Raw genomic sequence first — 57,671 nt, forward strand, 5'->3', positions numbered from 1 at the left:
ATCAAGTAGATATAGTAATAGAGCAAATAGTAATACATCAGATTATGGGTTCATTGATGGATATATCGAAAGTTTAACGAATTACGTATACAGGAAGGGCTGGAATCAAAAGAGTGTATTTGGAAAACTGCTAACTTTGATATTACTACCTTTTGCAATTTGTATCTCTGCTATTCAGGTTGCTTTCACAATTTTAAGATGGCTATTGATTGCTGCGGTAGTACTTGTAGTTCTATATGTGTTTTATATAGGAATTTTCAGTTAGTTTCACCATTTTTTAAGTATTATCACTACAATGGAAAAATGTACGGACAGTTCGATGTATAAAGATGGTCATTCAAGATTTAAAAATATACAATCATAGGGCTGAACTGTTAACATAAGTTTATTAAATAGGGGAGCTGATTTGTCATTTAAAGTTGTTCAGGTTTTTGGATAATTACTACTTTAATTGATATAAATCCAATCATAAAGGATCAACAAAAACTAATTTTATTTAATAAAGGGGTTGATAATGGAAAATGTAACTAACTTAGATAATGAAAAGTGGATGAAAGAGATCTGGGATTGGGCAGATGAAGCTCATATTGACGAAGAGATTATACCTAGGCAAGCAAAAAAATTGATTCAACTGAAAGAGTTAGATCTTAGTAACAATAGTGAAATAAAAAATATACCTGAGAGTATTGGTAATCTTGAAAATTTAAAAGTTTTTATTTTAAAAGGAAGCAAAGTAAAAAAATTGCCAGATAGTATTAGTAAATTATCTAGATTGATAGCTTTAGATATTGATGATAATTTCAGCTTAATAGAAATATCTGAAAGTATTGGAAGTCTCAAGAGTTTAGAAAGCTTGAGTTTAAGAAATGGGAATATTAAAAGATTGCCAGACAGTATTGGTCAGCTTTCGAGTTTGAAGACTCTGAATATTGAATGTAATTATATAATAGGAGGTGATATAAATATTATCCCTAAGAGTATTGGTCAACTTTCAAAACTAACGACATTAAATATTAAAAATAACCAAAATTTAACAAGTATTCCCTCTGATATTGGTTCTTTAAAAAAACTCAAAAGTCTTGATTTATCTGAGAATGAACTATTAATGTTACCAGAGAGTATAGGTGATTTATTAAACTTAGTAACTTTAAATATCGAATTGAATAAAATTACTAAACTTCCTGAGAGTATAGGACAGTTATCTAATTTAACAATCCTAAATATCAAAAATAATGAAATTAGTGCACTACCTGAAAGTGTTGGAAATCTAAACAAGGTTAAAACCTTCTATTTAGGCAATAATAAATTTGAAAACCTACCTGAGAGTCTTACAAATTTAATTGCACTAGAAGAATTTAGTTTAAAAGATAATCCTCTTAATAAGCTTTCAAGCACTCTTATCAAGTTTCTTCAAAGTCTAGATTATTACGTCTATGGTCTTGATGAATTAAATTCTTCAATTTCAAATGTATCTAATGAGAATGATACTTCAACATTTCTTCAGGTTAATGGTTATGGGGTAGAGACCTTTGCTGGTACTGTAGAGGCTGCGACCTATCAATACTTTGAAGATAATGATATTGATCTTGAAGGCTATAGCAATGATGTTCAGTGGGGTGATGGTGACTGCCAAGTTCCAGAGGAGCATAACTTTGGTGGGGGCGGATTATATGAAGTTGATAATCTATGGCATGTCAGCGGCGCTTATTTAACAGAAGATAATCAAATTGAGTTAATGAACAGTTCTGAAGACATACTTTGGAGCTCGAACTGTGATATTAAATCGCTTGAATCGCAGGGTATTAAATTGATTTGCGTTTCTAGTCAGGAGGATGTTTTTGATAGTTTAGATTTAAAAACAGTTGTCATGATTGGCAGATCGTTCCAACAAGGTTGTACTTTTGAGACTCAGCTTGAGGATATCGAGGATTTTGATCCAAATAACCTGACTATCTATTATCATGAAGATGAAAGCGGAAGTATTATAAAAAAAATTAAATACAATGATACTGAGCTTGAAAACGGCAATAGTAGTACTTCTGGCTCAGGATCTGAATATTCTTGGGAAGTCATTGGATAGTAGGGTATTTAATATTTTTTAGAACGAAGTCCTATCAAAATATTTATAGTGCGCTTAGTAAAATCCTAAATTTCGCTGAGCGCATTTTTAAATATCATGAATCTTTAGAAACATTATCTCTCACCAATAAAGTGTTTTTTAACATATTAAGCTCTCAAAATATCAAGCAACGATCAGTATTATTTTTAAGTATTAACCAAAAATTATTACTCATCAATTTAGGTTTTTACACTCTATAGTTTAAGTAATTATCAAATACTATAATCAGAAAATACAACATTAACAGGGTTTTACAATGACTGAAAATTTTGAAGCAATAGATGTAAATTCTTATTGGTTTGTTGGTGCTGCATATGATGGAGTAGACCAAACCTCTCGATTTGTTGAAACAGGTATCTGGGAGATTAATCCTGAGGCTAACCAGATTGATTCAGTAAATTTTATTAAGGCTGGCGATAGAATTGCTATCAAATCAACGTACACTAGAAAAAACGAACTACCCTTCGATAATCGAGGACACACGGTTTCTGTGATGTTAATTAAGGCTATCGGCACCGTTATAGAGAATGTAGGTAATGGTAACTCTTTAAAAGTAGATTGGGACAACAGCTTTACTCCTAAGGAATGGTATTTTTTCACTAGTCGAAATACAGTTTGGAGAGTCATTCCTGAGACTGCGTTAAGAGTTAATTTGATTGATTTTGCATTTGACGGTAAAGCTCAAGATATAAATATGTTCCGTAATAATCCTTATTGGCTTGAAAGATTTGGCGATTCACTTTCAGAGCATTCCGCTTTTGAGTGGACAACTTTCTATGAAGAAATGGCATCTAAGCTTCTTGCCTTTCGCTATCGCCGTGACGAGCTTGTCGCTGGTATTCATAAAATATCTGAAACAAGTGATGTCATGTCTATTCTTAATGACCAATACGAAGAGGGTGTCGAAGGAGGATTATTAAAAGATATATGTCCTTTTACAGTCATGGCTATTTTTAATCGTGGAATCACCGATGATAATCGTAAAATTATCGCTAAAGCATTGGCCGAACTACTTGATATAACAGAGCCTGTTCCTGAATCTTTTAATGGCATCCCTATAGTTAACAATCAAAGAACCTGGTTTTTTGGTTATCACTACAAGCGCCATGCAGATGATATAGATATTTTATGGGAAGTCTTTGCCCGTGCTATTGCATTTGCCGATTTAGAAGATGAAGGTGAGAGTGAAGAGGCTAAGTCTCAATTCGTTTCCTCCTATGACAGCGCTACTAACTGTTACGGCATAGGCTGGAATTTGACTATGGGTCTGTATTGGATTAGACCGTGGAGCTTCTTGACCCTTGATGGACAGTCTCAAGAATACATCAATAAAAAGCTTAATATAGAAATTAATAAAAACGGTCCAAAAGCACGTTGTGATGCTAATGATTATTTAGAGTTGTTAGAGAGTCTTGAAACCAGGTTTTTAGAAGAAACTTATCCAGTGCACTCCTTTCCTGAACTCTCGCTCGCAGCATACCAATATAAACCAAGTGACTTGAAAGATTTATCTAACAGAACTTGGAAAGAGATTGTTTTTTCACAACTGCAACAGCTTTGCCATGATAAGGATTCTTTTGAATTTACAGATAATGAGTTTTTGGAAAGATTTACTAGCGCTCTTGCAGAAAGATTCCCAAAGAGAAGCGATGTTAAAGGAACGGTTAAATTCTTACTAAGAGAGCTAGCGAGTGATGGAAAGTTAGAGCTGATTAGTAAAGGTAGGTATCGCTTGCTCAACGAAGATACGGTTAGTAATTTTGATACACAATTACCTTTTGAGATGGATGCTCAAGCGATGTTAGAAACTTATTCTATTGATGATATTATATCTGATGGGTGTTTTTTGCCTAAAGCTAAGATTGAGGTGATACTTAAACGTCTTCGAGCTAAGAAAAATCTAATACTACAAGGGCCTCCCGGTACTGGTAAAACTTGGTTGGCTAAAAGATTAGCCTTTGCTTTAATGGGTCAGCGTGGCGATAGCAAAATACGAGCCGTGCAGTTTCATCCTAATTTGTCTTATGAAGATTTTATTAGAGGTTGGCGTCCATCAGGTGAGGGCAAGCTGACATTGGTAGACGGTCCTTTTATGGAAATGATCAAAGCCGCTATTGATGATCCTGAATCAAAGTACGTTATCGTCATTGAAGAGATTAACCGAGGGAACCCTGCTCAAGTATTTGGTGAGATGCTGACGTTACTTGAAACTGATAAAAGAACGCCAGATGAGGCGTTAGAGCTATCTTATAGGAAGTTCGATGGTGAACGTGTTTATATTCCCAGTAATTTATATGTCATAGGCACAATGAATATAGCTGACCGCTCGCTGGCCTTGGTTGATCTTGCACTACGTCGTCGTTTTGCTTTTATTGATCTTGAGCCAACATTAGGTAAGCCATGGCATGATTGGGTTCAATCCAAAAATGGCATTGATTCAACAATTCTAAATGGAATTGACAGTCGCATTAGAGCTCTAAATGAGGAGATTTCTACAGATAGCAGTCTTGGTGCTCAGTTTCAAATAGGCCATAGCTATGTCACGCCAGCCGTTGGGATGACTATAACGAATGCTAAGGAATGGTTTAGTGAGGTGGTACAGACGGAGATTGGTCCTTTACTTGATGAGTACTGGTTCGATGATCTTGAGAAATCTCAAAAAGCACAGAAACGCCTGATTGAAGGTCTGTAAGTCTATGTCTATTGAAGTAGATCATCTGTCTGAATCTTATGATGAGATCAAGTTTGTAGGTGAAATACCGGTACGCAATCTTTGGCTGCTTATGCTCTATGCCTCGGATATGTATAGAGAGTTTGAAGCCGCTAAGATCTCAGTTGAAAATAACCCTGATGACATTCCAGATTTAATTGCAGAAATACTGTGTCGACGAGTTGAGCATCGTATTCAGCGAAACTTAAGTTACAGTTATCAGTCTCGTGATGCTGTGCTCAATCGTGTCCGGGGTAGAATAGACCTGCTTAGTACCGAGAGAAATAGATTGCTTGATCGTGGTAAAGTTGCTTGTCATTTTGATGAGTTAACCCTTGATACCTCGCGTAATAGATATGTCCGTGCTGCCTTAGAGAGTATTTCTAAGATTGTAAAAAATAAGGATTTAGCTCATAGGTGTCGATCACTAGATGTGCGCTTGAGGCGCATGGGTGTCAGTCAGACACGTCCAAGTCGCAGTCAAGTCTCAGTAGATCGTTTTGGAAGGCATGATTCCGAAGATCAACCTATGGTTACAGCCGCTCATCTAGCTTTTAATCTTGCGCTACCGACTGAGCTTGAAGGTAAAAAGCAATTAAACTCGCCAGAGAGAGATAACTTACCCTGGCTTCGTAAGCTTTTTGAAAAAGGGGTTGCTGGATTTTATGACACGGTCTTGCCAAAGCAAAATTATCGAATAAGCGCTGGCAAGACCCTAAAATGGCAAATAGAGGATAAGAGCTTAGGCATTGATAAGATACTTCCTAACATGAGAACAGATATCTTAATAGATGATGTGGAATTAGGACATCGCTTAGTCATTGATACTAAGTTCAATGCTGTCGTAATCAACGGTTGGTTTAGAGATGAAACCTTACGCAGTGGTTATCTATATCAGATGTACGCCTACTTAAGATCGCAAGAGGGTAGTGAGGATCCACTCAATGAAAATGCTTCAGGCCTACTACTTCATCCTTCCGTAGGTAAAAAAATTGATGAGTATATCGTTATACAAAATCATAGAATTCAGTTCGCTACTGTCGATCTAGCAGCGACTGCGATTGAGATTCGAGGGCAGCTATTGCAAGTTATCGGTGTTTAGCAAAATTAGATTATAATTTTGATCTCGCCATAGCTGAAAAATTTACAGTATTTTGAGTTGTTGCCTTTTGGATCAAGTAAATTTGAGGCTAGGTTGATTGAAGGTGAGTATAAATTGACGATAACTGATATGAAAATTTGCGGGTAAACATGAGTGAGTCAATGGAACTGTTAAGGTTGTTTGAATCAGATGGCCGAATGAATAAATTCCAAAATTTATTTAAACAGCTCATCCATGTTCTGTCAGAAGAAAATATTAAGTATGTGATTATTGGCACAGTGGCATACTCAGAGTATGGACCTCCTCGTGCGACCACCAACATTAATTTCATAGTTTCTGAAAGTGACTGCTATAAACTTGAAAGCGTCCTTAAAGAACATGAGATTAATTTTATATGGAATGCCTACCAACAGCTCATCATTGCTGTCAAAGACGATAATGATGAGACTAAAAAATATCCTCTTGCACTTTCATTCCAATGCGCCCCTAAAGGTCTTACATTTAGTCAGCCTATACCTAAAGAGATATTTTGTGTGGCTGATGCACCTGTTGCCGACCCTGAAGCATTAGTGGCTTTATGGTGTCTGGCAGTGAGTAATGGTTATTCTAAATCTTATTATGATGCCCAAATGATGATTAAGCTACAGCTAGCAGACGTTGATAGATGCGTTGCTGTGATTGAAAATCTTCATGAAAGCAATGCCAATAAAGTATTGCGTTCAATTCTCACAGGCAAAGCAATGTATGTCGATACAATAGATATGGATGAAACGCTTATTATACCGTCTGATCTAATCCAGACTCATGAAGACATTGAGTTGGCTAAAGCTCATCGTTATCAAGCGGCGCAAGAGCGTCGGCGTCAATTGTATGAGGGGATGCAACAGATAAAATAACGGGACGGTTTTCGTTTTTATTATACTGAGGTTATAAGCCGGCGAAATGAGCGAATAATAAAAGCGCTAGCTTGATGGTAGGCATATTAAGCAGACTGCTCTAAAGCATTCTCACAAGCCTGAGCTAAATAAAGATCAACCGTATCTTGTTTCAGTAGCCATTTCAGATAGCCCGCACCCTCAGAACTAGCGGCTAATTCTGCAATAGCCTCACCTTTATGCTTGCCAAAACTTAAGTGCGTCGGTATACGCGCCATTTCACTAAATTCATATAAGCTCTCCACATCATTTATCGTATGACCTTGGCTGTTGGCTAAATCAATCAAACTACCAAGCACCAGCTCAGTGAAGTAAATATCAGCAATAGCAGCATGAGCATCTCTTGCTTGAGCACGCGCTATATCTCTGTGAAAGTGATAGAGGAGGGATACTAGCTTATGGCTTTCAAGCGTCGGAAGCAGGAAGTTAGCCATCGCATTGGTACATATCAGATTAGGGGTATGGGTCACGCCAGCGTTTTTAAGAACTGCCATATCAAAATCAATATTGTGACCAATCAAGTACGCAACACTGCTAGGTAGTCTAAAATCTGTGTGAGGTAGCTCATCCGCCACATCCTCATCACAGATATGTGATATCGCCATAGAGCCCAAGCTGATCTCTTTTAGAGGGTTAAAGCGTTTCGCTCTTGGTGCTTGCAACACAGTCACCTCACCATTAATGATATCAACGATAGAGTAGGCGGCCTCAGTCATGTGCGGTTCAACAAGCCCTGTAGTTTCGGTGTCGAGTATGTATGTGGTCATAATTGGCCTTGATAGATATGAGGAGCTTAGCAGTCTGCTATAGGTGGTTCTATTATATCAGTCTATCAATTGATTAAAAGCTCTATACAAAATGAGGACACGCCCTAATCATAAATGACATTCTATATATGTCGTAAATATCTGCTTAAACACACTATACCCAACTATATCTTAGACTTTTAGTTTAATGCTTCTTTCGGGAAGTAAAGGGACAAATCCGCCATAATCCACATCTGTATGGATTGTCATTATAATTACTTCCAACAATAAAACCGCTCAGCGTTAGAAATTCTTGTAAAAAACCATAACAAAACTGCTTAGTCCTTAACTTGAAGGACTAAGCAGTTCGATAGTATTTGAACCTCTATCGACGCCTGATGATATCAATCAAGAGTTAATGTGGTTAAGCATTACTTTTCAAATACTCTAACATGGTGTTTGCATCTGATACTTCAAACGGGTCTGTTGGGCAGTTGTCGCCAAAATCAGGTTCCTTAAACACTTTTTCGATGGCTTTATTATCGACATACATCGAATAACGCCATGAGCGCATACCAAAGCCAAGATTACTCTTATCAACCAGCATGCCCATTTTACGAGTGAACTCACCATTGCCATCAGGAAGCAAGAAAACATTTTCACGGTTTTGCTTTAAACCCCATTGGTACATGACGAAGGCATCATTGACAGAAATGCAAACTATCTCATCTACGCCTAACGCCTTAAACTCATGGTAAAGCGCTTCATAACGAGGTAGATGGCTGGTCGAACAAGTTGGCGTAAAGGCACCTGGTAGTGAGAACACAACCACTTTTTTATTGGCAAATAACTCATCTGTATTTAGGTCATGCCATTTGAATGGATTGTCTCCTCCGATAGATTCATCACGGACACGAGTCTTGAAAGTCACATCAGGTACATGGGTAATCATTATTTACTCCGATTTAGATTATTGTCTTTTTGTTTTCGAAATGCTTCATTTATATACTAATAGTTATAGCAGGCCATAAGCAAATCTTTAAGCTTATATATACTATATAAGATATCAAAATATATGAGATTTTTTTAGACCTTACAAGCTAAGCTAGCTGCTTTGGCCTTCTCGTAAACTACGCTTCCTTCAAAGCCCAGTCCTGTGAACTTATCAAGATATCTTTGAGTACCTTCAAGTAAAGGCTCTTTTCAGTTAGTATCATTTAGAGGGATTGATATTAGTAGTAACTTGTTTCAATTACGACGACTTCATATAACAATCAGTATTTTCTGGGTGGACTATTCTAAAAAGAGAGTTGCAAGCCAAGGCCATTCACATTCACAGGTAATAGCATCGCAATACCCATTCCAAGAAAAGTCACGGTGAATTCGTGCATACTTTTTTAGTGAAATCTTGCAAAGCTTTGACCTAGAAAATATATTTATAGGTTGTCAGCTATACTGGTCTTCATAATAAATATATATGCGTACCATTATCACTGCCTCTCTAAATAATCGTCCTTTAGAAGAGAATGTTTTTAAAGCACAAGCTTGTCTGATTACCTTTCAAGGCAATCTCATTAATAACGTGCAACAAATAGCTGTATTTATTGGCTACCCAAAGATGCGACACAATAGCGGTGTCTGACACGCGATCATAATCTGTTAAACGAAATTATTGATCAGAAGACACAGGAGCAGGGTCGCTACGCAGAGCTTTCTGACTATAACCGAGAAGGGATAGCGGGTAGTCTATATAGTATTACTGAATGCTTTGCCTTGACCACTGATAACAGTTACTTAAGCAGTGAAGCACCAGAGAGCATCTCTCGAAAGATTGAGGTTAGTAGTGGCGACTCTCTCTTGGTTTGTACAGATGGTATTCACGATTTAGTGCCGAGTCACGAATGACAAACTGTCAGAGGATACGGATTTACAGAGTTGGTTAATCACTCTTAAAGCTCAAGTTTATGATTCAGATGGTAAGGCTTATGATAATGGCACAGCCATTTTGCTTCGCTTTGATTAAATATTTATTTCAGTAATGAAGCTATAAACTTACTACCTAATAGAGAAGCCAATATGCCCACACATCCAATCGCCAGCTATACAAAGTCAGCACGTCTATTTGCTTTATATCAATGTCTGCCTAGAGGTGAGTCTGATGCTGTGTCACTGACAGAGTTGATGATTGGTTATGGTGATAATCCAGACAATTATACTAATGAGCGTAAAAATTTAGAGAACGATCTGATTGGCTTAAATCAAATCTTTAACGATATTTTTTATAGTGATGCCTTAATCCGAGTACCGAGATGGGGGCAAAACATCAGCGGACAAACAGCACGATTTTATATTGAACCGAGCTTTAGTATCGACGTTCTTAACGAGCAAACAGTATTTTTTTGGGAGATGCTCGATAAATATACGGCAAACTATTTACCAGTGTCTTTTAAACAAGGTATCACAGCTAAGCTCACCCAACTACGTCGACAGGATAAGGAGAGTTTCCATCAAAGTGAGCTTGGGCAATGGCAAAATCATCTCATCACCTTGCCTAGTATTGTGCAAGCACCAAAGCTTGATAATGACGTGCTTGGCAGTATTCACCAAGCTTTGCTACAAAATCACCAACTACGGATAATCTATCAAAAGAAATGGGCAGGAGAGTCAGCTGTAAGAGTGGTATATCCCAAAGGGCTGATCTTCATCGACAATATGGTTTATCTCACAGGCTTTGATCCTACTGATGATCATATCAATGATGAGGTGCTCCTAGAAGCGCATCGCAATTTTGCCGTCAATCGTATTACCGAGGCAGTAGTCATAGATAAGCCGATACCTGACTGGGTAGGGAGAGATGCTTTTTCATTAGAGTGTTTGCTTAAACTGGGTAGGTTAGAGCCGACTGATAATATCCAGATCAAACTGGTTTTAAAGGTACAAAGATATGCCTGTCAGCATTTATACGAGCGTCCATTATCGATAGATCAGAAGATCACTATTATTGATGACACTTGGAATCAAGTCAGTGCCACGGTTGCTAATACGCTTCGTCTGCAAGATTGGTTGGTAAGTATGTCGCAGTTGTCTGTTGTCATTGAACCACTAGTGCTAAAAACCATAATTCTAGAGCGCTTACATAGTGCGTTAGAGCTGTATGAGGATTAGTAAGATAAGAAGTATTCAACTCCTAATAAATTATAAGGAAATACAAACATGAGTGCAGTTCAAACCTTAATAAATGAAGTAAGCCAAAAAATCCATGCTTTAGAGATCGCGCAAGCATTATACAGTCGTCAGCTCTCGCCAGACTTCAATACCTTTGATTATATCAATACCGATGAATTAGGGCTTAGTCGTATTTTAGCGTTTTTACTTGATCCACAAGGTAATCACGCTCAACAGGAAACCTTTTTAAAGTTATTTATCGAGCATTGTTTACCCGATATGTATGAAGTTTCAGAAAGACAGATTTTTCTTAATAACATCGAAAAAACGGAAGTTTTCCTTGAGGAAGTTACTGGGAAAAGTAACAGCCTACGTCGAATGGATATCTATTTAAGATGTATAGTAGGTAATGATAGCTACGGCATTTGTATTGAGAATAAACCTTATGCGGTAGACCAACCTAATCAACTGATTGATTATTATAATGAACTTATAGCAAAAGGTCATACTGACCCTCAAATTGTTTATCTAAGTGAATATAACGATACGCCAAATCCGGCAAGTGTCGATACAGAGACATTAAAATGCTGGATAGATAAGAAGCAATATAGCCATCTTCGTTTCAGCGATCTCACGGGTTGGCTTAAAGCCTGCCAAGTTGAATGCCAAAATCATAGCGTTAGTGAGTTCCTCACACAGTTAATCAAGTTTATTCAAAAGCAATTTATGGGGATTGAAGATATGAGTGAAAGCAATGCAGTTTTAGATATTATTAAAAGAAATGGAGCTACTATTGATGCCAGCATTAAGGTATCTAACACTATAAATCGAATGAAGAAAGAGCTAATAACAAAGCTGAAAATAGATTTGTTAGCAAAATGCAAAACAACTGATTATAAGTTGGATATTAATGATTTTGGTGAAGGTAAGAATTATGAACAAATAAATTTCATAATTCCAAGCTACGATGCTGGGTATATTTGTTTTGAGTTTCAGGGTGAAAATTTTGATCGTCCGTGTCTAGGTATTAAACTCTGGTCAATCGAGGAAGCAAAAAATAATTTGCATACAGAAAAAATGAAAACGACGCTAAATACAGCACTAGCCGACAAAAAGATTTGGAGTTCACCACTTTGGCCAGCAGGTTATTACTTTTATCCACAGGACTGGAAAGGATCAAGTGAAGCATGGCTGATGATAAATGAAGACACAATGGCAGATAAAATTCTAGAAGAAATGGATATCGTTTTTAACACTTTGAAAGCCAATGATTGTTTTACGAAATATTAGTTTGAAAAATCTAGTTTTAAGACGCTTTACTTAACGACTACGCCCTGACTCAACTCAAAAAAGGAATTCAAAAAATGACCAAGATTAACAATATATCAGATACTACTACTGCAAAACCATGGATGTCAGAGCTTTGGACATGGGCCGATGAGTATGGGATTTCTGAAAAGGATTTACCACGTAACGAAGCGCATTTACTGGCGATAACAGAATTGGAGATTTGCTCTGATCAGATTACTGAGTTGCCTGAAGGTATCGGTTTCTTGCACAATTTAACTCACTTGACATTAAAATGCGAAGTGCTTGAGCGTTTGCCAGAGTCTATAGGGCAGTTAAGCCAGTTAGAGAGATTGAGGATTACTAGTGATAAAGTTAAGCAACTTCCTGAGAGCTTCGCTAGGCCAATCAGTTTGAGTTCGCTAAATATTCCTACTCACTTAAGCAATCAGCTACCCACGACTCTTATGGATAAGTATCGTAATGAAAATGAAACGTTATATATAGAGCGTATGGCTTTCACTTCGTTATATAGCCCCTTGGAAAAGAATTATGGCTTATCCTTTTTCGGGTTTGTTCTTATTAGTGATGATTGGAATGAAAAAGCACTAATTGATTTAAAGTTCAAAGCAGCATTAGATTTCTTACTCGTTTTGCAAACCACTGAACAAACTATTGATGATTTTGATGTGGTGGATGGCGTGATCATTTGCAAGCCTGATGAAGTACAAAAAATAATAAATATGTTTGAAACTACTTTCGACTATTCTGTGATGGGTATAGACTTTGGAGATGTTAGAGAAGCAATAAATTTTGCGAAACCTGCTAAATTTATACAAGCTAGTGCATTAGAAGTGTCTGAATCAGACAAAGTATTTAGTCAGATCATTGATCAAATTCCTGAAGAGATAACCGTAAAATCTGTGATGTTTCAAGTGGAAAGTAACCGTCATTTTACGTTTGATGAGTTCAAAGTTATGTCAGATACTATTGATAATATGGGTGCAGAGGATGAACATATTTTCTATAGTGCAAAAGTTGTCGATAAGCCTGAGCACTGTTGGATGGGTATGATATATATGATCGGGTAGTTTGGCGTAAGATAGTATCTTGAATGAAGTTGTGGACATCGTTTGCAAATGATTATTATTAAGTAGCAAGGAATACAGGAAATGAAAACTACAAATAAGCATCTATTTGATGATTTTATTCAAGCTCAAAATACTATTTATCCATCGGTTATTAAAGAGTTAACCGAAGGGCGTAAGCGTAGCCATTGGATGTGGTTTATTTTTCCACAGGTGAAAGGGTTGGGACACAGTACAATGGCTCGGCGCTTTGCAATTGAGAGTCTAGAGCAGGCAAAAGAGTATTTGCAGCACGATGTGCTTGGAGCACGGTTAATAGAGTGTGCTGAATTATTATTGTTGCATCCTGATAAAAGCGCTTTAGAAATTTTCGGATCAATCGATACGCTGAAATTACACTCTTCGCTTACGTTGTTTACTTTGGCATCCTCTAATAAAAAATGTGTTTTTGACGAGCTTTTGGATCAGTTTTACCAAGGTGATTACGATATAAGTTCTATCAGAATGTTAAAGCAAATCAATGATCAGCAATCTAAGTGAATAAAACCGAACGAGATCCTAAAAGATGATGTAATCCTTAGTGAGGATTAAACTTCAATAAACGAATTATGCCAGATGATAAATATCTTAGAAACTGTGCAAGCGCTCTACTGCCGTCAAATCTCGCCAGAGTTTGATGCTTTTGACTACCTTAAAACCCCTTAATGATCAGTGAGCATGACCATGAAGTATCAGATTGATGACTCATATATAGATGATATACCTAGTGCTGTTCTATATCGACAAACCATGGATCATTACCCAAAGCCTGCTATTGGTTGCTTTATCATCAGTGATGCTTGGGATGAGGAGGCGCTAATAGAGTTAAAAGAGAAGTCAGGGGCTTGGTTTTTAGTAGGCTTGCAAATAGATGATAGTGAATTTGAGCACCTAGATATTATAGAGGGCATTATTAGATGTCAGCCAGATGAAGTAAATAATGTCATTAGAATGCTTAATGTAAAATCTGCAAGTACTCTTATCAGTATAGATGTGGTAGATATTAAAAGTCTGTTTGAGTGTGGCAATTCATTTCAGTTTATTCAAGTAAGCGCGACAGGTGATTCTATATCGGAATCAGTAAAGGCAGCTACACAGCAGTTAGTTAGTCAACTTGTAGAAGTCCGTCATACTAAAGGATTGTTAGTTACTATAGAAAGTATCGAAAGCCCTTCGCTAGATACCCTTTCATATATAACAGAAGCTGTTGAAAATTCGTCATCTATTGATGATGAGTTCATATATTACAGCTCAAGTATTACTGATGAGCCAGACTGTTTTCGTTTAAAGGCGTTATATGCTGAGGGGTAGGTAGAGGGCCGGATCTAAATGTTAGTCTGTAGTTAAAGCACTACTCTCGATGTTTCCAGCTTTCTTGGTTTAATGGCATTTGGTTGAGTAAATTTCGTCTAGATCGCCAATCGGGCATGTGAGTGTCCAGCAGGGCTTTAAACTTGTCATTGTGCTGCCGCTCTTTAAAATGTAGCAGTTCATGCAAGATAATATATTCCAAGCAGGGCAGAGGCTTTTTAGCCAAATCTAAGTTAAGCTGTATATTGCCTCCTTCTATATTACAGCTGCCCCATTTGGTTTTCATTTTTTGGATCTGCCAACTGTTTATAGCGACGCCAGTTTGCTTAGACCATTTATTAATAAGATCAGGTGCTCTTACTTTTAAGCGGTTACGATAGTATTCATTCAATAGCTTCAGCTTCACTTCATCTGAGGCACCAATATTTACGGTTAGTATAAGCTTACCGCTTTTTAGTTTGACCGTCTGAGATTTGAGTGTATCGCTCTCAATCACTTCAAGTCGGTAGCGTCTGCCCCAAAGATAATGCGTCTCTCCATTTACCATCTCACGCGCTGATTGGCGCTCTTGCTTGGCAAACGCCGCCTGTTGCCGTCGAATCCAAGGTATACGGTGGATGACAGCCATCCGAATGGCCGTCTCGGTCATAGCATCAGGCGCAGATACTCTGACCTGTCCATCAGGTGGCATCACGCTAATATGTAGGTTTTTAATATCTTTGCGAGTTAAATGTATATCTAACTCACCAATCTTAATAAGCGCTGACTTAACAATCACTGATATTCCTGTTGTGCCTTAATCAAATTAATTAACGCCTCTATATCGACATCGACCTGATACTGAGAAACAGTTTGATGTACGGCACGCTCAATTTTTCGCTCTTTAATCAGATGACCTTGCCAATCAGCCTGTTTATTGAGCCTAATAGCAGCATCTACTTTGTCTGCTAAGTCCTCGTTTTGATCCAAGTTATCATATAACGCGCGTTTCGCAGGAGTGTTGATAGTCTTAGGGTATGCATGACCACCTGCGCTACCCGTAGGATTGATTACTTTAGAGGCTAGCTGGCGTATCTTTTGCAAGTATTCAGCGTAGGCAATGGCTTTTTTTCGGCGTAGCTCAATGAGCTCATCGAGTAGGGCAGACATATGCTCGTAGTATTTTGGGTTGATGGGGTTTTCATCGACAATCGTTTTGCGAACGTTGTTTTCGATGGTCTCCGCGACGTTTTCAGGGTTACTCGCTATATCGTTAGGTATGGCTTTGATTAAAGCTTCAGGCCCTTGATTGACAATAAGCTCAATGAGTCCTAAATCTTCAAAGTCGATGACCGTCTCACTAGGCGTAGCATGAATATAAGTGTCTAGCATCCTACGCATGGTTGGCTCATAGCTTTTCATATCGATATGGTCGCCACTCATAAGCTTAATGTTATTACGAACGGACTCAAAGTGCTTTACATCATCTTTGATGCGTTTAATCTCTTGGTCACTATATCCTGCTTCAGACATTTCATTGGCGATATTGCCATAAGCACGTATCAGCTTGGAGACGCTTTTATATAAGGTGAGGCGCAGTTGTTCCTTTTCTATTTGATCAGCTTCAGTCACATCTTCACTAGGGCAAAAGTAAGCGGCATAGTCCTGTGTATTTCTAGGGTACTTAACAGGCTCACAAAGTCCTCTGACCATCTCTAGAGCATCATCTAGGTTTTGTTTTGCTGCACTTAAGCGGTTCTTTAACAGCCCATCAATATCTTCATCTTCATACTCTGAAAATGCACCTTGCGTATAATCAGAAATAGTACTGTTTAAAGACTGAAATAGATCCTGATAATCAATGATATATCCATAGTCTTTTTCCGCCCCATCGAGTCTGTTAACACGACAAATAGCTTGAAAAAGGTTGTGATCAGCCATCTTCTTATCGATATAGAGATAGGTAGCAGAGGGCGCGTCAAATCCAGTCAATAGTTTATCAACGACAATCAACAGTCGCATTTGACCTGGTTCTTCGATGAAGCGTTTTTTAACAGCTTTCTCAAAGTCCTCTGCCTTAGAGCCTGCTTCTTGTTCACTGATATCGTAATAATCAGCAATCATTCTGCGATAAATTCTATATTTGAAAAGCTTCTCTGTCATGCCTTCGCCAGTTTCTTCACCTTTGATGCTATCTGCAGTCGGTAAGTAACTGGTCACAATTGCTACTTTGCCTTTCAAGAAAGAGTTCTCAAAGGCTTCATAAGATTTACAGGCTTGATAAATACTGTTGCACACAAGCATGGCATTGCCATGACCATCCATAAGCCTTGGCTTTTTCTGCATATCGAGCAAGATGTCATTGACGATGCACTCTATGCGCGACTGGCTAGACAGAACCCGCTGCATTGTTCCCCATTTTTGCTTAAGCTGGCTCTTAGCAATATTGGTTAAGCCACGAGTATGAGCCTCGAACCACTCATCGACTTTTTTAGAGGAGGTAAGCTGTTGGTCGATGTCACGTGCTTCGTATAAGAGGTCTAATACCACACCATCAGCGACTGCTTCATCAAACTTATAGGTATGAATAAAGGGTCCAAATACTTCGATAGATTTCTTTTTATCTTTTTTAAGCAGTGGCGTGCCGGTAAAACCGACAAACATCGCTTCTGGTAATAGCGCCTTCATAGCGCTGTGCAGCTTGCCAGATTGAGTACGGTGACACTCATCAACGAAGACAAATAAATCGCCCTTAGTGCTAAAGTCTGACGGTAGGCTGGCTTGAATGTCCTTTATGAAGTCCTCTGTGTCCATTGCATCATCGTCACCACCATGACGGCCAAATTTGTGCACCAAAGAACACAGTAACCAAGGGTTAGGCTGATTTAACTGGGTAATAAGATCAGCACCGCTCTTGGTGCGATATATCGCTTCATCGACACCGAAGAACACTCTTTCGATTTGTTCATCAAGTTCGGTACGGTCGGTAATGATGAGAACGCGACTATTGGTGACATTCTCCCGTATCCATTTAGCCAGCCAAACCATGGTCAAGCTTTTACCTGAACCTTGCGTATGCCAAATGATGCCATCTCTGCGTTGTGCAATATGCTTCTGAGCGGATTGTATCCCAAAATACTGATTGTGTCGGCAAGTCTTTTTGATACCCGAATCAAAAACAATGAAGTTATTAATGATGTCTAAGAATCGGTGCTTATTGCACATATGATACAGATGGAAGTCTAAGGGCTGATCGGTGAAGTTAGCGTTTGCTAAGGTAAGATGCGTCGGTACGCTAATATCAGACTGGGGTGTATGATTGGGGTTGGCTTCTTTCCATTCCAGATAGTATTTCTCTGGCGTTTCAATGGTGCCATAGCGCAAGCCTTGGGTGTCATTACCTGCCATAACCAGTTGAATGGTGCTAAAGAAGCTACGAATGAATTCTTTTTTCTGATTGTCTAGGTTCTGGTGAATGCCTTCGGTGACGTTAATGGTAGAGCGTTTAAGCTCAATAACGCCCAATGCAATGCCGTTGACATAAAGGACGATATCAGGACGTTTTTTATTTTCACCATTGATAGAGACTTCTTCAGCAATAGCAAAGTCATTGGCCTCAATATTGTGCCAATCAATCAGCCAAATGGTCTCTTTGTGATCACCAGTGCCTTCTTTTTCTTTGACACCATAGCGCAGTAGTCTATAGACCTCTTTGTTGGCATCGTATAGTTTAACGCCACTGCCTAGAGCGGCGGCTTTTTCTAAAGTATTGATGGCTCGGTTTTGCAAGGTGCGACTGACATTACGCGAGCTTAGCCACGCGGCTAAAATCTCAGGCTCAATATTCTTATTATTAGGTCGGTCTTTAAAGTCGCCTAGATAGCGATAGCCTAGCGTGTCGGTAAAAAAGCGCACGACACGGTTCTGAGTGAGTCTTTCTATGTCGCTGACGTTACTCATGATTGTTTTCCTTAATTTTTATACCAAGCGCATCCTCAAAAAGACCAAACATTTCACTTTCGTGTTCAATAATTTGCTTGTGCCCCCATGCATTATTATCAGATGTTAAAGTCTCAAGCATCTTGTAAAGTTTTAAGGAGTTCACCTTTTTACTAAAATCTTCATCAAAATACTCTTTTTTAGATAGTGGCATCTTATTGCCTACGCTTGAGTTTAAACCACTGTTTATCAAGCATAGATTACCAAAACGATGCACATCAATTTCTTTATCTACTACTACATTTTTGTGAATTGGGTTTTGTGGTAAAAAATGTTCAATAGAACTCTGTGTTGTGAATTTAAATTTCATTCTTATTTCATCAGGAATGATACGGCTATACCAAATCAAATAATCCAGATAATTGAATACAAAGCTTCTAATGTTTTGATAGTTTAGATTATATAACAAGGAATTTAGCTCAATATCTTTAGTAAAAATTGGTTTAGTATGACTTGCTTTAGGACTATAGTTATTGAAGTATTCTGTAGTTACAACGCCAAGATCATCTTGTTTAATTGTAGCGATATATCTTTTAAGCATATAACTTTTAGCTAACCCTTTTATATAAGTTAAAAAACCTTCATCATCAAAATCTTTTTGATAACCGTTAAACATCACATGTAAGTATTGTAAACATGCATTTAGCCAGTATTTATAATTCATAGCAGGAGCTGATACATGAAATACGCTTTGAATTATTACTAAATGGCTATTTAAACCGCTTTCCATGTCTTGAATATAACCAGTACTTGATTCACTCTTCTTGAATCGCTCAATTGTCCAATGTCCCTTTTTGTCTTCTGTATTGCGCTTTATAATATTTTGATCAAAAAGAAACTTAGTCTTAAGCAGGGTGTAGATAAAATCCTTAATCTTATCAGTCTGGTTCACAACTTTAGGATTAATAAGATATTTATCGAATTGTTTAAGTAACTGCTTATCGTCTAGAGAGCTATCAATATCATCTTGATTGTAGTGAGTTATATGCACTCTCAATACCTGCAATAAAAAGTTAGGAAAGTCGATAAGACTATAATAAATCTCACTGTCACCATCTTTGTTCTTATTTTTGTCTTTAGGGTTGGGAGGGATAACAGTGTGCTTATCAAATAAAATTTTGTGTAATGATAAACTTGAGTTAGCCGTGTCACCTATAATATCTTTAGCGACGTTCTGTTTTTGACTACTTTTCTTTTGGGCTTCCTCTTTTGCAATTTGCTTATAGCGCCGCAATAGCTCATCAAAGTCTATCGCTGTAAAATTATTCCATCCTTCTGAAAATATGGCTGTGCGTAGGCTAGTATTAAAACCGTACTGCACATACTTATTCATGTTGGCGCAGGCTTCCCAAACATCATGAATTAATGCTTTAGCTAATTTTTTATCCTCAGTCTTTATATTATTTTCATTTGCTTTTTCGATAATGGATAGCAGCCGAGCTTTAATGATTTCATGCTTTTCTAATTGCTCACCTCGATTGTTCATTACTTCAAAATAATGGTTTAAGTCTGTCTCATCAGGCACAGGTAGGCGAGCTATTTTTACTTTATTAAATAAAAAAAAGCAAAACTTATCTACTGCAAGAGCAGATAGTTCTTTATTAAATATACGGTTCATAATTCTTTCTAAGACGTCATAACCATGGAGTATAGAATTGTTTAACGTTTCGTTTTGACTGATAGCAGTCGTATCATTACTAAATAACGCTGATAACGTAGCTGTTGAATGAGGACGACTTTCAAAGCATAAGTTAGGCTCTTTGAAATCCATGAGATACTTGGCACAACTAGAGTTTTTATGCTTATTTAAGAAGATAGCCAAAAGGGTAAGAGTGGTGAGTCGCTGTTGACCATCTATAACTTCAAGCTTGTCATCTTTTCTTTTAAACACAACTAGCGTTCCTATGTAATAGTTGAGGCTATAGTCTCTGTCATAGGCATCTAACATATCTTTGATTAACGCATCAATCTCGCTATTACTCCAAGCATAGTTGCGTTGATACATAGGAATCAGGTATGAGTGCTCTGTAAGTAGCTGCTGTAGGTTTAGTGAGAGTACTGATGGTTCTGTCATGTCGTTGACCCTAGAAGAGTTTCGCTCAAGTAGTCACTAAACAATATAGTTTAGATGCTTGAATAGTTTATATATTTCATAGTGTTTACTCGTACTATCAGCATCTTCACTAATTGGCTTATTATTTTTATCAACAGCTGTTTCATTGATAGAAGGTTTTTTGGTGACTAAAATCTCTTTAGCAGAGATGGATTGTTGAATAATTCTAAATATCCCATCATAACTTTTGGCGGTATTGTCCATCGTAGATAGCCTAACCGCATACTCAGTCAAGCGCATGCTATAAGCCCAAATGAATATAGTTTCAATAGCTTGCGACAAATCTTGCATGCCGAATTTATCAATATAATAAATCAATGCATTATCGAATAAATTACGGGTATATTTATCGCCTTTTCTATGGCCTTCGCTGTAAGTATTAAGTGTATGGATAATGGCAGAAGCTCGCGTATTTAGAATGTGATGGCATAAGACGACCGAACAACATCTACTATCAGTATTTATAAGCGCATGACAATCGGTATTATTTAGCTTGATATGAGCATCATCATAAAAGGGTGCTTGTTTTATCTTCTGAATTAAAGTGTGATAATGCTTAACCATCTCAAAAAATTGCTGTCCATTAACAATAGTTTGATCAAGCTGAAAAGGGTAGGGCATGATTTGCTTATCAATAAGTCGATGCGAGCTGGCGTTATATTGATCAATATAGTGTTTAGTGATAAGTAGGGTTTGAGCGTACGGAGGTAGATGGTCTTTATCTAAGTTAATTCCTTTAAAAACATCGATATGATTTTTGGTAAAAGAACGGGCAGACTTGCGCTGCGACCAGTGTTTAATTCTAAATAAGTGATGGGCGAATAACTTGGCTAGCTTGTCATCATCCAACCCTTCCCAATATGCTACCGTTTTAGCTTTTAGTTCTTGATTATCGGTATCAAACTCACGCAAATGAAAAGCCTTAAGCAAGTCATGGGGGAATAATTCTTTACCGCGAGAGTTCTGCGAATCAAAAAACTGAAAAGCTTCTGATTCGTCCGTTAATATAAAGATAACCACTTGACACTTATTTAGTAGAAAATCGATATGATCAATGCCAAGCTCGCCACGGCTAATAATACGCAATATTTCTTGAAAGTTTGTATATAGGTTATAGACGGATATATCACTGGCAAACTTTTGCTGTTCAGCCAGCTCTGGTACGCTCTGAGTAAGATTACCTAATACCTCGCGAATCGTTTGCTTAGATTTAGGATGAGTTGAGTCATCAAGATTATAATGCTTGATAATCGCCATGACGGTAAGCATCAGCGTTAAGGTGCGCTGTTGCCCGTCTACTATATTCAAAAAATTCTTTAAATTGCCTTCATCGTCTTTAGGGCGATGAAGTACGATAGTGCCCAGTCGATAGGCGGGCTTGTCACTTTGGGTTTTGATATCGTTGAATAGACTAGCGATATTGTGCTGATTCCACTTATAAGGGCGCTGATACTCAGGGATAGTCAAACGGCTTTCGCTTAGCAACTGTTTGACCGTTACTATCGTTTCATGCTTTAAGGTTATGGAGTCACTCATGCTTGCAGCTCGCCTTTACTAGCTAAAGTTTGGGTGTCTGACTTAGCAGATGAATCTACCAACCGCACTTTCCCTGTCAACAACTGCTGCATCATGCCTTGCTTGATGTCTTTGGTTTTCTCTAGCCTTCCTTCCAATGCTTGAATCTCGGCATCCATATCAGAGAGAATAGTAGCGATGGCGGTTTGTTCTTGTTCATTAGGAAAAGCCGCATTTATTGATTCCATTTTTTGCTTAGTTATATGCAACATGGTTCCACCACTGGAAGAGCTTTGCTTAAGTTTCTCTGTCATGTCACTTAACAAGTAAAATAAATAGCTCTGACTATAGCCACTTTCACATATTACTTTCCAAATGTGATAATGAAATATAGCTTTTGGACCTCGCCAAATAACTGGACCAAAAGTTGCAGACCACATAAACAATAAGTCACCGTTTACACAGTACTGCTTTTCGGGTAACCGTAAATCTGAATAATAATAATTTTCTCCTCTACCAGTGAGGTTTTGAAGTCTAATTACTGGCGTTCCCGCCGTTTTCCATTCATGTAGAGAGTAAGCTCTACCGTTTATAAAGTTACTTATTGCGCCTAAAGTTGATACCTTCCAATCCTCAGGAATCCGCCCTAGCTCAGTTTGTTCAAACCCTTTAAGACTCCCATCCTCACGAGTGGCAAACTCAGGCAGACGAGTTTCGCCAGTGAGTAGCTGCTGCATCGTTCCTGTTTTGATGGCTTCTTTTTTTGCAATCAGTTTTTCTAGTGATTGAATTAAATTATCGACATCAGATAGGGCAGTAGCGATGGTGGTTTGTTCTTGGATTGAAGGCAAGGGCAATGGTGTCGCATTGCAGTTGTCTTTGTTTAAATAGGGCAGCGCAGTCTTAGTTGCTGCTCCGTAAAAATAACTTTCTTGATCCTTTAACGCATACATTAAAAAATAGTTATCTATTTTTTCAGAAGGCAAAAATGCATGGAGCTGTTGATTGATGACAATATTAACGCCAGCGATTGCAACCAGTCCCAGCTCGCCCACGCAAGACATAATCACGGATCCTGCCGGTACGATTTTAGAGCCAACAGTTTTTGCTACTTTTTTTGAAATTTTTAACCCCGAGCGCGAAAAAAATACCGCTCTACCATCAATCAAATCCGGAGTTGTTATCCAAGGAATATCGCCATCAAATTTCTGAGGTTTATTTCGACCAGGAACGATAAAATCACAGACATCTTGAACTTTAATCGAATCCCAGTCCTCAGGAATAACGCCAACCTCAGTCTGCTTATAACCCTCAGGTATTTTAACCTCACTCATTAGGCTACTCCCATCGCTTGCAGATGCGCTTGTACTTTTTGACTTAACATTTCTACTTCATCTACTATTTGCGATAAAGGCTCAGCATAACGCTCATCCAGCTCCTTGATACGATTGGCAAGCTGGGCAGTGATGCGCTCAATTTCATCTTCGATACGCCCTTGTAGCGTGGCGTGCCATTTATCCTCGATCAGTAGCGTCTTGATAGCCGCTTCATCCAAAGTCGGGTAGTGCTTAAATACCGCTAGATCTAACGCCTCTTGTGCTTCTTTCAATGACTTTTTTGCATTGGCTTCAGTATCGAAATAAGAAAGCAACTGATGGAGTGCGTCTTTTTCATCGCTATCGGTGGCAAGTTTGAGACGTGCGCTGACGCTCGACTTATTAAAGCTGCCTTTGTCATTGGTAGCATCCGCTAGTAAGCCTTCCTCATCGCCATGTTCCTCTACATAATCCGCTATGGTACTTGAGACAGTATCTAACTCAGCCTGTAGCGCATCGATATGGGTTTGCTCATCGTTATAGTAGCGGTCGATGATAAGCGCTGGCGGAATAAGCTCCGCTTTATATTTGACCTTATTAATGGTCAGGTCAGGCTCTTCTTTGAGCTTTTCCCCTTTCGCCACGACCAACTTGCGCAGTTGTGCGCCTACTTGCCAGCCATCTTGGCTAATGGCATAGACATCGTCCTGCAAGCTCTCACTCCAGTAGTCCATCAAGATTTGATAAATATCGTATTTATCGAGTAGCGGCGCTATTTCGTAGCGCTGTAGCAGGTCTTCACTGATTCTGTGAATAAGCGCTTTAGGTCTATCGCCTTTATTGATTTCACTTAATTGAATGGCTTGCCACCAGTCATTGAATGGCGTTAGGCTTTGCTCAGCAAAGGTAATAAACTCAGGATGAGCCAATACCGCCGCTTTGACCTCGGTCGATGCCACGAGACACTCGCGGTAACCGTTTCTACTATGCTTAAGCTCGGAGAATAGCGTTTTGCGTAAGTTAGGTAATACCTGCCAATAAGACTCTAGGGAGTCGATATCGGCAACAGGAATACCGCCTTTTAAATGCGCGGTTAGATCGTGCTGATCTTCATCAATACTGGCATCGATATAGCGTGGAATGTTTAAGTTATAGTCGTTATCAATGATCTCATCCAACTTAACCATTCGGCTATAGCCTGTCAGATCCAGTTGAGAATTAAAGACATCGACGATTTTATGAATATCTTGGCTACGCAAACGGTTTTTATTACCGTCTTTCATATAGCCGCGGCTGGCATCAACCATAAACAGCCCCGCGTCACCTTTGGCTCGACTCTCTGCTGTGTTTTTATCTATCACGATGACACAGGCAGGGATGCCCGTACCGTAGAATAGGTTGGCTGGCAAGCCGATGATGCCTTTGATATAGCCTTGCTTAATTAAGTTTTGACGGATATGTGCTTCAGCGTTACCACGGAACAGCACGCCATGGGGTAGAATCACTGCGCCAACACCAGTGCTTTTTAAACTTTTGATGATATGTAAAAGGAAAGCATAATACCGTTCTTCTCGGGCGGAATACCCCAAGTGAAACGGTCAAACTCATCCGACTCTGGATTTAAGCCACTGGTCCAGTTTTTATTACTAAACGGCGGGTTTGCCACGATAAAATCAAAAGTCTTAAGCTGATTGCCTTCTATGAAGTGCGGAGAGGATAGGGTGTTGCCTTTGTAGATGTCAGCGCCTGTTGCCCCATGCAAGATCATATTCATCTTTGCCAATGCGGTAGTCGCAAAGTCCATCTCTTGACCATAGATAGTCAAGCCGTGTGGTGCTTCATCGCTAACTTTAAGCAGTAGAGAGCCTGAACCGCAGGCTGGGTCATATACTGTCGCGTCTAGTGGTGTATTGTCGTCAACACCGATAATCTTGGCCAAAATACGTGATACTTCTGATGGAGTATAAAACTGACCCTTTGATTTACCAGACTCAGTAGCGAAGTGACGCATGAGGTACTCGTAAGCATCGCCTAGTAGGTCATCACCATCAGCACGGTTGCCTGATAGATCCAATCCTTCAAAAATACCAATCAGCTTCGATAAGCGATCGACATGCTCTTTGCCTGTACCGAGTTTTTCTTCATCGTTAAAGTCAGCAACATCAATGACACCGCGCAGACCGTTGGCTTCAGCCAGCTTAGCGATAATTTTATCGACCTTTTCACCAATCTCTTTATCACCTTTCAGCGCCACCATATCGTCGAAGCTACCACCTTCTGGTACCACGATATCGCCAAAGAAATCGTCTTTATATTTATCAGACACATACTTCATAAATAGCATGGTCAAGACGTAGTCTTTGTATTGACTCGCATCCATACCACCACGGAGTTCGTTACAACTTGCCCAAAGGGTAGAATAAATCTCGGTTTTCTTAAGTGCCATAGTTATAAATCTTATTGGTAATAAAGTTTGTAGGTATTGATTGAAAAAACATCGAAGAATAGTATCACATTACAGCTTGTTTGCTCGTCATATAGACTGGCTTGAAGGGCTAATAGATATACGCTCTAGTCTAGCGTCAGTGTAGATGCAATAGAAGATCATTAAAATAGTAATAAAGATTCACACGTCATCTAATGTCGTAAGTAGTCAGCGGTAATTTAAACTATAGTTATTCTCCGATCAAAAATATAAATGCATGTAGCTATTAATTCTCAAATCTATCTATTATCTCCTAAATATTATTTGCCAATCATTTTCTAGTCATTTGTTTATGTTACTATTCCCTTTTTGTAAGTTACAGCTTGTAATGACAGGTATTGCCTGTCGTTATGGATGGTTTTTCACGTAGATATTTATTACTAAATTAAGCTGACTCTAATTTAGCTAGATTTGGATGCAATAGGTTGAATAACAAAGCTTTCAATCGTTTATTTGGTGGGATAGGTGGTATTGATGGATTGGTTCAAAACAGCTCAATTTGTGCAAGAACTTTATATATTTCCTTTAGTAGTTGTAGCTTTTGTTGCTTATGTTGGTGTTCGATTTGTCTTAAATTATATAAATCCCGCAAAACTACTAAATAATAAACTAGCACAATTAGCTAGTGATTTAGAAAGTCTGAATGGAGATTCTAGTTTTGACAAAAACCTATTAGATACAAAGTTTGAAGGTAATACTTCATTAAAACAGTCATGGTTAAATTATAAAAAAACGTTTCATGATATTCATGAAGTGATAGACGGTGAAAGTGTTATAGATCACTCACGGGCAACGGTGCCAAGTGAAATGTTTTTCACGGAATCCATCGTGGTAGACATTCCATTAAAGGTAGATTTTTATAAGCACTTACCCGGGATGATTACTGGCGTTGGTATTATCGTGACATTTGCAGGTCTGTTGATTGGATTATTAGCTTTTGATCCTGCAGGCAACCCTGACAAGGTTCAAGACAGCTTGACGTTATTGCTAAAAGGCGTGGGAGAGGCCTTTATGGCTTCTGGATTGGCTATTCTCACAGCCATGCTTATTACGTTTTTTGAAAAGTCATGGTTAAGAAAATGCTATGCGCAATTACAGCGACTAAATACCGCCATAGATAATGCCTTTACTTTTGATGAAAGTGGTGAGGAGTATCTGGCTAAGTTACTTAAGTCTTCTCAAGCCAATGAAGCTAATGCTCGGCAGCTTAAAGATAGTCTGGTTAATGATTTAAAAACCATGATGACTAACTTGGTCGAAGAGAATAAAAGAAATCAAGCTGCCTTTGCAACTCAACTAAGTGACTCTTATGCGCAATCAAGCCAGTCGATGGCAACACAGATTGGGGAGTCTATTAAAGACAGCCTCCAAGACCCTTTAGAGCAGATTGCTTCGAGCGTGCAAAAAGTCAGTGGTGATCAAGGTTCGGCTGTGCAAGATCTTATGACTGATGTGTTAACCGCTTTTATGAGTAAGCTGGAAACGACATTTGGCGGTCAAATGACAGGTATGAGCGAGATGATGACACAGTCTGTCACGGCTATGCGTGAGATGCAGGCAGGATTTTCTCAATTAATGACAGATATGCAGACTAATAGTGAAGTTTCGACCAAAACGTTAGAGACGCAAATGGCTAAAATGATGGAGGATATCCATCAAAAGCAAAATGAGATGTCTACCCAAATGAACGAGATGGTAGAAAATCTATCAGCAGGTTCGGCTAAGATTGGCAATCAAGGGCTGTATGCCGCTGAGCAGTTGAGCAGTAAGGTAAATGAGCTTGTCTCAGGTCTAGGTACTTCAATGTCAGGCCTGCTATCAAATGTCGCAGAGCAGCGTATCGAGCAGGATCGCCAAATATCAGACAATCAACAAAAATTGCACGAGCAGTCATCTGTATTGATTGATAACTTAGGTAGTGAAATTAAAGAGCTCATTACGCATAGCAAAGAAGCCGTTCAAACTCATAAAGAAAACATCCAAAAACTGTCTCAAGTAACTACAGATAGTATCACTGGTATGAATAGTGGTGCAGAAAGAATGCGCTTGGCTGCTGAGCAGTTTACTACGGCTGGTAGTTCGCTAAGCACAGTGACTGGTAAAACCTCAGAGCTTATTGCACAGGTTAATACGACTTCAACTAATATGACGAGTGCGAGCAGTAGCCTTATTGAGTTGATAAGAGATTATAAGAATTCTCAAAATAGCGTTAATACTGCTATTGAAGCACTAGAAAATATCATTCAGCAGTCAAAATCTGAAGCTGGTATGACTAGTCAAATGCTTAATGATATGCAGAATATGACGACAGCTTTAAGCCAAGTGAAGAGGGAGATGCAAGAATATTTGGCAGAAGTTAGTGATGTTCTAGTGAAGAGCTTTGATAGCTTTGGTACTTCCGTTGAAAGTAGTCTCAATCAATCGTTGGTGTCTTTTGACAACACACTTAACCAAGCCGTTCAACGCCTTGCAACTGGTGTTGAAGGCTTAGGTAATGTGGTTGAAGACCTTGAAGATCTTACGCAAAGAACTAGACGCTAATTTTGGAGTGTATCGCTAATGATTGGTAATAGGTACGCTAAAAAACCTCGTTCGAAGGATGAGGGTGAGAAGCCTTTTTGGATCTCATTTGCTGACTTGATGACAGCGCTAATGACATTGTTTTTGGTAGTGATGGCAGTATCTTTAATGGTCGTCACTAAGAAAATTAATGAAGCCACACAGGCAGAGAAAGAACGCAGTTCAGAGGTCTTAGATATCTGTACTAGTATTAAAGATGACCCTACTTTAAAGAATCAGCTGATCACCGTAGACTGTAAAGAGAACCGTATAAATTTTGGTGAAGCGGGTCGGTTTGGGTACAACGATTACCGATTGAATGAAGAGGGTATAAAAGCGCTAAGTGCTTTGGTACCGGTTGTCTTAGAAGCTGCTAATAGTGAGAATGGTAAAAAATGGTTTAAGCAGATCGTGATTGAAGGTTTTACAGATACAGATGGATCTTATTTATATAACCTAAATTTAAGCTTGCGTCGTTCGGAGTGGGTGATGTGTAGCTTATTGGATCCCACATTTAATCAAGATTTGGATTTAACTGACACGCAAAAAAACCAAATTAAACAGCTGTTTCTAGCGGGCGGTGTGTCATTTAATGCAGCAAAAGACAGTAAAGAAGCTTCGCGCCGTGTAGAGCTACGAATGCAGTTCTATGGTTTAAAAGAAAAAGACAGTGCTGAGGCGCAGCCGATTTTTGTTTCTGCTCCTACTGAAACCTGTCAGCTGGCAAGGTGAGTGTGATGAGTATAGCTATTTTAAAGCAGAGACTGAATCAGAGTATCGATAATTTTTCTGAAGCCGACCAAGTGCATAATAAATTTGCCAAACCGACCAAATTAATGAAGACGTTAGCAATCATTGAACGTAAGTTTGATGATATGGAAAATGCTCATCCTATCGAAGAAAAGATCGTCAACTCAGTTTTAAAGTTAGAAGAGCATGGCAAAGACTATTTAACAAAACGTGACTGGAAGAATCTAGCTTGGTCACTTAGTAAAAAGCTGCTAAGTTATGAAGATAAAATACTTTTTACCTTTGTAGGTAGCCAGCTTATTGAGCAGTTTAGCAAAATGGATCCTGAGTTACTAAAAACCGTTTATTTCCCTCTACTGTATAGTTATTTTGCGGTAGAACAAGATGAGATAAATAAACGGCCCAATAACTGGGTTCAGCTCAGAAATATCTTAAATAGTAATCGCTCTACGTTATTTCAAGCCACTCTTCGACCTAAAAAATGGCTTATTACGTTAACTGATCATCCTGAAGTGCTCTCATTAGATCCTTCTAAAAGATTTATTCGTGACTTTTTATATAATAGCGATGACAGCAGAGTCAGTAGTCAGTTAGAAAGCTTAAGCATTGCACCAAACAGCTGGTTTTGGGACAGTTTGATTAACACATCTATCAAGTCTGTTAAAACCATGAAAGAAGAGGATTACTTTAAAGTGATACCTCGTTTCTTGCTTCTATTAGAAAAAAACCCAATCTATACCACCGCTATTTTAACGGCTCTACTTGAACGCTATGCTGCTACCTCAAAGCGCGCGGTAGTACACGAATCTTTAAAGCACGTCTGTTTGACGCAATGGGATAATCCGCAATACGACTCATCAGCAGGCTGGCGGAATGTCAGTTCAGACACTAGAAAAATGGTGATTCAGTGGTTTGTCCGAGCCGACCTAGAAGCTTTCTTTAAATTATTCAGCCAAACAGCTGATGTCGACCGCTTTGATTATTGGATTAAGTTTATTGATAAAATCTCGTTTTCTCAGATATTTCTGGGTCCAGCTGCCGTGCAATCTAGACATGCTGAGCATAGAAAGTTCAGAGAGCTTAATCATGGCAGATTAAAAAATATTACGGGTTCTACTCCTAGTAATAATGCTTTTCTACTAAAAATTGATAACGTTCATATTGTTGATTTTTCAGATACTGGAAATGCCTGCTATGGGTATAGTGACTTACCTTTTAATCTTAGTAAGAAAAATATAACGGTTCATGAATTAAAGAGCAAACAGCATTCAATATTTAAAAGTGATTCTGGTCGAGCAACGAGTTTGAGCCATTCAGGAAACTGGGAAGCAAAATTTGATGAAAAACTCGCTGAGTTGGGCGTCTTTTCCAGCCAATCCAATAGTCCAAAATACAAAAAACGTTATTAGAGAGTAGTTATGAAGCTAGCATTCTGGAAAAAAGAGAAAGCTGTTGACGATACTAATAGAGAAGAGTTGATAGAAAGTATCGTGCCTTTACCGCTGCAATACGATGATATTGGTTTAAAGCACTGCTATACAGCTGTGGCTAAAACTGATGCAGATTTCTATTGGGAGAGCTTGGCGGATGAAGAGCTCGCTTATCAGTCAGATGATAATTATATATTGCCATGGGAAGAGCTTTTTCAGATTCAACAGAATGCTGAGCATGATAGCGTTATTAATCTGCTCAACTTGCCTCAATCAAGTGATTTATATCCGATTATTCGTAGTGAAAATGGTCTAAGCGATTCGGGTTTCCAAATTATTCTGGATGGTTGGTGTGATAAAAATAAGGTCAAGTTTAAAGGCTCAGTCAAAAGAACAGGTGCAATTATTAGTATTACCGGCAAAGAATATTTATTGAATGAAAGTACTTGGAAGCTATTAGAGAAAATTAAAGAGTTCTCTCGTATTACGGATAAAAATAAATCATTAAATCAAAAGTATTGGGCGCAAATACGCAGTTTAGCGAATAAAAGCGAGGCCAACTTAGATGAGTTCTTGCGTAAAACGATCGTACTTGCCCCAGAGGAGCTGCAACTCAATCTCCGTAAAAATTTAGTGAGTACAGAATCAGTGGTAGAGGTGCAGCCTGATTTTAAAGACTCGCCCTCAAATTGGCTACAAACTTTTGATAAGTATAATGAAGTGCAAGATGAATATACAATCAGCTTACCAGAAGGTGGTCTGGCTCACGTTATCATCGAGCCGCAAGTTAAAAGTGTACTAAATGAAATTAAGAAGATGCCAAATCGTCGAATAGCTGGCGAGCGTGCGCAGACCTTTTTACATAATCCTTTTGCTCAGTTAGGCGAAGATGCTGTAGAGGTTATATCTCCAGAGGGCTTTGAGCAATCCAAAGAAGAGGCAGAGATCTATAGCTACCGTTTGCTAATAGATAAAAGCTATGACAAAGCATCACATTTTAATTCAGCTCAACTAACGTTGCATGAAAACTCAAGTAGAGCACAAGACCCTATTCTGTTAGAACTTTCAAATCTAGAGCAAGCTCAACACTTTATTGCTACTTATGAGAAATCATCACCAGTGTTCCTATGGGCAGGCTACAGTATAGATAGAACAAACTATTTAGATAACCAAGTGGAAGAACTGAAAAGTGATCTAGAAGAAATTCGGCAGCATGAAGATGATTTACAAGCTAAAAACGTACTAGATTTAAATAATTACAGCGATCGAGTAATTGGTATTGGTGAAGCCGAAAAATTGAGTTCTGAAGCCATTCAAAAAGATAGTGGTGAATCCGAATGGTTACCACAGAATCTTATAGATGGGTCAGCCGACTTATCTCAATTTACTTCTGATAATACTGATGCCACTACTGAGCTACTTGAGCAACGTATCCAGCATGCAGAGGCAGAAGGCGAGAGCTTTGTTCTACATCCGGACAGCAACGTCTCCATTCCATTAGATGATGCAAAAAAATTACTTAATGATCTGCGTGATTCAAAGAGTGATGACCCAGCGGAAAACGACATAGAGCAAGAGCAGCCAGAAGCTGATGAAACAAAGAAAAAATCTACCTTATTGATTGCCAATAATATCGATGAGGCTGACTTTACTAAGAAGCGAGCCGAGACTCTGACTTTTGATGAAAGCCGCCGCCCTCAGGCCATATTGCCATCAAGCTTTAGAAGCCAAGAATTTAGTTTAAAAAAGCATCAAGAGTATGGTATCGCTTGGCTACAAAATCTATATCAGTATGCGCCAACTCAGGTTAGCGGCTGCTTATTAGCGGATGATATGGGATTAGGAAAAACTTTGCAGTTACTTTGTTTTATTGGTGAATATCTAGAAACTGCAGAAGATAAAAAACCTGCATTAGTAGTAGCACCAGTTTCTTTATTAGAGAACTGGGAGAGTGAAATCAATAGGTTTTTTAGTGCAAAATTCGGAAAAGTGTTAAGTTTATATGGCGATAACTTAAAACAGCGAAAAATACCCAAACACCTAATATCTTCTCAATTAAGAAACGATTACGGAATAACAAATCTACTTGAAGATAATTGGTTAGGTGGGGCAGATATAGTACTGACTACTTATGAAACCATGCGAGACCTTGAGTTTTCTTTAGGGAGGGTAGATTGGAGTATCATGATATGTGATGAAGCCCAAAAAATAAAAGTGCCTACTGCAATGGTTACTAAAGCTGCTAAAGCCCAAAAAGCAGACTTTAAGATCGCTTGTACAGGCACGCCTGTAGAGAATTCACTTGTTGATCTATGGTGCTTATTTGATTTCATTCAAGAAAACCTGATGGGTTCGCTTAGTGAATTTAATAAAGAGTATCGACGTCCTATTGAAAAGAAAGACGATGAAGACAACGCGATAATAGATGAGCTTCGTCAATTGATTGAGCCACAAGTATTAAGACGTATGAAGCATGATGTCGCTGAGTTGCCAGCAAAACACGAAATTAATGATTGTAAAAATATTGAAATATCAAAGCTGCAACGCACACTTTATAAACAAGTATCAAATGATTATAGAAGTTTATCTGAGCAAGGCCACAAAGGCGTTATGTTAAAAGCACTACATGACATGCGAATGATTTGTGCTCACCCCTTGAATTTTCAAGAAAAAGTGACTATCAATGATTCGCCTAAAGCCGAATGGTTAATAAACACTTTAGAGACCATAAAACAAAAAAATGAGAAGGTTATCATTTTTACTGAGTTCAGGGCTATTCAAGTATTTTTAAAGCGGCTTCTCCTTGAGCGGTTTGGATTAAACGTTACTACAGTGAATGGGGATTCAAATACTAATAGTAGAGTAGGCTTAACGCGGCAGGGCATTATTGATAAGTTCCAAGAAACGAATGGTTTCAATGTGATCATCTTATCCACTGTGGCAGTTGGCTTTGGTGTAAATATCCAAAAAGCAAACCATGTTATCCACTATACACGCAGTTGGAACCCAGCTAAGGAAGACCAAGCGACTGATAGAGCCTACCGTATTGGGCAAGATAAAGAAGTTTACGTGTATTATCCGTCTATCTCAGCATATGATTTTGAGACGTTTGAGATTAAACTGGATAAGCTACTATCTAGTAAGCGCAGTCTTGCTGATGATATGTTGAAACCAAACGTAGAGCTTACTCAAGAGCTGATTAATTCGATTTACTGAGTAGGCTTTTAACAAGTAGCTGTAGTAGATAAGCACCATGCTAGACTACTTTTATGAAGATAACCGGTTGTAAAGTTCTAGCAGATACTGTAGTGGTCAACTAATTTAGGACACTTGATAAGAGGTTTTGATTAAAGTAGCGTTTCTCTTTTTCTGCTGGTGGTAAATAGTCATTAAAACGATGCGGTCTTATGGTCTGATAATAGCCCCAGATATAATCAATAATAGCGCTTTTAGCCTCAGCGATATTCTCATAACCGCCCTTTGGCATCCATTCTGTTTTAAAGCTCCTGAAGAATCGTTCCGTTGGCGCGTTGTTCCAACAATTTCCACGACGGCTCATACTTTGTGTCATACCATCACAACTAGCCACGGATCCAGCGAATATCTTACTAGTATAATGCGTCCCTTGATCAGAGTGAAACAGCACCCCGCGCGGCTTTAATCGCGTGTGATAGGCCATCTGCAATGCTTTAGTCGTTAGACTGCTATCAGGCGATTCTGATACGGAAAAACCCACCACACGCCGTGCAAACAGGTCTAACACCACCGCTAAATAACACCAGCCACCCTTGATACGAATGTAAGTGACATCGCCCGTCCAGACTTGATTGGGCGCATTTGGGCTAAAGTTGCGAGTTAGGATATTGTCATACGTTTTATGAACGTCATCAGCGTGCTTGTATTTATGCGTCTTTAACTGACAACTTTTAAGCTCCATCTGCGCCATAAGTTTACCTACCCTATAACGTGACAGCTTGATGTTGTGTTCATTCATTAGTATGGCAACGATGCTGCGAGCGCCTGCTGAGCGCTTTGAGTCATTAAATATTTGGCGGATTAAGGCTTTAGTTTTGATAGTGTCAAGGCTAATTAACTTGGGCTTTACTTCATAGTAGTAACTGCTTTTCATCACCCCAAACAGCTTGCATAAAAGGCTTTTACTGGCCTGTTTGTCTTGCTCTGCAAGCTTGCTTATCAGCGATAGCCGTTCAGGCTGTCCAAGGCCAGCAGAGCAGAAGCCTTTTTTAATATGTCACGCTCCATAGTGAGTCGCTTAACTTGTTTGCGCAATTCTTGTAGCTCGCGCTGTTCATCCGTTAAAGCGTTGCCGACTTTAGGGGCTTGACCCTCTATTTCTTGACGGTACTGACTCAGCCATTTCTGCAGGGTAGATTTGCCAATGCCCAGTGAGCTTGCCACATCGGGTATTTTACGTTTATCATCAATGACTAAGCTGATCGCTTCTAACTTGAATTCTCGGGTGTATTGGTTGCGTTTATTGGTCATACTATTTTCCTTCTTTGGGTTAGTATAAACCTCTTATGCACTGTCCTAATTTACTATGCCACTACAACAGACGGGTGGCCTTGCGGTTGATACGGGTATTGATACTCGCGTGTTTACCAGTGCGGGTCGAGAGGAGATTGCTAAAGAGCAAAGGGAGTTGGCAGGAAACGTCAAAAAGATGGGTGAAGATATAGCGGGTGCAGCTGCATTAGGTTACGAGACTGGTAAAGATATTTATAATACTATTCAGATAGCTAAAAAGATTGAAGAAGTTAGAGATACCTTAACCCCAGATGAGCAAGTTATCTTTGATAATGAGCTTAAAAAACTACAGAGTGAGGATTCGCTTCAATCGAATGTTGCTCCTGTTGCTGCTGTTGCTGCTGGTGCTGCTGCTGGTGCTGCTGGCGGTGTTGCTATCGGTGCTACGGAAGCAGCAGTAGGTTTGACAGGTTTAGGTATAGCTGGTTGTGCAGCGACAGAAATATGCTCTGAAGCGGTTAAAATTGGTTTGAATAATGCGCAGGCAAATGCTATTGCCGCTGCTGAAGAAGTTAGAAAAGCTACTAATGCTATACTTGCTAAATCAAAAGGAAATGATGTAGGTAACGGACAAAATGCGTTTGGAAGTTCTTCGCAAGTGTCATCGACACCGCCCGATCCTGATGATGGTGACGATGGTATTAAACTAACTGGTGGAGGTAAGAAAAACTTAGGTAATTTAACAAATTTAAAAGATAAGACTGTAGCAGAAGCGATAAAATCGCGAGGTGGTACTGGTAGCAATGTTAACAAAGTCGAGAGTTATTTAAGAAACGAAAAAGTAGGTGAAATAGCTAACCGAGCAGCTAGAAATGATAGTGATGCTAAGACAGCTCTTAAGATAATAAAAGACGCTAAAAGATTAAGTCAAAAGAGGTAACAGTTATGAATAAGACTGATGTATTTGAAGAGAAAATCAATGTAGATGGTATTGTAAACGTGCTATCCATGAAATTTTATATCGATGAAGATTTACCTTATCAAATTTGTTTTATTATTTTTGAAACTGGTTCATTAGGTGTCATCTATTTAAAAGTAGATAATGATACTGATCAATTATATTGGTCAGTAGAAAATCCAATAATAAATAGTTCGGATACATATAAAGAAGTCGAAAATCCTTTTTCAGCTGATAGTTTTACCGTTGTTTTTTATTGGCATATGATTGGTCATTCTGGCTCTCATGATGCCATTCAATTTTATACTAGAGTAGAAAGCGATTCCCACACTCAGATTTCGTACATGCAATTCATGGGTGAAGCGTCAGGTATATCTTGCTATGAGTTTGGCAAATCAACTAATTCGTTAAAGTAGTTAATCATTAAATTAAATGAAAGCTAAGAATAATGTTTTTGAAAAAAAGTATAGTCAACGCATGAGATGATAGGATGCAATAAAAAGTTACGGTTCTAAAAGTACCGTAGCTTTTTTTATTTGTTGTCATATCTAGACTAGCCGTTCCCTCTATTGCAGCTGGACTATTAGATAAAGGTAATAGCAATCCTGAAAGCCTAAACAAATCAGGCATTGATAAAGCCCAAAGCAACGTCACTCAGCTCATCAACAATCTAGAAACGGGCATAAGTGACAACACCGTCAAACTTGCTGCTACGGTTGAAGCCATACAAGAAGGCGAGCTGACCAATAGTATTGATAATCAAGACACCCTCAATCAGCTCAATACCGCTATCACTCAAAGCACTGATGCTAGTGGCACTCAAATCAGTCTTGTCGATGATCCTCGTAATGTAGAAGGCAATCGTGTTCAAGGAACGACCAACGTTATCAACCGAACCGATACTTATGTCGCAACAGATAGCATGGGTAACATGGTTGAAGTTATTAACCATGACGCTGCTCATCAAAACGGACAAGGAGAAGCCGCTGCTGATGTCATGGGCAAAACAGGCAATAGTGCCTTTAACCTTGGCAAATGGGCAAACAGTGGTGCAATAGCAGAAGAGCGCACGACTATTACGCCAAAACCAATCACTGCTACTAATGATGCCAAAGCGCAGCAAGAGCAATTGGCTAGTAACAAAGAGAAGTTAGAAGCTCAGCAAGAAGCTGGGGATGCGTTTGAGGATGAAGCTGGATACCGATGTACAGGGACAGGTCTTAACATGAGTTGTAGTCATCCTAGTGACAGGTACTCAGCACAAGGTCAAGCTAAAACATTATATCCAAACGATAAAAATAAACGAGATGCATACCTCGCAGCTTATAAGGCATCAAAAGGAACTGGCGTTAAGAACATCGCAAAAGGTGTGATAGCGTTTGCCACAAATCCAGATACAGTCGTTACTAATTCAGTAAAAGCAATAGCGCAATTAATACTTCATCCTGTTGATTCCTCTATTGCTATGAACAATGCAATAGTGAAATGGTAAGTTGATTATGAGAGGGCGAAATTGACTAATCCTGCTTTAGCAGGAAGAATGCAGGGTGAATTATCCAGCATTCTTGGTACAGAAACCGTAATAGCTCTAACAACTGGAGGAGCAGTAGCAGTAGCAAAAACTGTCAAAGTCGCTAACCAAGCTAGTGTTGACGTACGTTATAATAACCCGCAAGAGTATCGAGAATACCTTGCCAAAGAAGCAGGAATTCCTAAGCATATCAATCCTTTGAAACCTACGAATGCATATGGATTAGACTCACAACAACTTAGAACCTATTTTGAAATAAATGGCTATCATGTTAATTCCGTTAAAGAGGCTTCGCAAGGGTCAGGTAATGCTCAAGTCTATGCTATAAATAATCATCCTGAAATCGCAAAGATACAACATAGCCCATCAACAAGTAATCTTCCGCTTAAAAATAGAAGTCAACATGAGGGTGAATATATTAAGTTTACTTTGAAAAAAGCAGAAAAAGATGCTGCTGGTATTATGAAACCAGCAGTAAAAGATGCTTATGGCAATTCAAAGGTTTATATTATTGACCCTACTACTTTTAAAAAGACAGCTAAAGATTCGATATTTTATAATAAGCAAGGGCAAAGACTTCAATACATTAATCGTGAATATAAGGTAGTTAAATAAATGTGTAAGATAAATATATATGGTAAAGCTGAAATAGGAAAAGGAATAGCAGGTATTGAATTTGGAAATAGAATAGAAGAATTTCTACCTTTAGTAAAAACTATTGTTGATGGAAATAAAACACCTTGGACTACAGATATTTTTAGAGACAACGAAAGTGTCTTAATGTATATAGTGCCTAATAATAACGGTAATATAATATATTTTTCTGAGCCTGAGCTTGAACTAGGTTTTAATGAGCAAGGTAATCTAGATGTAATTATTGCTGGTAAGGGTTATAAAGGGGAGGTGTTTGAAGGAGGAGTAAAAATAGGCAGCCGAATCGGTGATATTAATCATCCTCTAATTTTAGATGATACGGAAGATGTTCACTACCTAGTAGATAAAGATGGTGAGGTCATTCACGGCATTTATTTTGTAGCAGATGGCTTGGAAGTTGACGATGATCCTGATCAAAAGATTCAAGAAGTTAGAGTTTATAACTATAGTATTGATTAAAGTTGTTCTATAAAAAAAGCTACGATTTTCATATCGTAGCTTTTTTATTTCGTTCAACCAAAACCAAACCCTCTCTCAAGCCATTGAAGGACTAAAAGCCCCTGCTAGAATGGCACAAGCTATTCAAGAAAACCCTGAGATTGGCGCTATCTTGCAAGAAGGCTATCAGCAAGGCGACTATGACGGACTACTTAATAGTCAAGCTGCCCTACAAGCACTGGCTGATAGTACAGGTGTCAGTGTTGACGTTATCATTACTAACATAACCAAAGAGCTGCGTGCCAAAGGCGCAACCGATGGTCAGCTGGTTGCTATAGATCAAGACGCTAGTAATCGTAAAGATGCTGTTAAAACCACAGCGCATGAACTTGATCACGTACGAGGCGGTACTAGTGAAACATTAGCCAATCTTGCAGGTATTGCCGCAGACTTAAACGTCTCAGCCAGTATGGATGCCAATCAAGATAAGATAGATAGTTATAAGCCTGCTTTGGGTGATGGTAGAGATAATGCAACGCAAGCTCAAAATGAGCAACTGATTGAGAAGAATGATGAAACGTTAAAGGACAAACTAACAGAGAATCCTGATGGGTTTGATTATGATGCTACCTATCGTTGTACAGGCCCTGGGTGGACAAATTGCGGTAATGCTCAAGATCGAGCATTAATAAACGAAGCAAAAAGGCTGTTTCCGAAAAGTACTGCTGATCAAGAAGCTTATAAGGCGGGTAAAGGATCTGCCTTTGGCTCTAGTGTTGTTAATGCTGGGAAAGGATTAGCAGAAATTGCTAGAGACCCAAGAAGTGCGATTACTAATTCCTTTAGAGGTATGATAAATGCCTTAACCGATCCGAATAAAGCGGGTCGAGAGATGAGATCAGCGATCATTCAATGGAAAAACGACTACAACAAAGCTTTGAAAGATAATCCAAAACTTGCAGGTAAAATGAGAGGTGAGCTTGAGGATGCTGTAGGATTTGGAGTGGCTAGTACGGTATTAACTGGTGGTTCAGCTAATGCCTTAAAAGCGATGCAAAAAACGGGTAAATTTGAGGTTGATACAAAAAAACCAGTTATCACTCAACAAGTCAAAAATAATCAGAAATTAGAAAATGCTAACGGCCAATCAGGAAAATATAATAAAAGAAAGGATGTTACCAGTAGATCAGCTAACGATGTAAATTCCACTTTCCCAACTGATTGGCAACCACCTTATAAACCTGGAACTAAAGTCACAGAAAACTGACCCCTGCCGTCAAATCCGTACAGTTAAACTTGGGAGATTTTAATTACGCAGCTTGACGATAATAATCAAACCACACCTGTCTTGGCGATTTATAACTCAAGCCCTTTTGAATCCTAGTCTGGTTGTAATATAGCTCGATGTATCTAATGATATCGGTAATGGCGGCAAATCTAGTTTTATAATCCTTATGATATACCAGCTCATTCTTCAATATGCCCCAGAAGCTTTCTATGGGTGCGTTATCAAAGCAATTACCTTTGCCACTCATTGAGCCTATAAACTGGTGCTGTTTAATGATCTTATGATACGCATGACTACAGTATTGACTACCTCTGTCTGAGTGCACAATTAATCCTTTATTAGGTCGTTTGTTTTTGATTGCCATATTTAGTGCTTTGCAAACTAAGTCAGCAGTCATGCGTTTGTTGATAGCGTAACCGACCAACTCTTTGGTATATAAATCTTTCACTCCTGCTAAGTACTGCCAGCCCTCATTTGTCCAGATATAAGTAATATCGCTTACCCAAGACTCATTAGGGCAACTGGCATCAAACTGCTGATCCAGCACATTCGGATAGACCAGCTTGTTGTGATTAGAGTCGGTGGTCACTTTAAAGCGCTTATGACGACGACATTTAATGCCGTGTTGCTCTTTGATGCTTCTTACCATATACAGGCTAATGTTGTGGCCTTGCTCGCTTAGATGAGCATGTAGTCGATCTACGCCATAACGTTCTTTCGTTTCACTGTGAGCCGCTTTAACCAGTAATTCAGACTGGTTGCGATGTATCTGCTGGTCACTGATGTCACGACTAATCCAGTCGTAATAGCTTGAGGGCTTAACCCTTAACACACGGCACATAGTGGTGATGCTAAATATCTGCTGATTGTCTTTAATAAAGGCGTACTTCACTAACTGTGCTTGGCAAAGTACGCCGTCGCCTTTTTTAAGATCTCGCGCTCCTCTTCAGCCACTTTAAGCTGCCGCTTGAGCTGCTTTATTTCTTGAAGAGCACTCATAAGATCAGGATCATATTGCTCTGTGCCGACAAGCTTGCCTTGATTGGCTTTGTTATGCCAATTTGATAGCGTTTGCATGGCAATGCCAAGCTGCTTTGCGGTAGCCGAGATATTGCCATTATTGTCTGATATCTTCTTGATAGCTTCTGCTTTAAATTCGTCACTGTAGGTTCTTACTTTCTTGGTCATGATAAACTCCGATTAATACGCTTAGTTTACCAAGTTTATCTCTACGGTTTCTTCAGCATAGCTCATTCTATAATGATCTGATTTTCACATATTATGACCCTCATCGCTCCTTCTTCATATATCTTAAATATCAATGCTTCATCTTGATATATATAAGCAGATATTGAGTTCTGCATATCACTGATAGAAAAAACCATTTTTTTATTTTGTGTATCAATGAATGTGGATTCTAGCAAACCATCCTTATCTCTATGACTCTCGCATCCAAACATCTCCATAAAATCTACATCTTTAGGATAAAAGAACGACATTTTCTTTCCTATGATCAAAGTCTGTGGTCAATTAATTTCGTACAATTTAGGATGATAGACGAAAGAATGCTAATTATATAGCCAATGCTTCGCTACCTGTATGGCAAACGGAACATGTTCCCCATAACGAGGCTTTATGGCAAATGACGTTGGATAGAAGGATTCAGTTTCATCGGTTCCTTTGAGGTATACCAAATGAAACCATCTAAGAATATATATTTGAATATCACAATGCATATTAAAATAATAAATTATAGTGTTAACTTCATTAAATAATAGGATAAGCAGTTATGAGAAAGAGACTAGCAGCATTTTTGCTTACTGGAATTATGCTGACAGGGTGTACTAAAGCCATTGATACTCAGATGAATAGCATTCAAAACAATGTTCCAACCGTGAAATCAGATGTTGAGAAGGATTTTGATGATCTCACAGTACAAGCTAATCTAGGAGACGCTTCAAGCCAAGGACAATTAGGGCTTATATATTACTATGGTAAAGGCGTTTCTCAAGATTATTCAAAAGCATTTTATTGGTTACAACAAGCAGCTAACCATGGAGACAAAGAAATGCAGGGGATGCTGGCACTGATGTATGAGAAGGGTCAAGGCGTGCATCAAAACGATGCTAAAGCATTTGAGTTATATAAAAACTTAGCCGATGACGGTATTGATTTATACCAATCAAAAATTGGAGATATGTATCTTAAGGGTAAAGGCACAACTCAAAGTGACGCTAAGGCTCTTGAGTGGTTTAATAAGGCAGCTAATCAGGGTGATGCTGCAGCTCAATATAGCCTTGGGGTGATATATGCCGAAGGCAAAGGCGTTCCCAAACATTACACTAAAGCATTTGAATGGACTCAAAAATCTGCCAATCAAGGGCATGCTATAGCTCAACGCAATCTTGGGGTAATGTACGCCAAAGGAGAAGGGGTAAAACAGAGTATCGTTTCTGCAAAAGAGTGGCTTGGTAAGTCTTGTGATAAAGGCTATCAAGATGGTTGTGAGTATTATCAAAAACTCAAAGAGTAAGGACGTTAATTCACCCGCTTTAGAAATTTATTTTTGGTATTGCTGATGGTATAGAGCAGATTATAGAAACTACAAGTCATAAGCATTAATAGTTATGACCGATAGTTTAGCTCCTACCATGAGATTCCAAACTCACTGTCACATTAATTTTGGGTTTTGCTTAAAAAAAAGGGTAATGTTCTAAAAAGTATGCTGTCATCAGACATAGCCATAATTGATATAAAAGAACACCAAGTCGAATGTTTTAAGGTAATTATCAAACTTTTTCGAAAAGCAACAGGTTTTTTTAATGGCTCGTTTTATTTGGTGTCTAAGGCGACAGTTGTTACCTTTTATTCCTACGATATGTTGTTTGTCAACTCGTTTATAATCACTTTTAAAAGCAGTTATAACGCTATCCCAGTTTTCCATAATGATAGAGTCATAGCTGACTCTAAGCTGCTCAAGACGGGCTATTAACTTTTTAGCCATTCTTAATCACGTTTGCACCAGACATAAGCGACAATTTCATTGGTCGTATGGTCGTATGGTCGTATGGTCGTAATCATAAATAAGCCAGACTTTACGTTTCTTGCGACATACGTAAGTCCAAAACTCCTCTATTTCTAAACGTTCATAGCAATGCTTTTTAGGAGTAATCTTATAAATGAACCAGCCTATGGTGCTGAGCACTTTACCAATGCTAACTGAGGCCATAACTGGTCGAAGTGGTTTTTACGGGCGGTGCTGCTTGTGTGCTAGGTACAGTACTAATTAATAGTGCTGGCAATATTAAGCAGCTTAAATAACTTTTGAAAGTGATGTATTGGCATTTTAATCCAAGGTTTAACATCGCCTATCTCCCTATGATGCGTTTGTGTGGTTATACCTCTACATCGTATTTGCCGATTGAACGAGATTCACACTAAAATATCACAAGTTAATGTTTACGGGATTGACAGCATAGCTTGCAGTCGGAAGAGAAGTGCTTAATCATTAAAAAAGCCGTAGCTAACTCATATGTACTATTAAGCTAATAATATCTTGTTCAGACGCTTTAACCATGCTTATAATCCTCTTAATGTAACGTTAATTAAAATATAAGCAAAGGAATACTTATGAAAGGTTTTTTTGAAAAAATAAAATCTATGACTAACTTAGGTAGCAAGGAGGATAAACTGGCTGTAGAGCAACTCACCGCTATTCTTGCGCCGTTAGCAAACGTTGATGACAGTTATTCCAAACGTATTATCGATTATATCTTCAATGCTGACGATCCCAATATATTATTAGAATTACAAAACCGCAGCGATGACAAGGCTGGGGTATTGATGAGTTTCCCAGGCACTATCGGCTATTATTGGGGTAGTTATCGCCCTACAGATAAAGAAGATAAGCAAATCGCTAAAAGCACTAAAATGAGAGATAAGTTCTATCAACGAATTTTCAAAGCCCTAAGCCCTGAGCAAATTATCCGTTATGGTAAGTTTTTGGCGGCAGTGACCCAACTCAAAAATTATAAAGTGCTATCACCACTAAGCCCAGAATGGTTCACTTATCTCATCGCTGATGGACTCAGTACCTCGCTTGAAAGAAACAATAAAAGTGATATTAAACATCGTAGTAATTGGTCACATTCGTATCTACTCGACGTTTTAAAAGCCGATGAGCAAAATAAGGATGACAGCGATGCCTATCATCTATTGCTTTTACAAATCTTTGAGCGTAAAGAAGTGGACAGCTATTACAGTGATAGTTTACATTTGCTTTATCAATTTCCAGACACTATAGAGCTGTTGCAACAGCACAAAGCAGTGTTAGATGAGCTAATTCCTGCCTTATCAGCCAAAGGGCAAGAACAATTTATAGACAGCTTTGCCAAGTATCATCCTGATTTTATCAAACAATGTCCCTATTTGGTCGCCACCTTAGCCACTAGCACTAGCAAAACAGTGCGCGAGTTGGCACTGGCCAAAATAAGTCTGTTTGAGCAAGCAGAAATAAAACCTTATCTGATTGAGTTGTTAACCAATGGCAGTACCAAACAACGTCGAGAAATCGCCGATATTATCGCCCGACAAGGCGCGCAGCAAGGCGTTGATGGCGATGATAATAGTGCTGAGAGTCGCAACATATTAGAGCAAGCCTTAGCTAATGAAAAGCAGAAGTCTGTGATTCAAGCGCTAGAGTCGGCGCTCAGTAGATTAGACAGTGTGGCGCAATTAGCAGAAATAGAGTATGTAGTGAGCGACTTTGAGGCCATAGTCAGCCGAGATATTCCGTATAGTTGCGTGGAAATACTGGCGCAAAATTATGCAGACCTACTGGAGAAAAAACAGCTTGCTGCTGAGCAAGAAGCTGAGCAAAATAAAACCTCTGACTATAAATATACGTGGTCACAAAAAAACTATCATGAGTGGAAAAAGCTCAAACCTGAGAAGTATGGGCAGCAGCTAATCGATGCCCTTAATGGCAAAGGCAAAATAAGTAGTCTTGATAATAGCAATATGATCGAGCTGTGTGGTTATAAGAATCGAATAAAAAACCTACCAGAATTTGGTTTGCATCACGCTATTCGATTGGCAAAAAGTGGCGATTCAGTCAGAAGTTATCAGCTAGAGAATTACATCAAACCTGAGAATTTAGCGACTATAGAGCTACGCCAGTACGCGCAAGTACTTAAAGGCTGCCAAATTGAAAATCCAAATCGTAGCATCGCTATAGAGTATCTAGAATATGTTTGGTCGCCTTTACTACCTAAGTATATTAATAAACCTGAGCAGATCGTACCTTTCTTTATGGAAAATATTGATTATTTATCAGAGGCTTTAGGACTGCTTTCTAGTTCTATTGCAGGACATTGGCGGGGTTTCGAGCCTAGCAAGGCCATCGAGATTCTAGCTGCTTTTCCGCAAATTCCTAAACAATTTATTCCTAAAGTTTTAGAGCTAGCCTTAGGCGAAAATAAAAGTTTACGTTATGATGCACAAGAGCTGCTATCTAAGCTGCCTAATATTCATGAGCGTGCTATTGAAGCACTGGCCAATGGCAAGCAAGCCATACGAGTGACGGCAGTGGAGTGGCTGGCACGTCTTAACGAACGGAGTGATACTCATAAAGCTGAAGTATTAAAAGCGCTGTATGATTTACTCAAAAAAGAGAAAAAAGAGATCGTCATCGCCAGTATATTGACGGCGCTTGAGAGCATGGGTGAGGATATCAGTAAATATCTGTCACCGACCGCCTTATTAAAAGATGCCGAACAGGGACTAAAGGGAAAGGTATTAAAAAGCTTTGAGTGGTTTAAGTTGGACAGTTTGCCAGCAGTGCAATGGCAAGATGGAAAAACCGTCAATCCCAAAATTATTCAATGGTGGGTAGTGTTAGCCGAAAAACTTAAAGACCCGACACCGAATGGTCTGTTGCAACGCTATTTAGGGCTACTCGATGACAAGAGTCAAAGCAACTTGTCGTTGTTTTTATTACAGAGCTTTATCGCTGAAGACACCCTCAATCCAACCCTTGCGCAAGCGATGGACATTGCTAATGCTGAAGCGCCTGCGCGGCTTGCGCAATATCAAGATTACTATAAGCGCTATGGTAAAGATGATCCTGACGGCTGGTATGCTAAATACGCCAATGTGACTCTGCATGAAGTGGTTGAAGAGATTAAGAAAGAACAGCTGGCTATTTACTTAGGGTCAGCAATCAAAAGCAAAGGAATGCTGGCGCTTACTTATCGAGCAGAAGGCAGTAAGACGGTCAGTATCTTGCAGGACTATATGAAAAATCATTATCGGCGCACCTCTCAAATTACTGCGATGCTTACCGTGTTTGCTATGAGTGATGATCCGTTGATTATTCAGCTATTACTCGGACTATCACGTCGCTATCGCACCAGCTCCATTCAAGACTTGGCCAAGCAGCTAGTGGGTACGATAGCTGAGCGTAATAACTGGACTGCCGATGAGCTAGCAGATCGGACCATTCCTACCGCTGGGCTCGATGAAAATGGCATTTTAACCATCGATTATGACACGCGTACGCTAAGTGCCTATGTCGACGACAAAGACAAGTTTGTATTAAAGAATGAAGTGGGTAAAGTCATCAAATCACTACCAGCAGCCAGACAGAACGACGATGCCGCTATTATCAAAGAAGCCAAAACTTTATTCAGCAATAGTAAAAAAGAGTTTAAACAAGTTGTTGACTCTCAGACCATGCGCTTATATGAAGCCATGTGTAGCGAGCGGCTTTGGACGAGTAGCGACTGGCAGGAATATCTATACGCCCATCCTATTATGAAGCGTCTGATTACTCATTTGATATGGATAGAAGTTGATGGCAAGCAGGGTAGTGAGGGCAAGCAAATACTATCGTTCCGTCCGAGTGATGATGGCAGTTTGTTAGACTTTAACGATGATGAAATCAGCTTGCAAGCTGACAGTTATATTAAGCTGGCGCATGGCGTGTTGCTCACTGCTGAGGAGGGTGAGCAGTGGCGCGAGCACCTCAAAGATTATGAGGTTAAGTCGCTATTTGGTAAATTTACTCAATTTGATCACGTGCTACCGGTATTTAAAAAAGAGCAAGATCAAATCGATGAATTCAAAGGCTATTTAACGGATACTTTTACGCTGCGTGGACTGCTAACCAAAATGGGTTATAAGCGCGCCAGTATCGAAGATGGTGGCTCATTCGATCGTTATTATAAGAATTACGACAGCTTAGGCTTATCAGCAGTCATCGTGTTTAGCGGCAGCTATGTGCCTGAAGAGAACATTCCAGCGGTGCTATACGAATTGGGCTTTGAAACCAAGCAATCCTATTCATGGAATACTGACTATGTTGCCTTAACGGACGTCAATCCTATCCTACTGGCCGAAAGTTATGCCGAGTATAAAGCCGTCGCTGATGCCACGGGCGGCTTCGATGCTGATTGGGAAAAGAAAACCCCTTGGTAGCGCTGGATGAAATGACTGATTTTTATCATAAATAATAGACGACAGCTTTTTGATCAAGGATAAACAATGAGCACTGCTACTGATAATAATACTGATAACAGCGGTAACGAGGGTAATAATATTCTCAAACAATCAGCTGAACACCGTTATGCTGACGAATTGGCACGATTGATTCAGTATGATGTCGCTGAAAATAATATTAAACCCACAGGTTGGATACGCTCCCCAAAAGCGGTACGTAAATTTATCTTGGGCGATGACGCTTTGGATATCAGCTGTAAGTTTTATGGCGACGATGCTTTAGCAGATCGCTGCATTGTGACTTTATTAGGCAAGCAAGGATTGATGCTGGTAGGTGAGCCGGGTACGGCCAAATCCATGCTATCCGAGCTGTTGAGCGCGGCAATATCGGGCGATTCTGGTCTTATGGTGCAAGGGTCGGCGGGCACTACCGAGGATCATCTGAAGTACTCTTGGAATTACGCGCTATTACTCGCAGAAGGTGCTAATACTAAATCACTAGTGCCGTCACCGCTCTATCAAGCTATGGAGCAGGGCAAGATAGTCAGGCTTGAGGAGATTACTCGCTGTCCGCCAGAGATTCAGGATGTACTCGTATCGATGATGTCTGAGAAAACCATGATGATTCCTGAATTTGGTGATTCGGGTCGGCTATTTGCGCAGGCAGGCTTTAACATTATTGCCACCGCCAATTTGCGTGATAAAGGCGTGCACGAAATGTCATCAGCATTAAAGCGTCGCTTCAACTTTGAGACGGTACATCCTATCAGTGATCCTGCCTTTGAGAAGTCGTTGATACTGAAACAATTACGTACTGAGCTTGGCGATCTTGGCGATGGTATCAGTAGTGAGATTACGATCAACGAGGATGTCGTTGATCTATTGGTCACGGTCTTTCAAGAGCTGCGTCAAGGTCAAACCCAATCGGGTACTAATATCAAAACCCCTGATGCGGTCATGTCATCAGCAGAAGCGTTCAATGTTGCCTATGCTTCGGCGTTAGAAGGTTATTATTTGGGCGACAAATCATTGTCAGCTAATGCGGTCGCCAAGCAGATCATCGGTGTCGTGCTTAAGGACAATCCCGATGATATCAAGCGAATCCGTTTTTATATGGACAACGTTGCTAAAGAGCGCGCGAAAAAAGATAAAACATGGAAAGCGTTTTATGAAGAAGGTAAACGCTTTTGGCAGTAATGGTTAACAGGCTGTGTTGAAAATAATTATTGCTAATAATTGCTGACATAGTTGATCTTAAATAAAATAAATGCACTCATTATAAAGTATGGTTAGGATAATTTTTTCTTGCTTGCTGTGTCGTTACTGACAGAGGCTGCGAAAACTTATTTTAGCACTACGGTATTTTTTTGTAGTGGATTAAATATAGTCACTAGTTCATTTACTTCAGCAATTAATCGACGTGGTTAATTAAAATCCAACTTTAGAACAAGGCGTGTTTTTAGTTATGGAAAATCGGTTACCAGCACGTCTTATTACCGCTCTGGCTCAGCTCAAAGCGCTCAATGAGTTGGGCATTACTTTATTGCCAGTTCGTCATCACAGTCCCGCCTGCGCTTTTGCTACCCAGCAGGCACTTAGCCAGCTACAACCTGCTGATATTCTCATCGAAGCGCCAGCCAGTTTTAATGATTTACTCCTCGATCTACAGCATCCCGATAACAAGCCGCCTTTAGCTGTTCTTTGCCAAACTCAAGCGAGTACTATTGTCAACGATAGTGAGCAAGAGTCTGAAACCAGTAATGAAATTAGTTCTGAAGACGATAAAGACAGTAAGAAGAAAAAGGGGCACAAGCGAATTTACTCTGCCTATTTTCCTTTTTGTGACTATTCGCCTGAATGGGTGGCGATGCGTTTTAAAAGTACAAATTCCTTAGGTAAACTGCCACATGTTGAATGTATTGATTTGCCATGGTCACAACAAGTTGAGCATCGTGAACGAGTAAATTCCGAGCAAACATGGGAGACGCAGAGTTTACAGCAAGAGCGCTATCTTGCGCACAGTCAGTACATAAAAGCACTGGCGGATAAGTTGCATTGCCGAGATCACGATGAAGTCTGGGAGCATCTATTTGAGTTAGATTCAACACTTGAATTACGAGAGTGGCAGACGTTCTTCTATAAAGTGTTGGTATGGTGCGCCATGTCACGTCTGGATTATGAAAAGGATGTGCTAGAGTCAGAAAGCGCATTGGTACGTGAGCAGTACATGGTCAAGTGTATCGTGGCTCGCTATCACTTTCATCGCGATGAAGGCTCTAACTCTAAAATTAACTCTATAGCGAAAAAACCTGAAATAGTCGTGGTGACTGGCGGTTTTCATACGTTAGCTTTGATTGAATTATTGCATGAACAGCTGATCGAACAACCGAATAAACAAGCTGTAAAAACTGTCAAAAATAAAGTCGACGCCGAAATTAATTTGCCTGCTTCCGCCATCAATACTACCCCTGATGAGTCATGGTTGATTCGCTATAGTTTTGATAGGTTGGATGCACTAAACGGTTATGCTTCAGGTATGCCATCGCCTGCCTTTTATCAAGTGTGCTGGGAGCAGCGGCTAGCTTTCGATAATAGTGCAAAGCTTGAATCTGAATCTATTTTTCAAGTCGCTAAGACATATAATTCTAATAGTAATAACAATGTTAGTAATAAGATCAATAATGAAGGTAATGATCAAAACCTAAATGCTAAAGAAAGCGAAAGCCAAGCTCGCCAACGCCTAGTCATTGATTTTCTCAGTATATTTTCTCAGCAGTTACGCCAAGAAAAAATTAGCTTGAGTAACTTTATTACTGTCAAAACTGCCAGCGAGCAAGCCATCCGTTTGGCTGAGTTACGGGGACATCAATTGATTGGGCGCTTCGATGTGATGGACGCTTGCTATAGTAGTTTTTTGAAAGGTAGTAGTGACAATGGCACGCAAAGTTTTCATCGATTGCTGCATGAACAGTTAGGTGGTTCGCAACTCGGACAAGTGATCAGTACGGGAAGTACACCGCCGTTATTAGCGCAAGTCTATGATCTAATCAAATCAAATCGTTTTAAGCTCGATGATACTCTAAGCAAAACCGCCAAGCTCGACGTTTTACGAAATGCTAACCATCGTCAACGTAGTTGCTTTCTGCATCTTTTGGCATTTTTGGACGTTGGGTTCGCTAGACGTTTGAGCGGTCCTGATTTCTTACATGGCGGGCAATTACACCTGCTGTTTGAAGAGTGGGCTTACGCTTGGACACCGCAAATAGAAGCACGTTTGATAGAACTGTCTGAAGAAGGGTCAGATATTTATCAGTTGGCTATCCAGCGCTTATTAAAGCAGCGTGAACATTTCGATGAGCAAGCTCAAAAACAGTCCTCAGCTCAACTTATAGGCTTATTGATTCAAGCGTCGATGATGGGTTTGACAGAACAAATTGATAATTTATTTGAAGAAGTTAAAGATATTTTACCGCATGATCCGGATTTGGGTTCGGTGTTGGCTTGTGGTCAACATTTAATGTATTTATGGACGGGTAAGCGCTTTTTACAATTACAAGATGATCAACAGTTAATCGATCTTATTGCTCAAATTCCAGTGACTAGTCTTTTTTTATTGTCACAACTACAAACGCCCAATGACGATCAAGTCCGAGGAATTTTAGCTCAGATCTTGAGTTTGCGAAATTTATTAAAACAAATGAATCTTGTCTTGCGTGTTACTACAAAAATGGTTGATACCGCTGCTCATCTTCATCCAATTAACAATATAAATTCTGACGCTGTCCAAGACTTTCAAAATGATAGCGATCTGCTCAGCCAATATCATATAACCTTAAACAGATTATTGCCCGACTGGCAGGATATTGATTTATTGCTGGGAGCAGTGCATGCCCTATCATTTATCGATGATATCAGTAATGAGAGCCAGCTCTCTGATCAATTGCAGCTGCATTTTGGCGTTGGTGCTAATGCCGAGCAAGCAGTGGCTTATTTATCAGGAATGATGGAAGCCGTACCGACTCTATTTTTGCATCACCAAGCGATGACCCAAATGCTAGATCGTCTGGTTTCGCAGTGGGATAAGGAGACTTTTATTGCTCTGCTGCCAGATTTGCGCTTGGCGTTTACTGCACTCAAACCTATGCAGACGAATGAGCTGGCGCAGCAAGTCGCTACCTTACATGGGGTCTTCAGCACTGAGGTGACTCAGTTTCAGGGTCAGATTAGTGAAAGCGATATGTTAAAGGGTCTGGCACTGAACCAGCAGTTGGAGCAAGTATTGACTGAACGCGGACTGATAGGCTGGAGTGGCTCATGATGGATGACTTTAACTTACCCGCTGACTTATCCGCTGATTTGCCAACGCCGCCAGAGAATAACGCAAAACATGCTAAATCTGCTGCTGCAACTGACATCGGCAACGATAGTAACAGTAATAGCGATAGCCTCGCGCGTTGGCGTCTTATTCTAGGGCGTTATAGCGATAAAGCCTTGTCAGATGTAGCGTTGAATAACGAGCAAATGCGTTTGGAGCGTAGTCTCGATTATTTATACAATCGAGAATATGATAATCGCGGCGATATGTTGGGTAAGCGGCGTGATCAAACGGGCAGTCGCCTCAGTGGACAAGGCGGTTCGCTCGACGATTCGCAATTAACCGCGATTAATTGGCTCAATCAAGCACAAGATTTGTTTCCAAAGAGCTCTTTTGAGCGGATACAAAGTCATGCATTTGAACGCTATCAATTAACCAGTTTACTTAAAAATGATCAAGTGCTGGAGCAGTTAGAGCCAACGCCGCAACTCGCCAAAACCTTGCTTAGTCTACGGGGTCGTTTGAGTGAAGATACCAGAGACAATGTTCGCCGTATTATTCAAAAAGTAGTTGATGATATCGTCGCCAAACTCAGACCCAATTTTGTCAACGCTATTCATGGTAGACGCAATCGCTTTCGCCGCTCCTTTATTGCCAATAGCCAGAACTTCGATTGGCGTCGCACTATAGCCAATAATCTTAAACACTATAACCAAGACCTGAATAAAATCATCATCCGGGAACCTGTGTTTAATGCGCGGGTGCAGCGGCATTTGCCTTGGACCGTCGTGCTGTGTGTTGATCAAAGTGCTTCTATGCTCAGCTCGGTGATGTATAGTGCTATTTGTGCCAGTATCTTGACTAGTTTGCCATCAGTAACAGTGAAACTATTGGTGTTCGATACTAATGTGGTTGATTTATCGTATATGGCACACGATTCGGTAGAGGTGTTATTGACGATACAATTGGGCGGTGGCACTAACATTGCTAAAGCGGTGCAATATGCTGAAACTTTAATAACAGAATCCACTCGCACCATCTTTGCCTTGATTAGTGATTTTGAAGAAGGCGGCTCTGTACCGCATTTGCTGAGTTCAGTGGCTAGAATGCATGGGCAAAAAGTAAAGCTGATTGGGCTTGGTGCTTTAGATGAAAGCGCTAATAGTGTCTATGATATTCAAATGGCACAAAAACTTTCTGAGCAAGGTATGCAAATTGCAGCGCTTACGCCTGAACATTTTGCTGAATGGATAGCCGAGGTGATAAATTAATGACCGTTGCCAGTATTTATCTCGCCTATGATGACAGCGCCTTGACCACCTACGCCAATGCTGGACTATTGCGCCGTGCCCAAAAAGACGTGGCGGCTAATAAAATTGAGCTGATTGAAGCTGGTGATTTTATCAATAATGCCGAACAAATCATTCTAGACAGTGATGGGCAAACGGTAATCTTGCCGAGCACCGGTTTGACGAATGCCAGTTGTAATTGCTCATCAGTCAGCGCCTGCAAACACATTTTGGCGTCAGTATTGTATTTGCAATCGTTAGCTAAGTCTGCTAAAGAACAGGACGCTGAAGTAGAGAGTGACCAAGCAATCAATAGCATCGAATTAAACAATGATACGCCAAATAATATCGAATCTAAAAAGACGGTTAAACAGAAAATCGACAGTGATAATAAAGACACTAAGATCAATGGTGACAGTTTAATCAAAGCTAACAATTCTAAAAATGCTACCGTCAGAACAGCAGTCGCTGAAGTGCTTGCTTTCAGTCTAGACGACCTACAGAAATTTGCCAAAACCATTCCTAAAGCCAAACGTCTTAAAGCCATACTGATGGCTGTTCATTATTTGGAGAGCTTTGATAGTAAAGTCGACGCTAGCAATTCTGCTGATAATACTGACAAGTTGCAAGCAAGTGTTATTGATGAGACCCAAAGTCTACGTATTTACTTGTCCCATCAAAACGAAGAAATCCGCTATATTTTGGGCGCTGGATTCGCAGGAATGCTATCCAAAATTGAGCGTGATGTAGACAGTTATCATTGGCTGGCATTGATAGCTGTACAAAGGCTATATGGCTCAGAAGAGGGTATAGCCAAGATACGTCAGTGGTTGGTTAAAGAATTATCCAAAACCAGCAGTACAGCCATTGTGAGTTTAGAGACTTTATCAGTGGTAACGTTGATAGTGCTAGATGATATCGCTTTTGACATCGAGCAAATATTGTATCAAGGCTTGTCGCAACTAGAGTATTTTTCAGCCAATCGCATGCACCTTGCTAACACACTGGCTCGTAGTCAACACCTACCACGTTTGGCTATGCAGCTACGCCAACTGAGTGGTCAGATGCATGACTTTATCAAAGGTGATAATCATATTGATGAGCGTCAGCTATTGATTAGTCTGGCAGAGTTGAGTGCTTATTTGTACCAATTGCAGCATAGTGATGCGACAGAGCTACCAAAGCTACGAGGTAAATTACGCCATACTTATGACATCGATGACAAAAGAGCTGATTTGAGTTTGCTGCCGTTAGGCGCAAGCTGGTGGTTCAGTCAAGGCAAGGCACGCGGTTTAACCTTGTATTTTTATGAGCCCAATGAAGGGCAAATTATCGAGTTTACCCAAGCTCGAGCGCAAGCACAGGATTTAAACTTTAATAAACAGACGGCTTGGTATAACGCTGTTTGGCTCAGCACGGCTCAAAGCCTAATGAACCAGTTCAGCACGTTATCTAACCCCAGATTCAATGACAATGGCGGGCTTGCGGTCACCGGCAGCAAAGTGCGAGACCACTCTTCGTTAAATGATAATTTTGCGGGCTATCTTGATAGCGTACAAAAATTGGCCGTTGACGATTGGCAGCATCTACAGCAACGCTGGCTACAACAATTGATGGATAATGGCACAGTCAATGATATCGTAGTGTTAAATCCCGCTAAGATAGGCAGTTTTCAAGTTGATGAAATCGAACAGTGCGTTTGGTGGCCGTTAGCCGATCAAAAGAATAATCAAGTTCGTTTACGACTTAATTGGAACTCTAATGATCAGCAGAGTATCGATACTATTGATAAGCTAGAGCGCATCGATAGCTATCTGATTCAAATGATCGTTGCTCAAGTGAGAATGATTGAAAATACCATTGAGATTAATCCAATTACCTTGATCATGTCAGATCATTTGTTTCATTTAGACTACAGTCGAGTCCCTACCAAGAAAAATACCTTGAAAGCCTTGTTAACTGGTCAAGTTAGTAAGTTGATGAGTAAGAAAAGACGCTTAGTCGAAGTTGAAAGTACCAAGATTTTTACCTTAAGCCAGCTTATTTGTCAGCCAGTTCTAAGCGTATTAGACAGCTTGTCAGCAAGTGGACGATTGCAACCTACCGAAGTGCAAATCAAGCAACTTCGCCAGCAGCATAAATTAGCGAAAGATGCAGGCCTGAGCATACTAGCTACTAGCATTGAATGCTTTTATAAACGTAGAGTAGAGGTTAATGATATCTTGCAACTGACTTATCTGTGCAAAATATTGCTGTTATTAGAAGCAGAGCTACCGCTAAGTTTTAGCTGATAGATTTAATAAAGCTTTAAACCAATGAAGCTGGAGTAGGTTAGGAGAATTACTATGATAAAGGTTGCAGTATAATGGCATAATAAAACTGGACAGCTAGTAAGAAGTTATACTAATCCAAAGAAGGAAACTGGTATGAGCAGTAATAGGCATTAGGAGTACTTTTATGAAACAGGTTTATTCTGTTATAGCTATTATTCTCTCATTTCTAAGTACTGCTCATGCTGAGTCATGGGAAGCAGTAATTCCAGCAGTAGAAAAACGGGCTGCCTTTTATTTGTCTGAAGCTCACCGTCTTGGTTATGCGAATACCTCCAAAAGTGATGTAGATTACTTGGATTATTATCGCGAGGATCATAAATGCGGCATTCTTGGCCGCATGCTCGACCTAGCTGATGTGGTGGCTGATGATGAACGTCTTGGCACTCCTAGAATTGCCGATAACTTATCAAATAATGAGGTAGTTCAGCTGTTTGCTGCAGGTCGTACATTAGAGTCTTGGGTCATGCAGGCCAAACATGCTCTTAGCCAAACCAAAGAAGAGCGCGTTCAACATTGGAATCAATCTTGTGCCGAGAGTGAAAGTCTTAATTATGCGCCAAGACTATTAATTGCTGACGTGCCCAGTTTTAATGCCTTTGCTCTATTAAACTCAAAGAATTCAAATCTTAAAACCTCCGTTCATCCTATTGCTATGCCCGATTTTGAGGGACGTGATAAATCGGCACGCATGTTCCGCACCCGTATACGCGATGGCTTAGCAGAAGGGGCTAATTTTAATGAGCATTATTCTTTAATTACTTTTGGCTGCGGTACTTCTTGTGTTATTAGTTATATTACTGACACTCGCACTGGGAAAGTCTTTGAGCCGCCGTTTGGTGGAGAGTCAACCCCAGAGTTAGCTATTGAATTTAAGCTTGATAGTAATTTAATACAGGTTATTCATATGGGTGACACCTCTGAGGAATGTCAGGTTCGCGCCTGGTCTTTTGATGGAAAAAGCTTCAAGCTTGAAGGTGAAGATGTTTTTGCGCGGGAAGGCAGCTGCAACTATGGGCAGAAACTGGTATCCAAATAGTGCGATCGTAATTTCTGATTAAAGTTTTATACAAAATCTACTAAGTTGATGAGCTTTTATTAACTTTACCCTATTGTAGTGGCACACTAAATTTAGGCTGTATTTAAGAGAAGAAATGCTCCGCACGAAAAAGCCAGACAACCTAAGCTATCTGGCTTTAAAATCTTGAACGATTTATCTATGATTATGTTCCCGCCATACAGCATGCTCACATACCTCACAGCACCAACTGTCTTTTGCTCGCATAAAAGGTATGTCTGCTGGTATCTGTAAAGGACACACATAACCACAGTATTCGCATCGCACATCATCTAAATAAGCAAAACACTCACCGATTGTCTTGAATAGTACTTGAGGGCTTATCTCATACTTCTCACAGAGGGTTTCTACATGTGCGATATAATCACTTTCGTTATCATATGCCCAGTAATCCTCACAGATTCTTAGATCTCGTGCGTTCTGTGTCATATTCGGCTGAAGCTTTACACTCATCACATTCTCCTTAGTAGCCGACATAGTCGGAGTGCGGTAATAGCTCATAAAGCTCGCTCTGAAGCTGACAACGCATATCCTCTATCACATAGCCAAGACTGGCATCCAAGCGCTTCTGAACCCACACACGCATCGCCATATCATTAGCAAAACAGCGCTTCACTCCTAAGAAGCGAGCGAGGTTATAGCCCGATGAAACATACAACTCACGCATCAATGCATTAGCAATAAGGTTTGCATCTGCACTGATTGCACCGTCAGGCTTAAACTCACCGAACAGCTGCTCATAATTGATAATTGTCATAGTGACGTCTCCTTGTCTGTTTGCGCATTAGCAATCATTCCCTCACCTTTAGAGCTATTCAATTCGCTGGTTAGCTTCTCCTTACTCGCTAAGAGCAAGTTATCCATCGCAGAGCCATCCTGACGGGTAATATCAGGCACATAACGGCTATACACCCGAAACAGCATCTCTGTACTACTGTGACCCATCTGCCGAGCAATCCACTCAGGATTCTCACCAGCAGCCAACCAAAGAGTCGCTGCCGTGTGCCGAGTCTGATAAGCACGCCGATGTTTAAGACCGAGTAGGGCAAGCGTAGGCTTCCATACCCGCCGGTTCACATTGCGATATTCCATTGGATTGCCTTGGCTATTACAGAAGATAAACTCTGACTTACCATACGTTCGCAGCTTCTGCTCTA

At 39.6% G+C, this 57,671-nt stretch carries 43 protein-coding genes and 1 pseudogene (1 of these 44 running past the window's edge); 28 read left to right on the forward strand and 16 right to left on the reverse strand.

Translation table 11 applies throughout. The features are described from left to right. From ACMHKH_RS09290 to ACMHKH_RS09310, 5 genes are all read left to right on the forward strand, one after another. On the forward strand, positions 1-265 hold a 265-nt coding region (locus ACMHKH_RS09290), incomplete at its 5' end, for a hypothetical protein (RefSeq protein WP_413520356.1). Positions 266-514: 249 nt separating this feature from the next. Next, on the forward strand, positions 515-2,080 hold the full coding sequence (locus ACMHKH_RS09295) for a leucine-rich repeat domain-containing protein (protein ID WP_413520357.1): 1,566 nt from the start codon (positions 515-517) through the stop codon (positions 2,078-2,080). Between the two features lie 295 nt (positions 2,081-2,375). Next, entirely contained in the window at positions 2,376-4,811 is a 2,436-nt protein-coding gene (locus ACMHKH_RS09300; RefSeq protein ID WP_413520358.1) for an AAA family ATPase, read from the forward strand. Between the two features lie 4 nt (positions 4,812-4,815). Beyond that, positions 4,816-5,931, forward strand: coding sequence for a 5-methylcytosine-specific restriction endonuclease system specificity protein McrC (gene mcrC / locus ACMHKH_RS09305; protein ID WP_413520359.1), 1,116 nt, complete (start codon positions 4,816-4,818; stop codon positions 5,929-5,931). Between the two features lie 197 nt (positions 5,932-6,128). Beyond that, a complete protein-coding gene (locus ACMHKH_RS09310) occupies positions 6,129-6,827 on the forward strand; it encodes a hypothetical protein (RefSeq protein ID WP_413520360.1) in 699 nt (232 codons plus the stop codon). A gap of 86 nt (positions 6,828-6,913) precedes the next feature. Here ACMHKH_RS09310 and ACMHKH_RS09315 read toward each other — a convergent pair whose 3' ends face one another. Beyond that, positions 6,914-7,633: a 3'-5' exonuclease gene (locus tag ACMHKH_RS09315; protein WP_413520361.1), complete on the reverse strand. Its 720-nt coding sequence runs from the start codon at positions 7,631-7,633 to the stop codon at positions 6,914-6,916. A 403-nt stretch (positions 7,634-8,036) separates the two neighbouring features. Further along, complete coding sequence (locus tag ACMHKH_RS09320) at positions 8,037-8,564, reverse strand: peroxiredoxin (RefSeq protein WP_413520362.1); 528 nt, start codon at positions 8,562-8,564, stop codon at positions 8,037-8,039. A gap of 525 nt (positions 8,565-9,089) precedes the next feature. Between ACMHKH_RS09320 and ACMHKH_RS09325 the strand changes: the two genes are divergently transcribed. From ACMHKH_RS09325 to ACMHKH_RS09350, 6 genes are all read left to right on the forward strand, one after another. Next, on the forward strand, positions 9,090-9,254 hold the full coding sequence (locus ACMHKH_RS09325; RefSeq protein WP_413520363.1) for a hypothetical protein: 165 nt from the start codon (positions 9,090-9,092) through the stop codon (positions 9,252-9,254). Positions 9,255-9,688: 434 nt separating this feature from the next. Beyond that, positions 9,689-10,777, forward strand: a complete 1,089-nt coding sequence (locus tag ACMHKH_RS09330; RefSeq protein ID WP_413520364.1) for a helix-turn-helix transcriptional regulator — start codon at positions 9,689-9,691, stop codon at positions 10,775-10,777. Between the two features lie 48 nt (positions 10,778-10,825). Beyond that, positions 10,826-12,067, forward strand: a complete 1,242-nt coding sequence (locus ACMHKH_RS09335; protein ID WP_413520365.1) for a PD-(D/E)XK nuclease family protein — start codon at positions 10,826-10,828, stop codon at positions 12,065-12,067. A gap of 74 nt (positions 12,068-12,141) precedes the next feature. Further along, entirely contained in the window at positions 12,142-13,155 is a 1,014-nt protein-coding gene (locus ACMHKH_RS09340; protein ID WP_413520366.1) for a leucine-rich repeat domain-containing protein, read from the forward strand. 81 nt (positions 13,156-13,236) lie between these two features. Then, a complete protein-coding gene (locus tag ACMHKH_RS09345) occupies positions 13,237-13,692 on the forward strand; it encodes a DUF1810 domain-containing protein (protein WP_413520367.1) in 456 nt (151 codons plus the stop codon). A 177-nt stretch (positions 13,693-13,869) separates the two neighbouring features. Continuing rightward, entirely contained in the window at positions 13,870-14,502 is a 633-nt protein-coding gene (locus ACMHKH_RS09350) for a hypothetical protein (RefSeq protein WP_413520368.1), read from the forward strand. A gap of 40 nt (positions 14,503-14,542) precedes the next feature. On the opposite strand, the gene ACMHKH_RS09355 is transcribed toward ACMHKH_RS09350, so the two are convergent. The 6 genes and pseudogenes from ACMHKH_RS09355 to ACMHKH_RS09380 form a co-directional block, all read right to left on the reverse strand. Then, positions 14,543-15,280, reverse strand: a complete 738-nt coding sequence (locus ACMHKH_RS09355) for a M48 family metallopeptidase (RefSeq protein ID WP_413520369.1) — start codon at positions 15,278-15,280, stop codon at positions 14,543-14,545. After that, positions 15,277-18,441 carry a type I restriction endonuclease subunit R gene (locus ACMHKH_RS09360; RefSeq protein WP_413520370.1) on the reverse strand — a complete coding sequence of 1,055 codons (3,165 nt, stop codon included), beginning with the start codon at positions 18,439-18,441 and terminating at the stop codon, positions 15,277-15,279. Before ACMHKH_RS09360 ends, ACMHKH_RS09355 begins: the two co-directional genes overlap by 4 nt. Continuing rightward, entirely contained in the window at positions 18,434-20,554 is a 2,121-nt protein-coding gene (locus ACMHKH_RS09365; RefSeq protein ID WP_413520371.1) for a DUF262 domain-containing protein, read from the reverse strand. The genes ACMHKH_RS09360 and ACMHKH_RS09365 overlap by 8 nt, the downstream gene beginning before the upstream one ends. 36 nt (positions 20,555-20,590) lie before the next feature. Continuing rightward, positions 20,591-22,129, reverse strand: a complete 1,539-nt coding sequence (locus ACMHKH_RS09370; protein WP_413520372.1) for a DUF262 domain-containing protein — start codon at positions 22,127-22,129, stop codon at positions 20,591-20,593. Then, entirely contained in the window at positions 22,126-23,442 is a 1,317-nt protein-coding gene (locus ACMHKH_RS09375; RefSeq protein ID WP_413520373.1) for a restriction endonuclease subunit S, read from the reverse strand. The genes ACMHKH_RS09370 and ACMHKH_RS09375 overlap by 4 nt, the downstream gene beginning before the upstream one ends. Next, positions 23,442-25,870: pseudogene (locus ACMHKH_RS09380) on the reverse strand (type I restriction-modification system subunit M). Before ACMHKH_RS09380 ends, ACMHKH_RS09375 begins: the two are co-directional and overlap by 1 nt. A gap of 513 nt (positions 25,871-26,383) precedes the next feature. Here ACMHKH_RS09380 and zorA point away from each other — a divergent pair. From zorA to ACMHKH_RS09400, 4 genes are read left to right on the forward strand one after another with little or no spacing between them, the layout of a single operon-like run. Continuing rightward, positions 26,384-28,450: an anti-phage ZorAB system protein ZorA gene (gene zorA / locus ACMHKH_RS09385; RefSeq protein WP_413520374.1), complete on the forward strand. Its 2,067-nt coding sequence runs from the start codon at positions 26,384-26,386 to the stop codon at positions 28,448-28,450. Between the two features lie 18 nt (positions 28,451-28,468). Continuing rightward, positions 28,469-29,200, forward strand: coding sequence for a type I Zorya anti-phage system protein ZorB1 (gene zorB1 / locus ACMHKH_RS09390; RefSeq protein WP_413520375.1), 732 nt, complete (start codon positions 28,469-28,471; stop codon positions 29,198-29,200). Between the two features lie 5 nt (positions 29,201-29,205). Further along, positions 29,206-30,627: an EH signature domain-containing protein gene (locus tag ACMHKH_RS09395; RefSeq protein WP_413520376.1), complete on the forward strand. Its 1,422-nt coding sequence runs from the start codon at positions 29,206-29,208 to the stop codon at positions 30,625-30,627. A gap of 9 nt (positions 30,628-30,636) precedes the next feature. Then, positions 30,637-33,864: a DEAD/DEAH box helicase gene (locus ACMHKH_RS09400; protein WP_413520377.1), complete on the forward strand. Its 3,228-nt coding sequence runs from the start codon at positions 30,637-30,639 to the stop codon at positions 33,862-33,864. Positions 33,865-33,964: 100 nt separating this feature from the next. On the opposite strand, the gene ACMHKH_RS09405 is transcribed toward ACMHKH_RS09400, so the two are convergent. Both ACMHKH_RS09405 and ACMHKH_RS09410 read right to left on the reverse strand, forming a co-directional pair. Beyond that, entirely contained in the window at positions 33,965-34,897 is a 933-nt protein-coding gene (locus ACMHKH_RS09405; protein WP_413520399.1) for an IS3 family transposase, read from the reverse strand. Then, positions 34,843-35,154, reverse strand: coding sequence for a transposase (locus ACMHKH_RS09410; protein WP_413520378.1), 312 nt, complete (start codon positions 35,152-35,154; stop codon positions 34,843-34,845). The genes ACMHKH_RS09405 and ACMHKH_RS09410 overlap by 55 nt, the downstream gene beginning before the upstream one ends. Positions 35,155-35,209: 55 nt before the next feature. Here ACMHKH_RS09410 and ACMHKH_RS09415 point away from each other — a divergent pair, with 55 nt between their 5' ends. Both ACMHKH_RS09415 and ACMHKH_RS09420 read left to right on the forward strand, forming a co-directional pair. After that, positions 35,210-36,076, forward strand: a complete 867-nt coding sequence (locus ACMHKH_RS09415) for a hypothetical protein (protein ID WP_413520379.1) — start codon at positions 35,210-35,212, stop codon at positions 36,074-36,076. Between the two features lie 5 nt (positions 36,077-36,081). Beyond that, positions 36,082-36,510: a hypothetical protein gene (locus ACMHKH_RS09420; protein WP_413520380.1), complete on the forward strand. Its 429-nt coding sequence runs from the start codon at positions 36,082-36,084 to the stop codon at positions 36,508-36,510. A 254-nt stretch (positions 36,511-36,764) separates the two neighbouring features. Here the strand turns inward: ACMHKH_RS09420 and ACMHKH_RS09425 are convergent, their stop codons facing one another. Further along, the gene (locus ACMHKH_RS09425; protein WP_413520381.1) at positions 36,765-37,046 is read right to left on the reverse strand and encodes a hypothetical protein; all 282 of its coding nucleotides are present in this window, start codon (positions 37,044-37,046) and stop codon (positions 36,765-36,767) included. Here ACMHKH_RS09425 and ACMHKH_RS09430 point away from each other — a divergent pair. From ACMHKH_RS09430 to ACMHKH_RS09445, 4 genes are all read left to right on the forward strand, one after another. Further along, a complete protein-coding gene (locus ACMHKH_RS09430; RefSeq protein ID WP_413520382.1) occupies positions 37,026-37,586 on the forward strand; it encodes a hypothetical protein in 561 nt (186 codons plus the stop codon). The genes ACMHKH_RS09425 and ACMHKH_RS09430 overlap by 21 nt on opposite strands. A 21-nt stretch (positions 37,587-37,607) precedes the next feature. Beyond that, positions 37,608-38,240 (forward strand): hypothetical protein, encoded by a 633-nt coding sequence (locus tag ACMHKH_RS09435; protein WP_413520383.1) that lies wholly within the window; start codon positions 37,608-37,610, stop codon positions 38,238-38,240. Then, a complete protein-coding gene (locus tag ACMHKH_RS09440; protein WP_413520384.1) occupies positions 38,241-38,738 on the forward strand; it encodes a hypothetical protein in 498 nt (165 codons plus the stop codon). 109 nt (positions 38,739-38,847) lie between these two features. Beyond that, on the forward strand, positions 38,848-39,984 hold the full coding sequence (locus tag ACMHKH_RS09445; protein ID WP_413520385.1) for a hypothetical protein: 1,137 nt from the start codon (positions 38,848-38,850) through the stop codon (positions 39,982-39,984). A gap of 43 nt (positions 39,985-40,027) precedes the next feature. On the opposite strand, the gene ACMHKH_RS09450 is transcribed toward ACMHKH_RS09445, so the two are convergent. Then, positions 40,028-41,193, reverse strand: a protein-coding gene (locus ACMHKH_RS09450; RefSeq protein ID WP_413520386.1) for an IS3 family transposase whose coding sequence is annotated in 2 segments (ribosomal slippage) — positions 40,028-40,938 and positions 40,938-41,193 — 1,167 coding nt in all. Because the reading frame shifts where the segments join, the coding sequence is not laid out codon by codon here. Positions 41,194-41,794: 601 nt separating this feature from the next. On the opposite strand from ACMHKH_RS09450, the gene ACMHKH_RS09455 reads away from it, so the two are divergent. Next, positions 41,795-42,538 carry a tetratricopeptide repeat protein gene (locus ACMHKH_RS09455; RefSeq protein ID WP_413520387.1) on the forward strand — a complete coding sequence of 248 codons (744 nt, stop codon included), beginning with the start codon at positions 41,795-41,797 and terminating at the stop codon, positions 42,536-42,538. Positions 42,539-42,736: 198 nt separating this feature from the next. Here the strand turns inward: ACMHKH_RS09455 and ACMHKH_RS09460 are convergent, their stop codons facing one another. Beyond that, positions 42,737-43,009 (reverse strand): IS1 family transposase, encoded by a 273-nt coding sequence (locus tag ACMHKH_RS09460; protein ID WP_413520388.1) that lies wholly within the window; start codon positions 43,007-43,009, stop codon positions 42,737-42,739. A gap of 626 nt (positions 43,010-43,635) precedes the next feature. Between ACMHKH_RS09460 and ACMHKH_RS09465 the strand changes: the two genes are divergently transcribed. From ACMHKH_RS09465 to ACMHKH_RS09490, 6 genes are all read left to right on the forward strand, one after another. Beyond that, positions 43,636-47,481: a DUF4132 domain-containing protein gene (locus tag ACMHKH_RS09465; protein ID WP_413520389.1), complete on the forward strand. Its 3,846-nt coding sequence runs from the start codon at positions 43,636-43,638 to the stop codon at positions 47,479-47,481. Between the two features lie 66 nt (positions 47,482-47,547). Further along, positions 47,548-48,699: an ATP-binding protein gene (locus tag ACMHKH_RS09470; RefSeq protein ID WP_413520390.1), complete on the forward strand. Its 1,152-nt coding sequence runs from the start codon at positions 47,548-47,550 to the stop codon at positions 48,697-48,699. Positions 48,700-48,967: 268 nt separating this feature from the next. Next, positions 48,968-51,820 carry a DUF5682 family protein gene (locus ACMHKH_RS09475; RefSeq protein WP_413520391.1) on the forward strand — a complete coding sequence of 951 codons (2,853 nt, stop codon included), beginning with the start codon at positions 48,968-48,970 and terminating at the stop codon, positions 51,818-51,820. Further along, positions 51,817-53,088, forward strand: coding sequence for a VWA domain-containing protein (locus ACMHKH_RS09480; protein WP_413520392.1), 1,272 nt, complete (start codon positions 51,817-51,819; stop codon positions 53,086-53,088). The genes ACMHKH_RS09475 and ACMHKH_RS09480 overlap by 4 nt, the downstream gene beginning before the upstream one ends. After that, positions 53,088-55,397 carry a hypothetical protein gene (locus ACMHKH_RS09485; RefSeq protein WP_413520393.1) on the forward strand — a complete coding sequence of 770 codons (2,310 nt, stop codon included), beginning with the start codon at positions 53,088-53,090 and terminating at the stop codon, positions 55,395-55,397. Before ACMHKH_RS09480 ends, ACMHKH_RS09485 begins: the two co-directional genes overlap by 1 nt. 166 nt (positions 55,398-55,563) lie before the next feature. Continuing rightward, positions 55,564-56,475 carry a hypothetical protein gene (locus tag ACMHKH_RS09490; RefSeq protein ID WP_413520394.1) on the forward strand — a complete coding sequence of 304 codons (912 nt, stop codon included), beginning with the start codon at positions 55,564-55,566 and terminating at the stop codon, positions 56,473-56,475. A gap of 174 nt (positions 56,476-56,649) precedes the next feature. Here ACMHKH_RS09490 and ACMHKH_RS09495 read toward each other — a convergent pair whose 3' ends face one another. The 3 genes in view from ACMHKH_RS09495 to ACMHKH_RS09505 are tightly spaced (at most 10 nt apart) and all read right to left on the reverse strand, a layout consistent with a single transcriptional unit that may run on beyond the window. Continuing rightward, on the reverse strand, positions 56,650-56,967 hold the full coding sequence (locus ACMHKH_RS09495) for a hypothetical protein (protein ID WP_413520395.1): 318 nt from the start codon (positions 56,965-56,967) through the stop codon (positions 56,650-56,652). 10 nt (positions 56,968-56,977) lie between these two features. After that, entirely contained in the window at positions 56,978-57,271 is a 294-nt protein-coding gene (locus tag ACMHKH_RS09500; protein WP_413520396.1) for a hypothetical protein, read from the reverse strand. After that, positions 57,268-57,671: the 3' end of an Arm DNA-binding domain-containing protein gene (locus ACMHKH_RS09505; RefSeq protein WP_413520397.1), read on the reverse strand. 841 nt of this gene lie beyond the right edge of the window; 404 of the gene's 1,245 nt are visible here — the last part of the coding sequence; its start codon lies off the right edge, out of view; it ends in the stop codon at positions 57,268-57,270. The genes ACMHKH_RS09500 and ACMHKH_RS09505 overlap by 4 nt, the downstream gene beginning before the upstream one ends.

This window comes from Psychrobacter glacincola (assembly GCF_965118485.1).
In the GTDB taxonomy this organism is placed as follows: domain Bacteria; phylum Pseudomonadota; class Gammaproteobacteria; order Pseudomonadales; family Moraxellaceae; genus Psychrobacter; species Psychrobacter glacincola_D.

What these genes read in the sequence shown, in the direction of transcription:
- ACMHKH_RS09475 (WP_413520391.1), top strand. Translation starts at nt 48,968, where the DNA reads ATGGAAAATCGGTTACCAGCACGTCTTATTACCGCTCTGGCTCAGCTC.
- ACMHKH_RS09300 (WP_413520358.1), top strand. Translation starts at nt 2,376, where the DNA reads ATGACTGAAAATTTTGAAGCAATAGATGTAAATTCTTATTGGTTTGTT.
- ACMHKH_RS09490 (WP_413520394.1), top strand. Translation starts at nt 55,564, where the DNA reads ATGAAACAGGTTTATTCTGTTATAGCTATTATTCTCTCATTTCTAAGT.
- zorB1 (WP_413520375.1), top strand. Translation starts at nt 28,469, where the DNA reads ATGATTGGTAATAGGTACGCTAAAAAACCTCGTTCGAAGGATGAGGGT.
- ACMHKH_RS09370 (WP_413520372.1), bottom strand. Translation starts at nt 22,129, where the DNA reads ATGAGTGACTCCATAACCTTAAAGCATGAAACGATAGTAACGGTCAAA.
- mcrC (WP_413520359.1), top strand. Translation starts at nt 4,816, where the DNA reads ATGTCTATTGAAGTAGATCATCTGTCTGAATCTTATGATGAGATCAAG.
- ACMHKH_RS09415 (WP_413520379.1), top strand. Translation starts at nt 35,210, where the DNA reads ATGCCACTACAACAGACGGGTGGCCTTGCGGTTGATACGGGTATTGAT.
- ACMHKH_RS09320 (WP_413520362.1), bottom strand. Translation starts at nt 8,564, where the DNA reads ATGATTACCCATGTACCTGATGTGACTTTCAAGACTCGTGTCCGTGAT.
- ACMHKH_RS09455 (WP_413520387.1), top strand. Translation starts at nt 41,795, where the DNA reads ATGAGAAAGAGACTAGCAGCATTTTTGCTTACTGGAATTATGCTGACA.
- zorA (WP_413520374.1), top strand. Translation starts at nt 26,384, where the DNA reads ATGGATTGGTTCAAAACAGCTCAATTTGTGCAAGAACTTTATATATTT.
- ACMHKH_RS09365 (WP_413520371.1), bottom strand. Translation starts at nt 20,554, where the DNA reads ATGACAGAACCATCAGTACTCTCACTAAACCTACAGCAGCTACTTACA.
- ACMHKH_RS09295 (WP_413520357.1), top strand. Translation starts at nt 515, where the DNA reads ATGGAAAATGTAACTAACTTAGATAATGAAAAGTGGATGAAAGAGATC.
- ACMHKH_RS09345 (WP_413520367.1), top strand. Translation starts at nt 13,237, where the DNA reads ATGAAAACTACAAATAAGCATCTATTTGATGATTTTATTCAAGCTCAA.
- ACMHKH_RS09465 (WP_413520389.1), top strand. Translation starts at nt 43,636, where the DNA reads ATGAAAGGTTTTTTTGAAAAAATAAAATCTATGACTAACTTAGGTAGC.
- ACMHKH_RS09485 (WP_413520393.1), top strand. Translation starts at nt 53,088, where the DNA reads ATGACCGTTGCCAGTATTTATCTCGCCTATGATGACAGCGCCTTGACC.
- ACMHKH_RS09340 (WP_413520366.1), top strand. Translation starts at nt 12,142, where the DNA reads ATGACCAAGATTAACAATATATCAGATACTACTACTGCAAAACCATGG.
- ACMHKH_RS09335 (WP_413520365.1), top strand. Translation starts at nt 10,826, where the DNA reads ATGAGTGCAGTTCAAACCTTAATAAATGAAGTAAGCCAAAAAATCCAT.
- ACMHKH_RS09430 (WP_413520382.1), top strand. Translation starts at nt 37,026, where the DNA reads ATGGTTGAAGTTATTAACCATGACGCTGCTCATCAAAACGGACAAGGA.
- ACMHKH_RS09480 (WP_413520392.1), top strand. Translation starts at nt 51,817, where the DNA reads ATGATGGATGACTTTAACTTACCCGCTGACTTATCCGCTGATTTGCCA.
- ACMHKH_RS09440 (WP_413520384.1), top strand. Translation starts at nt 38,241, where the DNA reads ATGTGTAAGATAAATATATATGGTAAAGCTGAAATAGGAAAAGGAATA.
- ACMHKH_RS09470 (WP_413520390.1), top strand. Translation starts at nt 47,548, where the DNA reads ATGAGCACTGCTACTGATAATAATACTGATAACAGCGGTAACGAGGGT.
- ACMHKH_RS09395 (WP_413520376.1), top strand. Translation starts at nt 29,206, where the DNA reads ATGAGTATAGCTATTTTAAAGCAGAGACTGAATCAGAGTATCGATAAT.
- ACMHKH_RS09495 (WP_413520395.1), bottom strand. Translation starts at nt 56,967, where the DNA reads ATGAGTGTAAAGCTTCAGCCGAATATGACACAGAACGCACGAGATCTA.
- ACMHKH_RS09500 (WP_413520396.1), bottom strand. Translation starts at nt 57,271, where the DNA reads ATGACAATTATCAATTATGAGCAGCTGTTCGGTGAGTTTAAGCCTGAC.
- ACMHKH_RS09315 (WP_413520361.1), bottom strand. Translation starts at nt 7,633, where the DNA reads ATGACCACATACATACTCGACACCGAAACTACAGGGCTTGTTGAACCG.
- ACMHKH_RS09460 (WP_413520388.1), bottom strand. Translation starts at nt 43,009, where the DNA reads ATGGCTAAAAAGTTAATAGCCCGTCTTGAGCAGCTTAGAGTCAGCTAT.
- ACMHKH_RS09350 (WP_413520368.1), top strand. Translation starts at nt 13,870, where the DNA reads ATGACCATGAAGTATCAGATTGATGACTCATATATAGATGATATACCT.
- ACMHKH_RS09410 (WP_413520378.1), bottom strand. Translation starts at nt 35,154, where the DNA reads ATGACCAATAAACGCAACCAATACACCCGAGAATTCAAGTTAGAAGCG.
- ACMHKH_RS09360 (WP_413520370.1), bottom strand. Translation starts at nt 18,441, where the DNA reads ATGAGTAACGTCAGCGACATAGAAAGACTCACTCAGAACCGTGTCGTG.
- ACMHKH_RS09325 (WP_413520363.1), top strand. Translation starts at nt 9,090, where the DNA reads ATGCGTACCATTATCACTGCCTCTCTAAATAATCGTCCTTTAGAAGAG.
- ACMHKH_RS09375 (WP_413520373.1), bottom strand. Translation starts at nt 23,442, where the DNA reads ATGAGTGAGGTTAAAATACCTGAGGGTTATAAGCAGACTGAGGTTGGC.
- ACMHKH_RS09425 (WP_413520381.1), bottom strand. Translation starts at nt 37,046, where the DNA reads ATGGTTAATAACTTCAACCATGTTACCCATGCTATCTGTTGCGACATA.
- ACMHKH_RS09445 (WP_413520385.1), top strand. Translation starts at nt 38,848, where the DNA reads ATGGCACAAGCTATTCAAGAAAACCCTGAGATTGGCGCTATCTTGCAA.
- ACMHKH_RS09400 (WP_413520377.1), top strand. Translation starts at nt 30,637, where the DNA reads ATGAAGCTAGCATTCTGGAAAAAAGAGAAAGCTGTTGACGATACTAAT.
- ACMHKH_RS09420 (WP_413520380.1), top strand. Translation starts at nt 36,082, where the DNA reads ATGAATAAGACTGATGTATTTGAAGAGAAAATCAATGTAGATGGTATT.
- ACMHKH_RS09310 (WP_413520360.1), top strand. Translation starts at nt 6,129, where the DNA reads ATGAATAAATTCCAAAATTTATTTAAACAGCTCATCCATGTTCTGTCA.
- ACMHKH_RS09330 (WP_413520364.1), top strand. Translation starts at nt 9,689, where the DNA reads ATGCCCACACATCCAATCGCCAGCTATACAAAGTCAGCACGTCTATTT.